The organism is Brucella sp., assembly GCF_032066345.1.
GTDB classification, from domain to species: domain Bacteria; phylum Pseudomonadota; class Alphaproteobacteria; order Rhizobiales; family Rhizobiaceae; genus Brucella; species Brucella pseudogrignonensis.
The window spans coordinates 1-56,545 of the sequence record NZ_DAMBKZ010000015.1 but is presented as its reverse complement, the minus strand read 5'-3'; the positions used below and the strand labels follow the sequence as shown (position 1 = coordinate 56,545).

Genomic DNA, 56,545 nt, shown 5'->3' with positions numbered 1-56,545 from the left:
CTTTGGAGGCGGGGCCAAGGGTATGCTCTGGTGCAGTCAGGTGGCACCGGGCAATGAAAATGCGCTGCGTTTGCGTGTCTATGGCACCAAGGGTGGCATTGAATGGGCGCAGGAAGATCCGAACAGGCTCTGGTTCACACCGTTTGGTGAGCAGAAGCGGCTGATTACCCGAGGCGGTGCAGGTGTTGGCGATGCGGCAACCCGCGTAACCCGTGTGCCGGGCGGCCATCCGGAAGGCTATCTCGAAGCCTTTGCAACGATCTACAGTGAAGCCGCAAATGCTATTCAGGCCAGACGGGACAACACCAACCCTGACAGTGCAATCATCTATCCAACTGTCGACGACGGCGTCAAAGGCGTTGCATTCATCGATGCCTGTGTCCGATCGTCAAACAAAAATGGCGGATGGGTGAGCCTTTGAAGCAATAAAATTGGAAAGCGTCGCCATTCTGGGCGGCGTTTTTGTTTGGGCAATCTGGCATCTATAATGCTTCTTTTGTGCCGCCGTAGAAAAGCCATCTTGATTTTATGTTTGAATGAAACGTGCCTGATAAAACGATCACATAATTAAACGTTTCTGCGGGTACGAATTCAAAGCTTTTCGAAAGCGTGTTCCATGCAGAAGTTCCGCCCTGTGATTGCCAGCGGGCCACTGTGCCTTTTAACGGCACTTTACGTTCTTATATTCACAAACACGTCGTTCTGGCGTGCAATCGGCGCCTATTATGCTGATGCTCCATTAAGGCTGGCTGGCATAGCCGTGGCGCTATTGCTTCTGTACGTCGCGCTATTTGTGCTGTTTTCGGCGAAATATATTATCAAGCCGATGCTGATCCTGTTTGTGCTAATCGCGGCGGGCGGCTCTTATTTCACAGATACATTCGGAACGATCATCGACAAGTATGTCGTTGAAGCCGCACTTACCACCACACAGGCTGAATCCGGTGCGCTCCTGACGCCAAGCTTTCTCTGGCATATGCTAATTTTTGGTGTTGTTCCGTCAATATTGATTGTCTGGGTGCGTATCAAACATCGACCTATTATCGGCAAGCTGATGGTAAACACAGGCATTATCTTCACCTGTCTGATTGCTTCAGTCGCCATACTTGGTGCGAATTATGCTGCGTATTCATCGATGTTTCGCGAGCATGGTGCCGATATCATGCAGAAGCTGATGCCAAGCACGCCCATTGCCAGTACAATCCAATATGTCTCACATGTTTATAAGAACCGCGCTATTGTTATGGAGCCGCTTGGGCTTGATGCCAAACAGACACTGACGCAATTGCCGGCAGGCAAAAAGCTGGTAACGGTCGTTGTCGTGGGGGAAACCGCGCGTGCGCAGAATTTCAGTCTCAATGGTTATGCGCGTGAAACCAATCCCGAATTGAAAAAACGCGATGTTGTTGCCTTCACCGATACAACGAGTTGCGGAACAGAAACTTCCGTTTCAGTGCCTTGCATGTTTTCGCCTTTCACCCGTGAAGACTATTCCAATACGAAGTTCCGCGGTTCTGAAAACCTGATGGACGTGCTCAAACATGCAGGCGTGCAGACGAGTTGGTATGAGAATAATACCGGCAGCAAGGGTGTAGCCGAGCGCATCAAGTTGATCGATTTGCAGGACGCGCAGGACAAGCGCTATTGCGAAGGCGGCGAATGTCTCGATCAGATATTGGTGGATAGCCTGTCCAAAGAACTCAGTGAAGTTTCCGGCAATACGACCATCGTTCTGCACATGACGGGTAGCCATGGTCCGGCCTATTATCGCCGATATCCGGCTGAATTTGCGGGATTTAAACCTGACTGTCGTTCAAATGATTTCGCTAAATGTTCGCAGGAAGAGATTGTCAACGCCTATGACAACTCGATCCTCTATACAGACCATATTTTGTCAGAGGTTGTCGATCTTCTCAAAGCGCATGAGGACAAGTTTGCATCTGCGATGATTTATATGTCCGATCATGGCGAGTCGCTTGGCGAGGACGGTCTTTACCTTCACGCAGCTCCCTATTTCATTGCCCCATCGCAACAGACACACATACCGTTTATCACATGGTTTGCACCGGAATACGCGGCCGATACCGGTCTTGATCTCGATTGCTTGCGCAAGACGACAGCGGAGCCGTCATCGCATGATAATCTGTTTCATACTGTGCTCGGCATGATGGCGGTCAAGACATCTGCTTACGACCAGAAGTTAGACCGTTTTGCCGCCTGTCGAACACCACATAACGTGGCGCTGAACTAAAACAAAAACCCCGCTCGATGAGCGGGTTTTTTGTGTTGCGTAAGATTAAACGTAGCGGTTGACTACGTTTTCCAGATATTCCTGACGACCGGATCGCGGCTGCGGATTGATGTCTTTTGCTTCAACTTCCGATGCAATCTGCTCCAGCGACATGCCGGTTGCAAGTGTCTTGCCGAAATCGCCAGACCAGCCAGCATAACGCTCATCAAGCGGCTTGCTCAGTGCGCCGTCCTGCAACATACCAGCTGCAGCCTTGAGTCCGCGCGCGCAGCAATCCATGCCGCCGATATGGCCGATCAGCAAGTCTTGCGGATCAAGCGACTGACGACGCAGCTTGGCATCGAAATTGGTGCCGCCATTCTTCAAGCCACCGTTGAGCAGCACCTGATAATAAGCGAGCGCCATTTCCGGCACATTGTTCGGAAACTGGTCTGTATCCCAGCCCGACTGATAGTCATTGCGGTTCATGTCGATGGAACCGAGGATGCCAAGGCTGCGGGCCAATGCCAGCTCATGCTCAAATGAATGGCCTGCGAGAATTGCATGGCCCTGTTCGATATTGACCTTCACCTCGTTTTCGAGGCCATAGCGCTTGAGGAAGCCATAAACCGTTGCGACATCGTAATCATACTGATGCTTGGTTGGTTCCTGTGGCTTTGGCTCAATCAGAATTGTACCCTTAAAGCCGATCTTGTGCTTGTACTCGACCACCAGATTGAGAAAGCGGCCCATATTGTCGAGTTCACGCGTCAGGTCGGTGTTGAGCAGGGTTTCGTAACCCTCACGGCCACCCCAAAGCACATAATTGTCGCCGCCAAGACGCTTGGTTGAATCAAGGCAGGTTTTCACGGTCGCCGCTGCAAAAGCAAATACTTCCGGATCGGGATTGGTCGCAGCGCCTGACATATAGCGGCGATGTGAGAAAAGATTGGCTGTGCCCCACAAAAGCTTAATGCCGGTTTCGGCTTGCTTACGCTCGAAAATATCCACAATGGCTTCGAGGTTCTTCGTGTTTTCAGCAAAATTATTGCCTTCCGGGCGCACGTCGGCGTCGTGGAAGCAATAGAAAGGTGCGCCGAGAAGCGAGAAGAATTCAAAGGCTACATCAGCTTTCAGCTTGGCAGCTTCAAGACCATCCTTATACCAGGGGCGGTCAAACGTGCGTCCGCCGAAAGGGTCGCCACCTTCCCATGCGAAGGTGTGCCAATAGGCGACTGCAAAACGTAAGTGGTCTTCCAGACGCTTGCCGAGGACGATTTCGTCCGGATTATAGTGGCGGAACGCCAGCGGATTATCGCTGTCGGGACCTTCATAACGTATTTTCTGGATGTCGCCGAAAAATCCGGTGCTCATCATGCTCCTCCAATGTTGATGCGGATGACGCTGCGTCTGGGCTTACTGAGCCAGAGGTCGCAGCGCGGGATAAAGTGCGTGGTAACGCTGATAGGCTTCGTCATATGAAGCGGTCAGCGTGTGTTCGGGTTCAATCGTGCGGGCTGTGCGCGGCGGCGTGCAGATTGCAAAAGGATCGGCGCTACTGGCGGCGATCAGACCAAGACGTGCTGCGCCAAATGCGGCACCGAAATCGCCTTCTTCGGGAAGAGAAATTGGAACATTCAATGCTGTGGCAATAGATTTGAGCCAATAGGCAGAGCGCGAACCACCACCAACTGCGATGAGCGATTTGATCTCCGTGCCTGCCGATTGCAGTGCCACAAGGTTATCGCGGATAGCAAAAGCCACACCTTCAAGGACTGCCTGCGTCATCGCTTTGCGGTCTGTTTCGTGCTCAAGGCCACTGAAAACGCCACGAATTTTGGCGTCATTGTATGGGGTGCGTTCGCCGGAAAGATATGGCAGGAATGTTGTGCTGCCGGGTGCCTTGAGCGTGTCGCCAAGCTCGGCGTCCAGTGCGTGCGGGCTGGTACCTGTAATGCGCGAGAACCAATCGAGAGCGCTCGCAGCCGACAAAATGACACCCATCTGGTGCCATGTGCCGGGAAGCGCATGACAGAAAGCGTGGACAGCACTTTCTGGCTTTGGCTGATAAGCGCCATTGGCGGCAAACAGAACACCTGATGTGCCAAGCGAAACGAAGGCATTGCCGGGTTGAACGGTTCCCATGCCGCAGGCGGAGGCCGCGTTGTCACCCGCACCACCGGCAACGACAGGAGCGTTGGATATTCCCCAACGTGCGGTGAGTTCAGCGCGCAAAATTCCGGTGCCGTCGCTGCCCTCGGCAAGTTTGGGCATGTGGTTTTCGGTCAGCCCAGTCTTGGAAAGCAGATCGGATGACCATTTGCGTGCGCCGGTATCAAGCCAGCTTGTTCCAGCGGAATCCGACATGTCGGATACATACTCGCCGGTGAGCCAGAGGCGCAGATAATCTTTTGGCAACAGAACCTTGCGGGTGCGCGAGAAAATATCCGGTTCGTTGCGCGCCACCCACACGAGTTTGGGTGCGGTAAAGCCCGGGAAAACGATGTTGCCGGTTATGGCACGAAAGGCCGGATCGGCATCGAGTTCGGCAGCCTCTTTATAGCTGCGTGTGTCATTCCAGAGAATGCAAGGCCGAAGCACCTGATCGTTTTCATCAAGCAGCGTAGCACCGTGCATCTGACCAGAAAGGCCAATGCCTGCAACGGCGGCAAACTCTTTTGGATGTGCTGCGCGCAGGCCATCAATGGCTGCTTCACAAGCTTTGATCCATTGTGCAGGGTCCTGTTCACTCCAGCCTGGATGTGGGCGGGACACATCAAGTTCACCATGCGCTGAGCCAATAAGCTTCTGTTCGCCGTCGATCAGAAGCGCTTTTACGCCGGATGTTCCAAGATCAAGTCCGAGATACATAATTGCTCCAGTCGAATTATCGTGTGTTCCGCGCCTCAGTCGAGCTGCGGCAGGTTGTCTTTAAGAAAGATTTCGATGCGGATATGTTCCTGTCCTTGCACAATGGCGAGGCGGTCCGCAGTTGCTTTGAGAACGCGTATGGCACTGCGAATTTCATGTCCTGCATCCTGTGCCAACACAGCATGAACAAGACCATCTTTCAGAGCCTGCGATGTGACACCATCGCGTTCGTGGGCGATGACCAGGGGTCGATTCCCGTTTCGGGACGCTGCGAGCGCGCGGACAAGACCGCTATTGCCTGCACCCAGGCTATAAATTCCTGCCACGTCTTTGTGCTTTTCAAGAAGCTCAAGCACGAGCTTTTCAACGCGTGCGCCTTCATCAAAACCTTCGAGAACCGGTAAAATCTCGCGCCCTGAAAAGCCAGATTCCATTGCACTTTTGAAGCCCTCAAAGCGCGCCAGATGGTCATGCACTTTCAGCGAACCTGCGATAACTGCGATGGCGCCGCCGGTGCCATTGGCAAACAGGCCCAGCAAATGCGCTGCTGTCCGCCCCGCCGCGCCATTATCAATGCCCACATAATGTGCCCGCGATGAGCGGTCGAGATCGGAAACCAGTGTTACAGTGTGGATGCCCAATTGGGTAAGCCGTGCGCAGGCCTCCCGCACCGGATCAGTATCGACTGCAACAAAGGCGACACCGTCAGGTTTGCGCTCTGCGCTTTCATCCAAAGCCTTAACAAGTGCCGCTTCATTGAACGCCGGTACAAGCACGAGATTGATCAGAACACGCTCGGACAGACCCCGCTCTGTCGCCGCTTCAAGTTCTGCGCGCAGGCTCTGCATGAAGGTGTTTTCATTATCCGGCAAAATAAAGTCGAACTGGTAGAGTCTACCCCGGGCGAGATTGGCGGCACCCACATCACGAACATAGCCGAGCGTGTCCATCGCGGCCGTCACGCGGTCGCGAGTCTTTGCTCTGACGCCGGGACGGTCATTCAGCACACGGTCAACCGTGGCGAGACTGACGCCCGCTGTTCTGGCTATGTCATGCACTGTGGGTTTCATTCTCACTCCTCGGGGCGGAACATAGGAGCTAAAATGAGGTACGTAAATCAAAAAATGCTTGCTATTCATTTTTCTTCACGTATCAATTGCACCCGAGGATGGGATCGTGTGCCTGAGCGCACGGTTCTACTGGAGTGATCTTGGTGCAAGGCACCGCAGGGAGGATCAACCAGATAAAGAGTGAGCGCCTCTTTGGGGGTGGCTTTGTCGTGCCAGACTCCGGGGGCGGGTTCGTTCGGGGCGAGGTCATTTATCAACCGGCACAAAGCCGGCGGTGATTGGAGGAAACGTGCATGAAACGTCGTAATTTTCTAACAGGCGCGCTGGTGGCAGCAGCTTTGGGTATCGGGTCAATGGGTGCCGTGCCTGCTTTTGCATCGCCGGAAAATCCGGTTATCGGCTTTTCTATTGACGATCTGCGCGTAGAGCGCTGGGCACGCGACCGCGATTATTTCATCGCAGCAGCAGAAAAGCTGGGTGCCAAGGTCAATGTTCAGTCGGCTGACGGAAACGAAGAGAAGCAGGTCAAGCAGGTTGAAAACCTGATCTCGCAGGGCGTAGATGCCATCGTGATCGTCCCGATGAATTCGAAGGTTTTTGATGCGGTCGTAGCCGACGCTAAGGCTTCGGGCATTAAGGTTCTTTCCTATGATCGCCTGATCCTGAATGCCGATATCGATGCTTACATTTCCTTCGACAATGAGCGCGTTGGTTTCATGCAGGCGGAAGCCGTGCTGAAGGCTAAGCCGGAAGGTAATTATTATCTGCTCGGCGGTTCGCCAACCGACAACAACGCGAAGCTGCTGCGTGCCGGTCAGGAAAAAGCGCTGAAGGAAGCAGTCGATTCCGGTAAGGTCAAGATCGTTGGTTCGCAATGGGTCAAGGAATGGAGCCCGACTGAAGCGCTCTCCATCATGGAAAATGCTTTGACCGCTGCATCCAATAAGATTGATGCCGTTGTCGCTTCCAATGACGGCACCGCAGGCGGCGCAATTCAGGCGCTCGCAGCACAGGGTCTTGCAGGCAAGACTGCAGTTTCCGGTCAGGACAGCGATCTGGCAGCTGTTAAGCGTCTCGTCGATGGCACGCAGACCGTGACCGTTTACAAGCCGCTCAAGCTGATTGCTGAAGAAGCAGCAAAGCTTACCGTGCAGCTCGTCCGTGATGAAAAGCCGGAGTTCAACGGCAAGATCGACAACGGTTCGAAGGAAGTCGACACGCTTCTGCTGACGCCAACTGCCGTGACCAAGGACAATATCGACGTCTATGTGACGGACGGCTTCTACACCAAGGAACAGATTGAAGGGAAGTAAACCTTCCGTCTCGCGAACCTGAAAACAGGTTGTGGGGCCATGTGTTGTAAGCTCTGCTTTTGCATCTGGCCTCGCATAAATCTGGCAACCTTTTTCTGACAGCGCTGTCGGATGCGGATTTAAGCGCCGGATATTTTAAAAAATACTGCAAGGTCGATATTGATGTCCGAATATCTTTTGGAAATGCGAAACATCGGTAAAGAGTTCAACGGCGTGAAGGCGCTGGATGGCATTTACCTGAAAGTGCGCGCGGGAGAATGTGTCGGGCTGTGCGGTGAAAACGGGGCGGGAAAATCCACCCTGATGAAAGTGCTTTCGGGTGTTTATCCCTATGGCACATGGACTGGCGAAATATTCTGGGAAGGCCGTGAACTTAGGGCGAGCGGCATTCGTGATACTGAAGCTGCGGGTATTGTCATCATCCATCAGGAGCTGATGATGGTGCCGCACCTCTCGGTCGCGGAAAATATCTTTCTTGGTTCTGAGCCGACGACTGGCGGGTTCATCGACTACGACCAGATGAATGCACGGGCGACGGAATTGCTCGCTCGTCTCAAGATAAATGATATCAATGTTGCATTGCCGGTTTATCATTACTCAGGCGGTAAGCAGCAGCTGATCGAGATCGCAAAGGCGATCAACAAGAATGCCAAGCTTCTAATCCTTGACGAGCCAACCTCGGCGCTGACTGCTTCAGAAACGCGGGTTCTGCTTGACCTGATCAAGGACTTCAAAGCGCAGGGCATGGCTTGTGTTTATATTTCTCACAAGCTTGATGAAGTGGCGGAGATCTCCGACACGGTCACAGTCATTCGTGATGGCGCGCATATCGCGACACGCCCTATGGCTGAACTCACAACGCCCGATATCATCACGATGATGGTTGGTCGCGAGATGAAAAACCTCTTCCCGCGTGAACCACACGATATTGGCGAGGTGATGTTTGAAGCCCGCAATGTAAGTTGCTGGGATGTGACTAATCCGGATCGTAAAGTGGTCGACAATGTTTCGTTCGCGCTAAGGCGCGGCGAGATACTGGGCATAGCGGGCCTTGTTGGTGCGGGGCGTACGGAACTCGTATCGAGCCTGTTTGGTGTCTGGCCGGGCGCCCATCAGGGGCAGGTTTTCCTCGAAGGCAAGGAAATCAAAATCCGGACGCCGCGCGATGCGGTGCGGCAGGGCATTTGCATGGTGCCGGAGGATCGCAAGCGCGATGGCATTCTGCCCATCATGCCAGTTGGCCACAATATGACGATTTCCGTGCTTGATCGCTTTTCGCTGCGCGGCCTTATCGATAAGGAATCCGAACTCGCGACTATCCAGCGTGAGATTTTGCGACTCAGGGTCAAGACCGCTGATCCGATGTTGGCTATTGCCTCACTATCTGGCGGCAATCAGCAGAAAGCCGTGCTTTCAAAAATGATGCTGCCTGACCCGAAAGTGCTCATTCTGGATGAGCCGACACGCGGCGTTGATGTTGGTGCGAAGTACGAAATTTACAAGCTGATTTTCGCACTCGCCAAACAGGGCGTATCGATTTTGATGGTTTCGTCAGAAATGCCGGAAGTGCTTGGCATCAGTGATCGCGTGCTCGTCATTGGCGAGGGCAAATTGCGCGGTGACTTCCCGAATGAAAACCTCACCCAGGAGAAGGTTCTTGCCGCGGCGATTGGCAAGCCTGCAACCAATGCGGCCTAGTTTTTAAACATTGATCCGCAGCTAATCTAACTGGTGCATGACATGACGTTGACAGGCAAAAGCCTCAGAAAATTTCTCGCAGAATATAAGATCGTGGCGCTGCTGATTGTCGTCGCTTTGATCTGGGCATTCTTCGCCATCATGACTTACGATCCGGAAATGGGTCGGTCGCAGTTTCTGACGGCGCGCAATTTCTCCAATCTTCTGCGCCAGATGGCAATCACCGGCATGTTGGCCTCAGCCATGGTGTTCGTCATCGTGGCGGGTGAAATCGACCTTTCGGTGGGCGCTTTGCTGGGCCTGCTAGGCGGGGTAGCGGCGGTCCTCGATGTGGTCTATGGCTGGCCGCTGTGGGCCACGATCAGTACGGTTCTTTTGCTAGGGGTAGTCCTTGGCGGATTTAACGGCTGGCTGACCGCCTATCTCGGTATTCCGTCCTTCATTGTCACACTGGGCGGACAATTGGTGTTTCGCGGTATCGTGCTGGGCATTATGGGTGGTGTTACCATCGCGCCGATTTCGCCTGGGTTTAAATATATCGGTCAGGGCTATTTGCCGGGCTGGCTCGGCAATGTCTGTGCTATGGTGCTGTTTACAGTGCTGATCCTGATCACGCTCAGAACCCGTTCCAGCAAGCGCAAGCACAATCTGCAAACGCTGTCGCCGGCGATGGAAACCGCGCGTCTTCTGGGCACGGGTATTCTGATCCTTGGCTTTATCCTGATCCTCAACAGCTATCAGGGTGTGCCGGTTCCGGTTCTGGTGCTGCTGGTCATTCTCGGTGTCTTTACCGTCATTTCCCGTCAGACCGTTTTCGGGCGGCATATTTATGCGGTCGGCTCTAACCTTGAAGCCACGCGTTTTTCCGGCGTGAATGTGAACTTCGTCAAGATGGCCGTATTTGCGCTGATGGGACTGATGGCGGCTGTCGCAGGCCTCACCACGACTGCACGTCTTGCGGCTGGCACACCATCGGCAGGTTTTGGCGGTGAACTCGATGCCATCGCATCGTGCTTTATCGGCGGCACATCCATGCGTGGGGGCGTTGGATCGGTGATTGGTGCGCTGGTCGGAGCACTTATCATGTCGAGCCTCGACAATGGTATGTCGATGCTGGGCGTCGATACGTTCTGGCAGCAAATTATCAAGGGCAGCATTCTGGTGCTTGCGGTCTATCTCGATATCGTATCGTCAGGCACGCGGCGCGCTTGATGAGGGCGGGGGATGTCGCGCAAAACCTTCACTGGTTTTGCGCGACACGTTCTTAGTTTTTCTCGTCGCCGCATGTACGGCCAATGCTCAACAGCTGGTAGATAATCAGAGCGGCAAAAGTGGACGTGCCAATTCCACCCAGCGCGAAACTTCCAATGTTTACGGTGAAGTCACCGGCACCAAAGATGAGTGCTACGCCAACCGTGAAGAGATTGCGTGGATCTGCAAAGTTTACCTTGTTGACCACCCAGATGCGCGCCATTGCCGAAGCAATAAGACCGAAGACCGATACTGCCAGACCTGCCAGCACAGGGGCGGGGATTGTCTGCAGGATCGCACCAAACTTTGGCGACATGCCGAGCGCGATTGCCACGACAGCAGCGATCACAAAGATCAGCGTGGAATAAACTTTGGTCATTGCCATGACGCCAATGTTTTCAGCATAAGTGGTGACGCCTGTACCACCACCAGAACCGGAAATCATTGTGGCGATACCGTCACCCAGAAAGCCGCGGCCGATATAGCGGTCCATGTTCTGACCGGTGATGGAGCCAAGCGCTTTGATGTGACCAAGATTTTCAGCAACAAGCACGATGGCGACCGGCGCAATGAGTGTGATTGCAGGCCAGGTAAATACGGGTTTTGCGAAGGTTGGCAGGCCGAACCAAGGCGCCGCACTTACGGCTGCAAAGTTGATGCCTGGCACGAAACCCAGACCGTTGCCGAAAATTAGCACGAGGCAATAGCCGAACAGCAGCGCCAGCAAAACGGCAATGCGTTTGGTCGCAAGCGGACCATAGGCGGAAATCATCGCCATGCAGAGTACGGTCAGCATCGCAATGGTCATATGCGCGCCGGTGCCCTTGAGTTGACCAACGGCTACAGGGGCGAGGTTCAAACCGATTGCCACGCCAATCGCGCCGGTGACAGCCGGTGGCATGAGTTTTTCGACCCAGCCTGTACCCACTGCCATAACAATAAGCCCGATCACCGCATAAAGCGCGCCACAGGCGATGATGCCGCCAAGTGCAAGGCCGATGTTAGGATTGGGGCCGCTGCCGGAATAGCCGGTGACTGCAATCACCACCGCAATGAAAGCAAAGGACGAACCGAGATAGCTCGGCACGCGACCACCGGTCATCAGAAAGAACAGAAGCGTTCCAATGCCAGAGAAGAATACCGCAACATTCGGATCAAAGCCCATGAGCAAGGGAGCGACGATTGTGGAGCCGGACATGGCCAGCAAATGCTGGATGCCCATTGGTACGGCTGCTGCCGTTGGAAGCCGCTCATCGGGCAGCACGGTGCTGTTATTGGTTAGACGCCAATTCGGGAAATAGGACATGAACCCCTCATGATCAGATTTATCCAGAGGGACTTATCCGCAATCTGGTATGATCGCTAGCTTTTATGGGAAGAACAGTCGTTTTAACCAGTCATTTTTGACATAAGAAAAAGCCCTTGCAATTCGCAAGGGCCTTATCTTTTCAACATCAGAACTAAAACTTGTAGGCAATACCCATTCTAATTTCATTGGTGCGGAGGCGATTTGTCTCTTTCGCATTACCAAAATCAAGGCTTTCTGTTCGATTGCCAAAGTCTGTAAAGCGATACTCAACCCTCAATATGACATTGTCAGTAGCGGCATAATCGACGCCAGCACCGAGTGTATAACCTGCTCGCCAACTTTTCTGGCTATATTTGCCGTCGAAGTCTTCTTCCGGTTCTACGAATGTCGCTTTGGTACTCTGGTTGACCAATCCAAAAGCAACGCCACCCGTTACAAAAGGAAGAAAGCGATCAACTGCGTAGCCAGCACGGGCACGAACAGAGCCTGACCAATCGAGCGTTTCACTAAACTTCGCCGTACCGTAATCGTTCGTTACAGTTTGATTGCCTTTCATCCGAGTATAGACTGCATCTGCTTCAAGACCCAGTATGGCGTTCCCTCCCATATCGAAGTTGTAGCCCCCGTATACGCCACCCAGAAAACCCTTTGATTTGGGTGTTATAGTTGCCTGTACGCCCGGTATGCTTTCACCATCTTCGTCCACGAATGGAGAAGAAGACACGCTGTTCTTTGGGTTTGCCCAGCCATAACCAACCTGACCGCCAAGATAACCACCTGCCCAGCTAAACGGAGCTACAACAGGTGTTGGCTCGAACGATGAGACGACATCGGCAGCGTAAGCAGAGGAGAATGGAACTGTCGAGAGAAGTGACAATGCAATAATAGTCTTAATTTTCATAGTTACCCCAATAAAGTATTCAATGAGGCCTCAATAATGTATTGTATTATAATTAAAAATAGCAAATATTAGCTAGCTATCTATTTTATTGCATATTTTTTAGAATAAAATAATGTATTGAATATTCAGGATGGCAAGTCATTTGCCATCCTGCAGTCGCGATTTTAGTTCACAGTTTGCAATATTGAATTGCTGTCAGATGCGATGCTTCTATTTGTATCAATCGCAGGCGAAACTTTATTGGCGAAATATATGTAGTGAAAAGCGTCAGTCCTTCCGCCGATCAAGCAAATGTCTTGCCTGCTCCAATGCCAACTTAACTTGCTGAGCTTTTTCTCAAACTCGAGCGAAGCATTGGCCGACCAGAAACTCGCGATGCCTGTTGGCGTTAATGCGCGTTTGATAGCCGTCAAGCCGCAGCCGTCATAGATCGCATTGTTTTCACTTCTGACCAGAAACTCCGGTCCATTATCAGTATCCATCAAGATTAGATCATATGTGGACTCATGCTGCCGTAATGTCTCCATAACGTCGCCAATGTGAATTTTCACCCGATTATCCTGAAGTGGAAAACATGCTAGAGAACCAATCACGGAACGGTTCCAGTCGACGATTTCAGGTACAAATTCGCAAACCGTCACCTCAGTATCGTTGGGCAAATAGTTGAGGGCAGCACGAAGTGTAAAGCCCATGCCAAGCCCGCCAATGAGAACTTTTTTCGGTGTGCGGCCCAGTAGCCTCAACGACCTTTCAGCGAGTATTGTTTCTGATTGGAAATTAATGTTCGACATCAACTCGATGCCGTTATAACGAATTTCGTAGATATCGTTTCTTCGGCGCAATAGTATTTCGTCGCCAGCATTATTGCTGGCGCGTGCCAATTCGGTCCAGATTGACATAATAAATCCCAAACGTTGACGCTGCCGGTCACCCAGCAGGACTTTTCGCATTCATTGTGAAAGGGATTGGGGTCGCTGCGGGATTAAACGCGCAGCAACCCAATGGCATCGTCCGATCTGGCATCCATTATAAGAGGAAAGGCAGACTCATCATTCGACACACCAAGCAAAAGCAGTATTTTTCGAAAGTTGATCGTCATATCCTCAGGCAGAGTTAATTATCGCAATGGATCGGTGAGTTACTGTCTCTAGGAAATGGTGGGGCTTTTTGCAAGCTTATCATGCTGATGACATTAAAGGTTGAGCTGGCTTGCCTGCTGACGCGAGCTGCGTGAAGCTGACGTATCCCAATTTTCTCTAAGTCGTATTATGGACAATGGACGCAGCGGGAAGGCAGCGCTTCTGGACTATTCACGTTGTCGGCGGTCAACTTCCTTCGAGTAATGATAAGCTCAATGCCAAAAAATTTGTGGCAAGCGCACAGAACGTCAATTGTCTGCGTTCACTAGCCGAATTGGTACTCTGGTAATGGAGAGCACTCAATAAGTGAGATAACTTCTGGAGAGAAGCTGCTAAGTTAGAGGACCAATAACCAGGATCCCTATTTCAGCATTACACGCAGCAATGCCTCGATGATCGAATGCTTGTATCGAATGTAGAGCCTTGGTATTCCATAGGGATCATCATCTGGCTTGGAACTCCTGCTTACAGTCGCAACCGCGCTCTTATATCCGGCGTCTTGTACCATTTCTCGATGGATCGGTTTGTTCCCACCATACGGATAACAAAAATTGGTTACCTCGCTACCGAGCATATCCTCTAATGCGCGTTTGGATTCTGCAATTTGACGGCGCGCTTCGATTTCAGGCGTTTCCGGTAAAAGCACATGATCGAGTGTATGAGCTCCGACTTCGTGACCTAAGTCTGCCCATTCGCGCAATTGGGATACGCTCATGCAGGCTGTGTTGGGTATGCCTTCTTTGCTGTCCCAAACGTTGCTCCCACCGATCTGGTTTGAAACAAAATAGTTCGTGGCTGTAAAGCCGCAGTCGGCGAGAACCGGAGCTGCATTCTCGAGTGTGTTCAAGAATCCGTCGTCGAACGTTATCACGACCACTTTGCCTTGCTTTTCTCCTCGCAAGTAAGGCCAAGCATCGCGAACAGAAAGACCTTTATAGCCAAGAAATTTTAGCGCCCGCATTTGCTTTCGAAAACTATCGGGGTGCACAAAAAGCCCTTGATAAGGTGCTTTTCTTTCGGGCAGCGCTGCTATCTGATGATAGAGAAGTACGGGAACCGACATAAAACCTCGATTGTACAAAATTTCTTTCCGTGGCAAATGTAGCCACACATTCAATAGGTTCAAACTTTATGAAGAGCTATATTGTCAATCTTGATCGTGCGCCAGAACGTATGACACGCATGGCGCAAATTTTAAGATCCCAAGCTATCGAATTTGAACGATTTTCAGCAATTGATGGGCGAACTTTTACCCCAACCGACATTGAGAATTATAGGAAACAGCGCCAGCAAGGTAAGCCCATGACGACTGGCGAAATTGCTTGCGCTGAGTCTCACTTGGCTATTTTCAGGATGATCGTAGAGCGCGAAGACGATTATGCTGTTGTCATGGAAGATGATTTGCATTTGTCCGCTGATGCTGGACGTTTTCTCAATTCGGCGGATTGGATTCCACATGGAGCGGAACTCATCAAGCTCGAAACTGTCGGTGAACCGACGATTATAAAAACCAAAACTATTAGTCTCGATAATGATCGAAAACTGGTACAGCTAGCCCATAAACACTGGGGGTCCGGGGCCTATGTAATTAGTAGGGATGCCGCGCGCAGAGTCCTTAGAGATTATGTGGCCGGGCTAACACCGATCGATGACTACCTGTTTGACCCCACTGTAAATGATTTTAAGCTTTGGCAAATGTGTCCCGCGATTGCCGTACAGGATATCATTCTCATAAATGGTGCCACACCAGAGATAAGCTATTTGGCGAGCGAAATTGAAGACGGGCGCAAGGATGCGTTAAATTCCAAAAGTAAAAAAGTTGGATTTTTTGCGGTAGTAAAACGTGAGACGCTTCGTTTCGTGCGCAAAACACGTCGTCGGATATACACCTTTTGGGGCATCCGCATATCTCGTAAAATTAAGCGCACGGTTATTATGTTCAAGGTTTAGTTTCGCACCTTCTTGGAACGAATTAATTTTAAGCACCTGCCTTCGGCTGGCTTTTTTAAAGATACGACATAATGAGCCGCGGGCACGTTGCGGGACTGGTTGGTCTTAAGGTGTTTAGGATACGATCCCGGTGCGGTACATTTTCCAAACTGTCGACGATATGCCCGGCCCTTCAGGCTTGGGTGCAACTGGCCCGTCTGTTCTCAACTTCACACATCCGCAGAGCGGACCTTCACGGTCTGATAGCTTGGCTATTTCTCTTTCTTACCTTGATCATAATGCCATTTGATGGCGAAGAACATACCCGTGCCTAACACGAGAACCTTGAATGTAACGAAGACTACAATGAACCAATCCATCTGAATATTTCCAGGCTGCTATCTATTATGAGGGGTATTACCTCAAAATTGCTGATTCAACAGCTTCAAATTTTGTTGAACCTATAATGCAGCCACAGTCGCGGGACTTTCTTGCCAAAAGAAAAGCCCCGGGGCAGCCGGTGGCTGTTCCGAGGCTACGCCTGATCGATTGTCACACCTCACCGACGCCCAAGCATCATCTCACATTCTGTTTCGACGGCAAGGTTCTTTCCATTCAAAGCTTTGAGATGGTAGCTTTTTGAGAAAGCGGTTATCGCACTTCAAGAACCTCGCCGCTCCGCCTGTCGATGACTACGCGCATATCGTTGTCGCGGCGATCAATGCCGCGGATAACATAAACGCCTCGACGACGAGACACGCTTTCTACTTCATCCATTCCTTCGTCGCGAGCAATTCGCGTTGCGCGACGCTCACTTATTTCGTCGCGATCAGAACGGCGATCACGTTCCATTTGGCGGTTCCCATCAGGATTTACTCGGATACCGTTTGGACCCAGCTCGATACTTTGCGCATTTACTGAAACTGTGAAGGCGAAAGCCGAAATAGCCACCGCTGCGATTGCTGCAAACTTGTACATGGCACATATCCAATCTTGGTTTCGCGCCCGCCATTGAACCGAACACATTCAACTGCAGGTGGTTCCGGATGTTGCGGTCAACTCAGCTAACACGCAAAATATCTCGTGAACTATGTGCCACCCTTGCCACAGACATTCAAAGTAACCATTCAATGAACCGGATATGCGTCTTTCAAATGCGATGGGTACCAAAGATTCGACCGTCATTTGAGGTGACCTTTTTGTCGACAGGAAAATCAATGGCACGGCATATCAAGGCACCAGGGCTTTCACTGAACCAAGTAGCGGGAATGTCTCACAACAATTTTTAATAAAAGTTCATTCCTGTTTGGCCATTGCTAACTAAAGCGCCAGTTGCAGGAGTTCCAAAGAATGGTGAAGCTAAATTTGTAACGGTTATGTCCAAGTATAAAACCTTAAACGCTTCCTTGTTAAAGCCTTATCTGAAGCTCTGCTCATTTACGGAGATCGCCGCAAATTATTGGCGATGCTTCTTATGCATATTACTGGGAGAGATGAGCATGTTGTATGGATTTGCCGGGGTTTTTTGTAAGTATTTGTAATTACAGGGAATCCATTTGCGGCAAAACGTGGCATGAAAACGGCTCTTCACAGAGTGTTTAATTTATCTAAATCGTTGATCTTATTGAAGAAAGTTTTGGCCGGGGAACCTGGATTCGAACCAGGACTAACGGAGTCAGGGCCCCAGCCAGTCTATTGATATATATAGATCATTTTCTAAAATGAAGCATTCCACGCCCTTTGTGAATCAATGGTTTAGCTGCGAAATGCAAACCAATTTACAGCAGTTTCATCCGATTGGTTAATGTCTAAATGCTTGTTTAACTCGGGTTGATTGAACCTCAACTAACGACTTCTAAGTGGACATTCGAGCTCGTCGGACTTCAGGACTTCAGGAGCCCGAGATCGATCAGGCTCTGAGCGGAGGCGATGATTGCTTCTTCGCGTGAGCGTGGCTTCCAGCCCAGCAGCCGCTCGGCCTTCTTGCCGCTCGCGTTCATGTCGTAGCCGAGCAGGGATGCCGGCATTTTAAGCGCGGGGTTCGTCTCTGCCATTTTGCGCACCTGGTTGTCAGGCAAAACCGTGGTCGATACCTTGTCGGCGGCCTTGCCGAGGCGATCCTTCAACAATTGTGCTATCTCGACCATCAGCATCGCTTCGCCCACGGTAGCAAGGAATCTCTGGCCCTTGGCGGCCGGGTCTCTCATGGCACGCAAATGCAGGTCGGCAACGTCTCGGACATCGACACAGCAGGAATTGACATTGAGGCAACCGGGCTGACCTTCCAACATGTTGGTGATGAGCCGAATTGAGTGCGAATAGTCTGCTCCCAGCGCCGGGCCATAGACAGCGGTCGGGTTCACTGCCGCCAATTCCAGCCCGCTGCCTTCCTTCTCGATGAAATCCCACGAAGCAAGCTCGGCCAGCGTTTTCGAGATTTGGTACGGCGCGACATTGCCATCCAGATTGCTCCAGTCGGTTTCGTCGAAAGGACGGCGATGGTCTGGCCCGTGGCCGACGCCAATGGCACCGAAGGCAGATGTCAGCACGACGCGCTTCATGCCGGCATCGCGGGCCGCGCGCAACACTCGCAGATTGCCGTTTACGGCAGGCTGCACCCAATCCTCCAATTTGACTTGGTCGCCCGACGGCGTCGGCGATGCGCCATGCATGGCGTAGCTACAACCATCGGCAGCTTCGGCCCAGCCAATGTCGCTGGAGAGGTCGGCTACCACGAAACTCAGGCGATCGCCAGCATCGACGCCGCCAACTTTGAGGTGCTCGCGAACCTCGGCTTCGCGCCCGAGCGAACGCACGGTCGTACGCACTTTGTATCCGGCGTTGAGTAGCGCAATCATGCAATATTGCGCGATGAAGCCAGTGCCGCCGGTCACGAGTACAGTTTCGCCAGCCATGTTGTCTTCCTTCTGATTAATTGGTTGATGAGAGGGTACGGCCGCGCCCCTGGACTGTAAATGCTTGAAAGTCCGTATTGCTTGCGCGATAGTACGGAAATGAGCATTGATCCCTTTTCCGATATTCTGCGGCTGACCAGCGCCGAGGCGGTCATGACTGGCGGGTTCAGCGCCGGCTGCGACGACTGGGCAATCAGCTTTCCCGCCAAGGACAAGATCAAGTTCTTTGCCATTGTGACGGGAAGTTGTTGGTTGCTTCTCGAAGGAGAACCGGAACCGATCTTGTTCGAGACAGGCGATGTTGGTCTGCTTGCGGCGCGGCGGTCTTTTGTGGTGACGAACCGTCCCGGCGTTGGACCTATCGATGCAATGAGCCTGTTTTCCGCGCCGGATTGTACGACAGTCAAGCTCGGTAAAGGCGATGCATTTTCCTATATCGGCGGCCATGTGACGGTTGATCCAACGCGCGGCCGGCTGCTGTCAGAAATCCTGCCCGTGTGGATCCATTCACGCGCAGCGGCGCCGGAGACGGCGACCTTCCGTTGGCTGATTGACAGACTGGTGGTCGAAAAGGATACAGCGCTGCATGGTTCGCAGCTTGCCTCGGCGCAGCTCACGCAACTGCTATTCATTCAGATATTACGCTCGCATTTGAACTCATCGAGCCACATGCCCCCAGGCTGGCTGCGGGCGCTGGCCGATCCGCGTGTCGCGCCGGCGTTGCGCCTTATGCATAGTCACCCAGACCGCTCATGGCATTTGGAGGAACTCGCCCGTTCATGCGCGATGTCGCGGACGTCTTTCGCACTCCATTTCCGCAACGTCGCTGGCGTCGCCCCGCTGACGTATCTGACCGAATGGCGCATGCGGCTGGCCGAACGCGCGCTTCGCGAAGAAAAGACGCCCGTAGCAAGCGTTGCCCGGTCGCTTGGCTACACATCCGAAAGTGCGTTCAGCAATGCCTTCAAGCGTATCATCGGAATCTCGCCGACGGCCTACCGTACATCGCTGAATGTGCCTGGGATGCAGGTCACCTAAGATGATTGAGAGATAAGGCTAAGTCTGGGAGCCTTTGTCCGCTTTCCGCCTATTTTCAGTCACGGTCAGATCGATGAAATAATGCTACGCAAAAGCGGTGGCAAGCAACTGATGCCAAAAGGTTTGGAAAATGTACCGTTGTTCTGAGATAACACGATAACAAAAACAGTGAGTTATACGGATAAAAAATTGTGGTTTGCACATTTTACAAACCGAAACAGCTCAAGATCTAGTCTAAAATCTGGAAAAACCTAATGAAATCGAATGGCTGGGGAACCTGGATTCGAACCAGGACTAACGGAGTCAGAGTCCGTGGGTCTACCGTTAACCTATTCCCCAGCAGGGTCACGTATCAGTGTTGTTTCTGAGGCGTGATTTCGACGGAAGCTGTTGCTTCGTTCGTCGGTGGCCACCATCTAGCGAACTCAAACGATGAGCGCAAGCCCTTCTTTTAAAAAATGTGGCAAATTCTGCTATTTCTTTGTTGCGCCCGAAAAGTATTGGCTTTGCATCGCAAATTGCCAAGTGCGCGCATAAAAAAAGCCCGGCAGCAGAGGTGCGGCCGGGCAAGGAGCAGGCTGGCCGAGAGGGGACCCGGCCTGTGAAGGTGGCGCCTGCCAGATGTCAATCAACAGATGTGGCGGGTCGCCTCCACGCGCAAGCGTGCATCTGCAAGGGCGGCCAGAACGCGCGTCGGATCTTCCGCGCTGCGTTTGTGAACAGCCGTGTAGAGGTCTCCACTCTGAAGCCCGATATCCTTGAGCAAGTAACTATCGAGTTCATTGAGATGAAGCACATGGCGCCGGTTTCGGAATAGCGTCCAGCGACGCATAACCGACGTAAACACGGATTTTACCACTTGCTTGAGCACGGAGGTCAGTGTGCTCGAAGCCGGTAAATGTGTCATGGTGGTCTTGCTTATCGCTGTCATTGCCGCTCTCCTTTAAGCGCGCTTCGTCAAATTGTTTCTATCGTCAGGTCATTCGCTTTCGCGTCTCCATTCTCTGCGACACCGGCTTTATCCAATAATGGAATTGATTGTTCCAACGAATGTTTTTAATGTAACAGTTCAATAATAGTGATGGATGGTTTTGATGAGTGCGCCTTTGGATCTGGACCAGTTGCAGACCTTCATTGCCATTGCCGATACAGGTAGTTTCACCAAAGCGGCGGACGCTGTTTTTAAAACACAATCTGCGGTTTCCATGCAGATGCGCCGCCTTGAGGAACGTATCGGAAAGTCACTCTTTGAACGTGATGGACGCATCAATCGCCTGACCGAAGACGGCGAAAGGCTGCTGCTTTATGCGCGCCGCATGTTGTTACTGAATGGCGAAACCATCGCGGCCTTTGATGATACGCAACTGGAAGGCCATGTGCGTATCGGCACGCCCGACGATTATGCAGATCGGTTTCTGCCTGAAATCATGGCACGTTTTGCGCGGTCTAACCCGCGTGTCGAACTTTCGGTTGTTTGCGAGCCGACAGTTAATCTTGATGAAATGATCCGTCGTGGAACGCTCGACATCGCTCTTGTGACGCAGTGCGATGATAAGCGCCGGTCTGAAGTTGTGCGCACCGAGCCGCTTTTGTGGGTGACGTCGGCCAATCACGCGGTACATGAAGAAGCGGTGCTTCCGCTCGCTGTCGGACGACCGACTTGCATCTGGCGCCACGCAGCGATCGATGTTCTGGAACAGGTAGAACGCGATTACAGGATTATTATTACGAGCTGGTCTGCGACTGTTTTGGCAGCAGCCGTTCTTTCGGGGCTTGCGGTTTCGGTCTTGCCGGAGTGTGCGCTACGGCCTGGAATGCGTGTTTTGGGTGAAGCGGATGGCTTTGGCACCCTGCTGGAATTTGGCATTGGCATCATGCGTGGACATACCAAGCAGAACGCGATTGTTGACGCGCTGGCGCAGCATATCATTGAAAGTCTTGATAATATCTCATCGCCGGCACCGGCTGCACTTTCTTCGGCTGAAATTGCAGCCTTTCCGTCCATTCGGACGCGGCGCGTGCGCAGCAACGAATTGTTGCCTGGCTGGTGATGGTGCATAAGATACAGGGTGACGTCTTGACCAGTTGACCGGAGGGGGTCGCTGGGTGCCTATGATGGGATGAGCATGGGTTCCGATTCTATACCAAGCGGTACCGCTTCAAATGTAGCGGAATACAGCGTTTCCGAGATTTCCGGCGCTTTGAAGCGTACGGTCGAGGATACGTTTTCGCATGTGCGCGTGCGCGGCGAGATTTCCGGCTATCGTGGTCCGCATTCGTCGGGGCATGCCTATTTTGCATTGAAGGATGACCGGTCGCGGCTTGAGGCTGTGATTTGGCGTGGATCGATGGGGCGTTTACGCTTCCGCCCTGAAGAGGGGATGGAAGTCATTGCTACGGGCAAACTGACGACTTATCCGGGCTCTTCCAAATATCAAATCGTCATCGAACAGATGGAGCCTGCGGGCGCTGGCGCGCTGATGGCACTGCTTGAAGAGCGCAAGCGCAGGCTGGCCGCCGAAGGCCTGTTTGATCCGGCGGCCAAGCAACTATTGCCTTTCATGCCGCGGGTTATTGGTGTTGTCACATCGCCAACAGGGGCGGTAATCCGCGATATTATTCACCGCATTTCGGATCGTTATCCGCTGCACGTGATTGTCTGGCCGGTGCGTGTGCAGGGCGAGACAAGCGGAGCGGAAGTGGCTGCAGCGGTGGAAGGTTTCAACGCGCTGACTGATGACGGCGCGATTACTCGTCCCGATGTGTTGATTGTGGCGCGTGGCGGGGGCAGTCTTGAAGACCTCTGGGGCTTCAATGATGAGATTGTCGTGCGGGCTGTTGCGGCTTCGCATATTCCGGTGATTTCGGCTGTCGGCCATGAAACGGATTGGACGCTGATTGATCTGGCTGCCGATGTGCGCGCGCCAACGCCGACTGGTGCGGCTGAAATGGCTGTGCCGGTCAAAGCCGATCTGGTTGCAACTGTTGCAACGCAATCGGCGCGTCTGGCGTCTGCCATGTCGCGGTTTATTGACCTGAAGCGTCAGGCGCATCGTGCGGCGAGCCGGGCATTGCCTTCGGCCGATCAGTTGCTGGCATTGCCACGGCGCCGTTTTGATGAAGCCGCTTCGCGGCTAACGCGGGCCTTGTTTGTGAATACACAAAAGAAGCGTGTTCATTTTGAGGGTCGCGCACGTCAGTTGTCGCCGCGCTTGCTGCAACGTGGGTTCGAGGAACAGAAGCGTCACATGAAGCTGCTCGGACAACGCCTGCCGCGTGCGCTTGAAGCGTTTTTGCGCGAACGCCGTACCTTGTTTGCAAGACGTTCCGACCGGCTGACGCCAGAGCCTTTATTACGGCGTACGACACTTGCGAAAAGCGCAATCGAACAACTTGATCGACGTCGTGATCAGGCGATTAATATCCTGTTTGAGCGCACAAAAAGGCGTGGTCAGGAATTGGAACGCCTGATGCGGACACTGTCTTATGAAAGTGTTCTTGATCGCGGCTTTGCGGTTGTTTTTGATGCCGATGGAAAGCCGGTCAAACTGGCCGCAAGTGTTTCTGAGGGCGACGCTTTATCGATCCGCTTCCGTGATGGAGATGTTTCGGCAATGGCGGGACATGGTCCTGAGACAGCATCACCGAAAGGCGCGACGCGCAAGGCGCCATCGTCTGGTCCAGGCGGCCAGGGATCGTTATTTTAGCAACACAGGCCCTTTGATCGCTTCATCATCACTCAAGATAACGCGTAAGTTGCAGATTACGTTGTTTTCTTAAGGCTCACTTAAGTTTGGTCTCTTCTTTCTCGGCACACATTCGCTGACATGCATTCGTAGTGGGAAGGCATGTGGCTTCAAGTCGTGCAAATGAAAGAGTTTTTGGATGTCGCGTAAATTTTCTGAAGGCAGTGGTGTGCCGCTGCTGCCCAAGGGTGTCACAAGCCGCCGTGCATTTCTGATCGGTGCGAGTGCTGTCGCACTTTCGGGTTGCGTTTCAACGGCCCAGCAGGCCACGCCTGCTAAAGTTGCTGCCGCGCCTGCACCGGTGCGCGCCGTGCCGCCAATGTATGAGGCAATGCCCTATGAGCAGTTTCCGCTCCCTGCGGTGAATGTTGCCAAAGTCGATCCGAAATTCTGGCGGCAGGAAGTCGATTATCCGACCAGTGAGAAGGTCGGCACCGTCATAGTCGATACGCCGAACAAATATCTCTATCATGTGCGCAGCAATGGCCGCGCCATGCGTTACGGCATCGGTGTAGGGCGCGATGGTTTCTCGTGGGCAGGGCGAGCGATTATTGCTTATAAGCGTCAGTGGCCACGCTGGACGCCGCCGGATGAAATGGTTGCGCGCCAGCCTGCGCTTCAACCTTATAGCATTGCCAATGGCGGTATGCCTCCGGGCCTGAAGAATCCGCTTGGTGCCCGCGCGCTATATATCCACAAGGATGGGCGAGACACGATCTATCGTCTTCACGGCTCGTCGGAAGAATGGAGCATCGGCAAGGCGGTATCGTCGGGCTGTATCCGACTGCTCAATCAGGATGTCATCGACCTTTACAACAACGTGCGCGATGGCAGTACGATTGTCGTTATCCCTGATCCGAGCAAGGGAACGCAGGTTTCTGCTTAACGAACAAAAGGCGCGGATTTCCGCGCCTTTTGCTTATTTGAAGTGAGTCTAGCGCATTCCGAAAACCGCTTCGCACTTTTCGGAATGCGCGTTAAATACCTGTTTCTTTGCAGACCACCACACGCCAGCCGTCCGGGTCCTCATAGGTGAAACTGCGGTTGAGCCAATATGGATTTTCTGGCTCCACAGGCGCATAGCCTCCATCCTGCATCCGTTTGTTCAAACGATCATAAGCCGCCTCGTCGGTTATATAAATCACCAGCAGATTATCCTCCGACGGAGCCCGGCAAGGACTGCCTGCTTCATGTTCGGTGAATTCAAGATGCACACTCTTTCCGGGTAGGCCCAGCATGATACCATTATATCCGGCGTGTGCTTCAAAGGCACCAAGTTGCGGCAGCCCAAGACCATCACGATAGAAAGCGACCACTTCATTGAATTTATCCGTTGGTCGGGCAAAGCGGATTTGCACAGGGACAGCCCCTTCGCCAAGAGTGAATGATTGTTGGGTTGATTGAGTATTCATTTCGCGTTCCTTTGGTTTTAGCGCTGTCCGGATGCGGCCAGTGCCTGCATTCCGCGCCATAGGGATGGCCCCTGCATGACGATGACGCCAATGGCGACGAGCAGGACGCCGATCATCCGGGATGGCGTGATTTCTTTTGATACAAATCCCATGATGCCGAAATAATCGATCAGCACAGAGGCGATCAGTTGCCCGGCAATCACCGCAGTCATGAAACCGGCTGCGCCAAGCTTTGGTGCAAGCAGAATGGCGGCGGTGATATAAAGCACGCCCGCAACCCCGCCGATCCATATCCATTTAGGCTGTCCCGAAAGACCGGTGAAAGTGGGTAGGGACACTTTCATAGCCAGCAAAACCGGCAGCACGCAGATGATGCTGACAATCAGCGAAACGATAGTTGCCCAAAGTGGGTGGCCAAGCGCTCGGCCAAGAGCCGCATTGGCACCGGCCTGAAATGGCACCACCGCACCGGCGATGAGGGCAGCGACGAGAAATGTAAGTGATCCCTGAGCCTGCATGGAAGGTCCTTTCGTCTATTCCTTTAGCTCCGATCTAGTTATATGTTTGGTGAATGTGAAATTCAGATTGTCGAGACATATATGCATCAGACGAATAATCTAAGAAATGTTGATCTAAATTTGCTCGTCATTCTGGATGTGCTTCTGACGGAGCGGCACGTCTCCCGTGCGGCTATACGGCTCAATATGAGCCAGCCAGCAGTCAGCCACGCGCTGGCGCGTCTGCGCGATCTGCTTGATGATCCACTACTTGTCCGTGAAGGCGCGGGGCTGGTACCAACGCTCAAGGCAATGGAAATTGCAAAGCCGCTGACGGAGGTTCTGACGGGTGTTCGCGCGGTACTTGGGCCGCAGGGATTTGACCGGGCAACAACACAGTATCGCTTTCATCTTTCCATGTCGGATTATGGCGGCAGTATCCTGCTGCCGGGGTTGGTGCGCGAATTGCGGAAGGACGCACCGGGGATAGATCTTGCGGTCAGTCAATTCAGTCGCGAAGGCATGATCGCGCGCATTCTGGATGGCGAGATTGATCTGGGCTTTGGTGTCTTTCCGCATCTGCCAGCGCAAATTGCAGCAGATATCATCATGCAAGACGAATATGTCTGTCTGCTTGATCGCCGAAGTCTTAAAGGTCGCGAATTCGACATTGAGACTTATTTCGCACGCCCTCATGCATTGGTGGCGGTGCGTGGAGATGCAACAACGGAGATCGATGAAAGCTTGAGGCTTGCAGGGCATACACGGCACATTGCCGTGGTGGTTCCGCATTGGGGCGTGGCACCACAGCTGATTGCCGACACAGACCTCATCTTGACCATCGCGCGGGGCGGGCTCAAGAACCTGCCGCCGGATGATAATCTGGTTGTCCTGCCTGCGCCTGTGGCCCTGCCACCAATACCTTTTGTGCAGATATGGCATAAGCGCCGGGAAAGTGACCCGGCGCATCGCTGGTTACGGTCGAAGATTAGCTCGACTGATTTGAAGGCTTAGTAAGCGTATTCAAGGAAGATCGGTTCGACCGAGCCTGCCCAAACGCTGTTATAGGCTTTGAGCATACGTTCGGCATCGGTGATACCTGCTGCGACGATTTCTTCGAGCGGTGCTAAGAAATGGGTTTCGTCAAAGCCGTCGCCATTGAGCTGCTTGCGGTTCAGAAGACCAAGACGGGAAATCTCCAGCGTCTTGCGTGCAATCTGCGCCACCGGCTTGCCGCGGAATGATGCATTCAGAGCTTTTGCAGGCACATCGTTGCGTAGCGCCAGAACCTCTTCATAGGTCCAGTCTTTGGTCAGATCTTCGGCGGCGCTGAGTGCTTCGTCGTCATATAGCAGACCAACCCAGTAAGCGGGCAGAGCGCAGATGCGACGCCATGGACCACCATCAGCGCCACGCATTTCGAGGAAGCGCTTGAGACGCACTTCAGGGAACAGCGTAGAAAGATGATTGGTCCAATCGCCCATATTTGGAACCGGATCGCTGACTTCGCCCTTCAATGCGCCATTCATGAACTGGCGGAAGGTGACATGCGTGCAGTCGTGATAACGACCGTCGCGCAGGATGAAGTACATCGGAACGTCGAGCGCCCATTCGACATAATCGATGAAGCCGAAGTTTTCCGAAAAGACGAAAGGCAAAACGCCCGACCGCTGGTTGTCGGTGTCGCGCCAGATGTTGGAGCGCCAGGACAGAAGATTGTTCGGCTTGCCTTCGGTGAAAGGTGAGCTGGAGAAAAGCGCTGTCGCAATCGACTGGAGCTTCATCGAGACCTGCATCTTGCGGCGCATATCGGTTTCGGAGCTAAAGTCGAGATTAACCTGAACGGTCGAGGTGCGGTACATCATGTCGAGGCCTTCATGCCCGACTTTCGGCATGTAGTTGCTCATGATCTTATAGCGCGATTTCGGCATGACCGGCGTCTCAGCCAGCGTCCATTTAGGGCTGCCGCCAAGGCCAAGGAAACGAATGCCGAGCGGCTCCGCGATTTCGCGTACCTGCGAGAGATGTGCATTCACTTCGCGGCACGTCTGGTGGATGGACGAAAGCGGCGCGCCAGACAGCTCGAACTGGCCACCCGGTTCAAGCGAAATCGCACCCTGTCCGGTTGGCTCAACGAGGCCAATAATATTGCCTTCATCGATGATCGGCTCCCAGCCAAGCTTGGCCTTCATGCCTTCGAGAATGGCCTTGATTCCGCTGGGACCTTCGTAGGGAACAGGGCTGTTATCCGCGACGTAGAAAGGAAATTTCTCGTGTTCGGTGCCGATGCGCCACGCATCCTTCGGTTTGCTACCTTCGGCAAGATAGGCTGCGAGTTCTTCAACACCGGTCAGTGCTGTTTCATCGGTCGTGTCGCGCGCCATTTATAGTGTCCCTAGTCGAATTTCTCTTTGTCAGCGTGATTGGACAAATTTGTCAAATCACGCAAGTCAATTTCATTGATGATTGGATTTTCTTAAAATCATGCTCATGTTCTCCAGTCGCCCAATATCGCTTGCACGAGCGTAAGCGCCGCAACGGCCGCCGTATCAGCACGCAGAATGCGAGGGCCGAGCGGTATCGCTGTGACGAAAGGCAGGCTGCGCAATTGCTGGCGCTCGCCTTCCGAAAACCCGCCTTCTGGCCCGATTAGCACCGCATAAGGGCCGGGCCTAAGACTGCTCAAAAGGGTCAGTGGATCATCGGTCTCATGGCCTTCATCGCAGAAGATGAGGCGTCGCGACTGATCCCACTGCTCAAGAAAGCGGTCAAAACGTATCGCGTCGCGACATTCGGGGATGGCAAGCACGCCGCATTGTTCGGCGGCTTCAATCGCATTGGCTTTGATGCGGTCGGTGCCAAGCTTGGGAACTTGCGTATGTTGTGTGACGACGGGCTGCAGAACGCCAGCGCCCATTTCCACGGCTTTTTGCACCATATAATCAAGTCGACCCTGTTTTAGTGGTGCAAAGCAATAGATCAGATCACAAGGGGCTGGCTGTGCGCGGGTTTGCTCGACTGCTTCCAGAAAGAGCCGCTTCTTGCCTTCGGGGCGCAGTCTGACCTTCCATTCGCCATCCTGTCCATTAAAGGCGAGAACTACATCACCTTCCTTCAAACGAAGCACATGCGTAAGATAATGGGCGGCCTGCGTCGGCGCTTCCACACTTACGCCGTCGCCAAGGTCCGTCTCGATATAAATTCGTTGCATTTTATAATTTGCGCGCATGATCGCATCGATGGCAGAGGCGCAGGCCAATGGTCAAGCTTTTTGGTTGTATTGTACAAACCGAGTATGTGCTCACACGATTTTTTGATGGGATGAAGATACAAGTTGCAATGAACTAGATTGTATCCATATAGATATGAAGCTATCTATTTGAATGGAATTTAAGTGATGAAACAGGCTTGGGTCGAATTTGCACCGCTGCTCTCCGCTAATGCGCGAGGGTGGCGTAAAGCTTTTGATGCAGCAATGGCAGAGCATAGTCTTTCTGATGCTAAAGCCATACCGCTCATGACGCTCCTGCGGCACGGTGACTGCATTCCGCAGGGTGTGCTGGCGGAAAGAGTTGGCATTGAAGGCGCAACGATTGTCCGTGTCGTAGACGAGCTGGAGAAGGAAAACCTGATCCGCCGCATCGCCGATGATACGGACCGCCGGGTGAAGCTCATTCAGCTGACCGACGAAGGGCGGACGCTTGCGTCAAAAGTCGACAAGACTGCAGCTCGTCTGCGCGCTGCATTTTTGGGTGATCTCGATCCAGAAGCTGTCGATGTAGCAATCGATGTGCTGCGCCGTCTCAGCGAAAAATTCCAGAACCAGTCTTCCTGATCGGGAAGGCTTTGCATGAAATCTGATTGATATTTGTAACTTGTAATACCGATGATGAAGCCCGTTGAAACATCGCCGCGCTTTTGGGACGTGGTCTTCTCGCTGAAGACCTTTGCGGCAGCAATGCTTGCATTGTGGATCGCCCTGATGGCTAACCTGCCCAATCCTTATTGGTCGGTTGCGGCTGTCTATATTGTGGCGCATCCGCTTTCTGGTGCCACGACTTCCAAAGGCTTTTATCGGCTGATCGGCACGATCATTGGTGGCGCTGTTACGATTTTATTCGTCCCGCATCTGGTCAATTCGCCTGAGATTCTGACATTGGCCATCGGTCTGTGGATGGGGCTTTGTCTGGCGATCAGCCTGCTCGATGGAACGCCGCGCAGTTATCTTTTCATGCTGGCTGGCTATACCGTAGCTATTGCGAGCTTTGCGGTGGTTTCGGTTCCTGAAACCACGTTTGATTATGCGGTGGGCCGCGTTGAAGAAATTGCGATCGGCATCATCTGTGCGGCGGTGGTCAACCGACTGGTATTCCCACGCCATAGCGGTCCGGTCCTTATGGCTCGTATCGACAATTGGTTGCGCGATGGTTCCAAGCTTGCACTTGAGACATTACGCGGAGAGGGCGATAGCCCGGAATTTCGCCGTGATCGTCAGCGGCTTGCAGCCGACGCGTTGGAGCTGCGCAATCTGACGACGCATGTGGCTTATGATACGTCATCGATCCGCAATGTCGGAACACTTCTGCATGTTCTTCAGCAGCGCATGGTGGCCGTTTTACCGATCATTTCGAGCCTGCATGACGTCTTGGTTCTCAAGCCCGGTGAAGGGCAAAAGCCATGGCATCCGGCGGTGCAGAAATTGTTGGATGAAGCCTGCGACTGGATCGAAAGCGGAGAGAACCTCACCGAGCAGCGCCGTGCAGTTTTGCTGAGCTATATCGATGAGATCGACCGGTTTGGCAAAGACGCCCACACTTGGGGCGAACTGCTGCCATTCAATGTTGCAGCACGCGTGAGAGATCTGGTGCAGATCTGGAGCGACTGTATTACGCTGCGTCAGGACATCGTTTCCGGCTCCCGTCATTCGCTTCGCTGGCGTCGTTATGATGCCCATCTGAAAAGCCGCCCGCAGCACAGAGATTATGGCATGGCCATTCTTTCGGGCTTTGGCGCATTCGTATCGACCGGTGTTGCAACTGCATTCTGGATTGCTACCGGTTGGTCGCAGGGCAGTGCGGCTGCGATGATGGCTGGTATCTTCTGCTGTATCTTTGCAGCGATGGATGATCCGGTTCCGGTCATGCGCAAGTTCGGCTGGTTGCTGCTGATCGTAATTGTTGCAGCCTTCGTTTTTGAGTTTGCACTTCTGCCGCTGGTTGATGGCTTCTTCCCGCTGGTGCTGGTCCTGGGCCTGTTTCTCGTCCCCGCAGGATTGCTCTTGGCAATCCCATCGCAATTCCTGCTTGGCATGGTGCTTTGCGTGAACTTGCCAAACATGCTGATGCTGCAAGGCCATCTCACGCATGATTTTGTAAGCTTTGCCAATGCCAATCTAGCGACTGTTCTGGGTATTGTGATTGCAGCGGTCGTAACGTCGATTGTTCGTTCGGTGGGTGCTGAATGGACAGTGCAGCGTCTGGTTAAAGCAGGCTGGAATGATCTTGCTCTTGCAACTGAACGCAAGCCGGGTCGCCATCGTCGTCAGCGCATGAACCGCTTGCTGCTCAGAATGATTGATCGCATCGGCATGATGACGCCGCGACTGGCTCTGATCCCGTCAGCGGATATCGCCAAGGTCGATCTGCTGCGTGATCTGCGCAATGGTATGAATACGATCGATCTCCAGCAATATCGGACGAAGCTGCCTGAACCTTGCCGTGAAGCAGTCGATAGGGTGCTCGACGGCATTGGTGCTCACTATCGCGCGCTTCTGCGCAACAAGAAGGCTGAAACGCGTATCGATATTGACGAGCGGCTTCTTGCGGCCATCGATCACGCTATCGCGGTGATCATTGATCATGGATCGCCAGCAATCGCCAAAAGACCACGTCTGGCGCTGGTCGCCCTGCGCTTCAACCTCTTCCCGAAGGCGCCGCCTTTCCAGTTGCCGCCACAGCCGCAACTGGAACTGCCGCAGGCTGCCTGAGACACGTTCACAGAATGGAAATTTTAGAGTCATGAGACCGGAATTCGACATCTATGGAATCTATCTGCCGAGCCTCGCGGTTCTGGCACTGGGCGCCTATTTCGCGAACTCGTTGATGCAGCGATTGCTCGCACGCGCCCGTTTTTACCGTTTTGTATGGCACAGGCCTCTTTTTGATGCCGCCATGTACTTCTGCATTCTTGGCGCAAGCGCCGTCATCGTAAATGGAATACCACTATGAAGAAGCTTTTTGCACATTCGGGCCGGGTCTTCCTAACCCTCGTCATGGTCACAATGGCAGGGCTTCTCGGCTGGCATCTCTGGGATTATTATATGAACGCGCCGTGGACACGCGACGGCAAGATCCGCGCCGATGTGGTGCGTCTTGCTCCCGATGTTTCGGGTCTGGTGAGCGAGGTTCTGGTGCACGACAATCAAGACATCAAACAGGGTGACGTGATTTTCCGCATCGATCAGGCACGCTACAAGCTTGCATTGCAGCAGGCAGAAGCAAAGCTTGCCAGCAGCAAGGCTGCACTCGATATGGCCAATCGTGATCTTACCCGCTATCGCAAGCTGAATGACACCACGGTTACGCAGCAGAAGATGGAGCAGATCGAGACCACGACGATGCAGGCCGAGGCCACCTATCGTCTGGCCGAACTCGACCATGATCTCGCATCGCTCAATCTGGAACGTTCGTCTGTCAAGGCGCCTGTAAATGGTGTCATCACCAATTTCTCGCTTCAGCCTGGCGATTATGTAACTACCGGTTCCGCAGTCACGGCGCTGGTCGATACGGACTCGTTTTACGTCTCGGGTTACTTTGAGGAAAACAAGCTTGAACGCATTAATATCGGCGATCCGGTTGTGATCGACGTGATGGGCAGCAAACTGAAGCTTAAGGGGCAGGTCGAGGGTATCGCTGGCGGTATCGAAGATCGTGAACGCAGCGATTCAACAAGCCTTCTGGCCAATGTTTCACCGACATTTAACTGGGTGCGCCTGGCGCAGCGCGTTCCTGTGCGTGTGAAGCTCGAAGATGTGCCGCAGGGTGTTCATCTTGTTGCAGGCCGCACCGTCAGCGTGTCTGTGGTCAATTGATCAATCGAACAAACCAATCAAGTGAAAGCCCGGCTTGTTGTCCGGGCTTTTTTTATGGTAGCTCTTTTTACCGCGGTTCCAGTTCAGAATGAATCGTTGGAACCGCTGTAACTGTTTGTTTTTGCGCATTATCCGACGCAAAGCCGCTTCGCACTTTTGCTGGAAATGCTATAAGCAAAAGCTTGGGGTCTGAGAAATGAGCGTGTTGGTCGTTCAGAATTATCCCGATTCAGGACTGGGGCAGATTGAGCCGATCCTGATTGAAGCGGGGCATACAATCGATGTCAGGCATGCCTATAATCGCGATACGCTTCCCGCGGATGACAGTGAGCATGAGGCCCTGATCGTGCTTGGTGGCGAGCAGAACGCGCTTGCCGACGGCGATTATCCTTATTTCCCTGATCTGCTCAATCTTATTCGGGCCTTTGGCGATAAAGACAAGGCTGTGCTTGGTATCTGTCTTGGCAGTCAGCTCGTCGCACGCGCCTATGGTGGCGAAAATATCCTTGACCGCCCGATGGAATTTGGCTGGCATGAGGTACGGCTGACGGAGCAGGGGCAGAGCGATCCTGTCCTGTCTGCGGCAGGTTCAGCTTTCCCTATTTTCCACTGGCACCGGGATACATTTTCCTTGCCGGAGGATGCCATTCATATGGCGGTCAGCGATATGACCGCTCATCAGGCCTATCGCATCGGGCGTGCAACTTATGGCACGCAGTTTCATTTTGAGGCCGACACCAAACTGGTCGTTGAATGGAGTGAAACGCTCAGCGATATGATCGCCGAATTTGATTCTAAGTGGGCGACAGAGCTTCCGGTTAATCTCCGGCAATCGGGCGTTGTAGCTGACAAGGCTGGGGCCGCTTTGGCGCGCGCCTGGGCCAGTCTTATCGATAGCAATCGCTAAAAAGTTGCCTGCAAACAACACTCTGAGCTAATAAGGCGTTGCGACTTTGCCACAGGGCAAAACCATTTAGGTTTTTCCCTCAGAAAGCGACAATTGTAGTTCGTTCGTTCAGTTGCGGGTAACTTTTTTCAGGTGTAACTGAAGCCAACTTCCGGGCGGTCAGTGATCAGGCAAGGTGCAAGCCTTGGCTATTAGGAAAGCTCGGTTCATCGTTTCCCCCGATAACCTCGAAAGAGTTTTCGACCATGACCGCTAAGCATGCCGCACTCCTCACCGTCCTGATGATTTCTGCGATCGTGTTCATGGCAGTTGGCATTTTCACCGTCGATGCCGGTAACAGCATGACCTCCACCGACGGCTACGGCATTTCCAGCGCGCGTTAAATTACAGATTTAGCGGCGGGACCAGTCGCTTCCAGAAAACGCTTTTCTAGGCCATCGATCACGATGGCTGACAGCTTTCCGCTTTTCCAGGCATAGGTATCGAGGTTGACCCGGTTCGGTTGAACATCGATTGCGCTCTGCGGCGTATGTCCGTGGATGATGACCTTTTCCAGCGGATCAGTCCATTTCAGAAACAGTGTCCTGATCCACATCAGATCGTCACGATCCTGCGTGTCGAGAGAAACTGCCGGGTTCACACCAGCATGGCAGAAGAAGAAATCACCAAAGCTCACTGAAGATGGCATTGAGCGTATGTAGTCGACATGCGCTTGCGGAACGTTGTCCACGAGCTGCCTGTATCCTGCTGTAGCCGACGCCGGGTCCGTATAATCGACCTCAACGCCGTATGATCGGGCGGTGTCGCTGCCGCCATGAAGCGCAAAAATGCCGTTCGTATCGCCGGTCGCCAGATAGCGCAGAAAGCCATCGTCATGATTGCCAATCAGCGAGAGAATGCGGGGATCATGTGTTGATGAGTGGATCAGAAAATCCAGTACACCTTTAGAATCCGGTCCCCGGTCGATATAGTCACCAAGGTGAATGATGCGCCAGTCATGCGTTGGGTTGCGATCAATATCTGCATGGATCAGACCATGCATATCCTGCAAGAGATCAAGGCGACCATGCACATCGCCAATGGCATAAAGCCGAATGCCTTCCGGCCCTTTCGCGTCCTTTAGTGTAACGCCACTCATAGATCACTGCCTTCTTTCACTTCTTTTCCGGCGCGCTGGCGGTAGCGCAGTCGTGATACGCGCTCGCGCTCATCGTTCAACTCACGGTCGTGGGTGGCTTGTTCGACGAAGCGGATATGCTTCTGCACCGCTTCGCGCGCTGCTTGCGGGTTGCCAGCAATAACGGCGTCGTAAATGGCGCGATGCTGTGACAGCAGCATGTCAGCGACACCGGGATAGCTGTAAATAAGACTGCGATTGTAGAAAACGCCATCTTTCAGCAGCTGATAGCAGGAACGCAAAGTGTGCAGCAGCACGATATTGTGGGCTGCTTCACCAATCGCATTGTGAAACTCGACATCGAGCTGCGCACCCTTATCAAGATCGCTAGCGCTGTTGGCGTCTTCCATAGCGGTCATGATTTCCGCGAGGAGTGCCTTGTCAGCGGAGGTTGCACGCAGCGCCGCATATTCGGCAGCCACGCTTTCAATCTCACGGCGATATTCGAGATAGTCGGTCGTCGCTTTTCGATGTTCGCCGAAAAGCTTCACAACAGGGGCGCTGAAAACCTGACCGATGACATCGGCCACAAAGGTTCCGCCGCCGTGACGGGAAGTGAGAAGGCCAGCATTTTCAAGTCGTTTGAGCGCATCGCGCAGGATCGGGCGAGATATATCGAGTTGTCGCGCAAGCTCGCGTTCGCCGGGCAGACGGTCGCCGCCGCGCAGAACACCCTCGAGAATCAAACTCTCAATCTGGTGCACAACATCATCCGCCGTGCGGCTTGCATGAATGCGGGAAAAAATTGTCTCGGCCATGCCGTCTGCTGCCTCCGTCATGGCTGCAAATTATCCCTAAGCCGTCGGGCGGGCAACGGGTCTCTACAGTTGATAAATAAAAACCCCGGAAACGTTGCTTCCGGGGTTTATAAAGAGTTAGGCCTGTTATCAGGCCTTCTTGCGCTTGCGGCCAGAAACGAAAACAACAATACCAGCAACGAGGCCATACATCGCCCATTTGAAGGGCAGGACGTCTGCGGTTTCGCTGCGGATTGGAAGAACAGTGACGGTGCCGGGGCGGCTTTCAAATCCAGTTTTGCCTTCGGACTTTGCCTGTTCGATCTGCTGCGGGGAAACAACCCATTCAGCGCCGCGCGACTTGTCATAATACATGAAGCCGCAACCGACGATAACGGCCACGACGAGTGCGAAAATCAGGCGGGGTACTGTGTTCATTGTCATTCCTTAATATTGTTTGGCGAACGGCAAACGCTGTCGCGATCACGCGACGGGCGCTTTATTACGCAATCGTGCCGTCCCCGTCTATTATTTAGACATGCCTTGTGGAGAACTGCCGCTCTCCCAGTAAGGCACTGGTCCATAAAGATCTGCCAGATAGTCTATGAAAAGTCGCACTTTAGCGGGCAGGAACTGTTTGGAGGGGTAAACCGCGTGGATGGCGACATTTCGCGATGCGGCGTATTCCGGCAGAACCTGCACCAGCCTGCCTTCTGCGAGCTCAGGGCCGATGTCCCAGGTTGAACGCTGTGCAATTCCAAGACCGGCCAGCACTGCCTCGCGCACCATTTCGCTTGAATTGGTCTGGAGCGGTCCGACGGGGCGAATTGTTATTGGTCCCTTTGGACCTTCAAGCCGCCATGGATCGTTGTTGTGCGGTGCGAGGCAGATATGATCGGCGAGATCTTCGATCGTCTGCGGTGTGCCACGTTCTGCAATATAATGCGGGGATGCCGCGAGAATTCTGCGCACAGGTGCGAGACGGCGGGCCACAAGCGTTGAGTCGGATAATTCGCCAATCCGGATGGCGAGATCATAACCGTCACCGACAATATCGACCATTTCGTCTGAAAGCTGCATATTGACGGTGAGGTCGGAATTGGCGCGCATGAATGGCACCAGATAAGGCGCGATATGCATACGTCCGAAAGTGGTGGGAGCGGAGATTTTCAGCGTCCCGCGCGCATCGGCTGACCGGCGGGCGACAAAGGCCTCCGCTTCTTCGATATTGCCGAGAATGCCAAGAACGCGCTCATGATAGCCTTGGCCTGCTTCGGTGAGTGCAATCTGACGCGTCGTACGTTGGAGCAAGCGGGTGCCAAGCCGCTCTTCAAGCCGACCGAGCCGCTTGGAAACCACAGCAGGCGACAGGCCGAGATCACGCGCTGCTGCAGACATACTGCCGGTTGCGACAACGCGTGCGAAAATCTCCATATCGGCCAGACTGCTCATCATGATAGTTTCAAACCCTCCCCGACAGCTTTATGTGCTGACCCCATCTAGCCGAGGCCTCGTCGGGATCGCAAGGCGATTATGCCGCAGTGTCAAAACTGTTTCGCCATAGCCAAGATTGGTAAAATTAGTTTACCAGCTATGTGAAGTCGCTGGGAGGCGGAGGAATATATGAGCGGATTGGTCATGCCGGAGCCGGATGCGGCCGTCTTGCAAAGACGGGCTAGCATCGTTGCCGACTTGCGCAATATCGTGCCGGGTGAGGGCGTTGTCGATACTGTTAATGCGATGCGTGTGTTTGAAAGCGATGGGCTGACAGCACATCGTTCTCTGCCGCTGGTCGTTGTCCTGCCCGAAACCGTCGATCAAGTCTCAGATGTTCTGCGCTATTGTCATGACAATGGTATTCGCGTGGTGCCGCGCGGAGCTGGCACATCGCTGTCCGGCGGTTCGATGCCGCTGGCTGATGCTGTGCTGCTTGGCATGTCGCGCTTCAATCGTATTCTCGAAATCGATTATCCCAATCGCGTTGCAGTCGTACAGCCGGGGGTAACGAATCTCGGCATTACAAAAGCTGTTGAGCATGAAGGTTTTTACTATGCGCCTGATCCATCCTCGCAGATTGCCTGCTCAATAGGCGGAAATGTTGCGGAGAATGCTGGTGGCGTGCATTGCCTGAAATATGGTCTCACCGCCAACAACGTGCTTGGCATTGAAATGGTGCTGATAACTGGCGAAGTCCTGCGCCTTGGCGGCAAGCATCTGGATAGCGAAGGTTATGATCTTCTGGGGCTGATGACCGGCTCGGAAGGTCTGCTTGGGGTGGTGACGGAAATCACCGTTCGTATTCTGCAGAAGCCTGAAACCGCGCGTGCTGTCATGGTCGGCTTTCCATCAAGTGAGCAGGCGGGCCGGTGCGTGGCCGATATTATCGGCGCAGGGATCATTCCGGGTGGCATGGAAATGATGGACCGGCCTGCCATTCGCGCAGCCGAAGACTTTGTTCGTGTTGGCTATCCGCTTGATGTCGAGGCACTGCTGATCGTCGAACTCGATGGGCCGCCGATTGAAGTTGACCATTTGATCGGAGCGGTCGAGAGCATTGCGCTTAAGAATGGCTCGACCACCTGCATTCTTTCGCAGTCGGAAGAACAGCGGCTGGCTTTCTGGGCGGGTCGTAAAGCTGCTTTCCCGGCGGTGGGGCGCATTTCGCCGGATTATCTCTGTATGGATGGGACCATTCCACGCAAAGAACTGCCGCGCGTTTTGTCCGGAATGCGCGAGTTATCCGAAAAATACGGGCTTCGGGTCGCTAATGTGTTTCATGCGGGTGATGGCAATCTGCATCCACTTATCCTCTATGATGCAAATATTCCCGGAGAGCTGGAGGCTGCTGAAGATTTCGGCGCCGACATCTTACGTCTTTGCGTGAAGGTTGGCGGCGTGCTGACGGGCGAGCATGGCGTGGGTATCGAAAAGCGCGATCTCATGCCAGAGATGTTCAACGAAATAGATCTCGACCAGCAGATGCGTGTGAAATGTGCGTTTGATGCCAAGCACCTGCTCAATCCCGGCAAGGTCTTTCCGCAATTGCGCCGCTGTGCCGAGCTTGGTCGTATGCATGTGCATCGCGGCGAGCTGGCTTTCCCCGACCTTCCGCGTTTCTGATCTGTGGTTATGAAAATGACTAATGCAAATACCTTGATACCGCAGGATGAATCGGGTGTCGTCGAAGCGGTCCAGTGGGCACTCGGCACGTCAACGCCGCTGGAGATTATCGGCAACGGCTCAAAGCGTGGGATAGGTCGCCCGGTGCAGGCTGAGCATGTTCTGGATGTGTCGCAGCTTTCAGGCATAACACTCTATGAGCCAGATGAGCTGGTGCTTTCGGCGAAGGCTGGAACCCCCGTTTCCGAGATCGAAAAACTGCTGGCGGCAAGCCAACAGTGCTTTCATTTTGAACCGATGGATTATGGTCCACTGCTTGGCGGTGAAGCAGGTCGTGGCACAATTGGCGGTGTGCTGGCTGCCAATCTGTCGGGGCCGCGTCGGTTGAAGGCGGGCGCTGCCCGCGATCATATCCTGGGCGTGCGGGTGGTTTCGGGCCGAGGTGAATTGTTTAAATCCGGTGGGCGTGTCGTCAAGAATGTCACCGGTTACGATCTTTCCAAAGGCATGGCCAATTCCTGGGGTACGCTGGGCGTGGCAACGGAAGTTACATTCAAAGTTCTACCCAAGCCTGAGACTTCTATGACGCTTGCTGTTCGCGGGCTGGATGACGAGCAGGCTGCTCGCGTCATGGCTATGGCGATGGGATCGCGCGAGGAAGTGGCATCAAACGCTCATTTGCCGCCCACTGTCGCCAATCGCTTTCTCGACGGCAAGCTCGGCTGGGAAGCCGCAACCATTCTGAGGCTGGAAGGCTTTGCGCCGTCGGTCGCACATCGGAGCAGGCAATTACAGGCTCTGTTAGGCAGGGTAGGGGCAATCGACGTGATTGATGAGCCTCAATCGACACAGCTCTGGACAGAAGTTCGCGATGTGCTGCCCTATGCGCAGGCTGGTGATAATCGTGTGGTCTGGCGTGTATCAATGGCACCGTTGCAAGGCTGGCGTATGATTGATGAGTTTCGCCGCCATGCAGGCGTCGATGCCTATTATGATTGGCAAGGTGGTTTGATCTGGATGCGGATGGAAGCCGAGCCGGAAGCAGGCACGCTGCGGAAGCTGATCGCCAAATATGGCGGCGGCCATGCAACGCTGATACGCGCACCGGAATTTGTGCGAGCCAATACGGACGTATTTGAGCCGCAACCAACAGCGCTTGCAGCGCTTTCACAGAGGCTGAAACATCAGTTTGATCCGGAGAACATTCTTAATCCGGGACGTATGTATCCTGAGCAGGCGGGAGCGTGAGCCATGCAGACCCATTTCAGCCCCGAACAATTGCTCGATCCGGGTGTTAACGAAGCAGATAAAATCCTGCGTAAATGCGTGCATTGCGGCTTCTGCACGGCGACCTGTCCGACCTATGTGACGCTTGGCAATGAACTCGATAGTCCACGCGGGCGCATTTATCTTATCAAGGATATGCTCGAAAACGGACGTCCGGCGGATGAAGAAGTCGTGCGCCACGTTGATCGCTGTCTATCGTGCCTTTCCTGCATGACGACCTGTCCATCGGGCGTCAATTATATGCATCTGGTCGATCATGCGCGTGCGCATATCGAAAAGACCTACAAGCGTCCATTCATGAACCGCTTTCTGCGCGGGGTTCTGGCGCAGGTTCTGCCCTATCCGGGCCGGTTTCGGATGGTACTCAAGCTCGCCAAACTCGGGCGACCATTTGCTCCGCTTATGCGGAAAAACGCGAGCCTGAAGCCTATCGCAGCCATGCTGGAACTCGCACCGCAAAATCTTCCCGCCAAAGCCGATCCTCTACCAATAAGCGTGGCCAAGGGCGAAAAGCGCGGGCGTGTTGCGATCCTGAATGGCTGCGCGCAACCTGTGCTTAATCCCGGCATCAATGCCGCGACACTGAGATTGCTCAATCGGTTTGGCATTGAAGTGGTGGCGCCAAAGGATGAAGGCTGCTGTGGTTCACTCGTTCACCACATGGGGCGCGAAGAGCAGGCGCTCGATCAGGCCCGGCACAATGTCGATGTCTGGACGCGGGAGATTGAGACGGGCGGTCTTGATGCGATTATCGTGACAGCGTCGGGCTGTGGAACGACGATCAAGGATTACGGTTACATGCTGCGGCTCGACCCAGCCTATAAGGATAAAGCTGCGCTCGTATCATCGCTCGCCAAGGATATTACCGAGTATCTGACGACCATCGAACTACCGCAACCCGAAGAACCGAAGGTGCTGACGGTTGCCTATCATTCGGCCTGCTCCATGCAGCATGGCCAGAAGATTCTACGTCAACCGAAAGACCTGCTTTCAAAAGCGGGTTTCACGGTGAAAGAGCCATTGGAAGGACATCTCTGCTGCGGTTCGGCGGGCACCTATAATATTATGCAGCCGGAGATCGCGACCAAACTTCGTGATCGCAAGGTCAGGAATATTGAGGCGACCGGAGCCGATCTGATTGCGACTGGCAACATTGGTTGTATGACGCAGATCGCAACAGGCAGTAAGCTGCCGATTGTGCACACGATTGAATTGCTTGACTGGGCCTATGGCGGGCCAAAGCCCATTGTGCTTTCAGGTTCCAGCCTTCATTGACCGGGCATGTTTGAGCGGAAAGCCCTTGAAGCTTTTCGTTTCCTTCAGCACGAAAGTCGTCTGCATTTCCTTGATGCGGGGCAGGCGACGTAGCGTGGACATTGCAAAATCCGCATAGGTATCGAGATCGTGCGATACGACTTGCAGCAGAAAGTCGGCGTCACCGGCGATGCTGTAACAGGTGATGACTTCATCAAGGCTCATCAGTTCAGCCGCAAATTGCTCGGCTTCCGCTTCACTGTTACTATCGATTTTGATGCGGACGAAAGCCAGAACGCCAAGTCCAATTGCCTTGCGATCCAGCGTGGCGCGATAACCCTGTATAACGCCGTCTTCCTCCAGTTTGCGAACTTTGCGCCAACTTGGAGAAGTGGACATGCCGACCTGATCCGCGAGAGCCTGATTTGTGAGGCGACCGTCATCCTGCAAGGCTTCGAGAATCCTGATGTCAGATGTATCGAGTATACTCATGTAGATTTACCTCAGAATCGACTATTTCTGGTAAAGTCTACCATAAATCTATCTAAGGCGGGACAGATAGGCAGGATTGACCTCGTGATGCGGTGTATTTCTCGATGAGAAATTTCTGTTTCAGGAGCCGTTATGCACGAAGATTTACGCCTCGCCATTATTGTTAATCCAGAACTGCCGCTGGGACTGCTCGCCAATACAGTTGGCGCGATTTCGATTGGGCTGGGTGCGAAGCTGCCCTTCATTGCCGCCCGACAGCTGGTCGATAAAGCGGGCGTCGCAATCGACATCAGCTCGGATCGTCCCGTGCCGATCCTGCAGGCTGATGCGGAAACTATTCGGGCCATCGCATTAAAAGCAGCAGGCTTTGAAGAACGGCAGTCTGTTGTAGCCTTCCCTTCCTTTGCGCGTTCGCTGCATGTTTATGCAGAATATGAAGCGGCTTTTCCTAAAAAGGAACTTGCGACCGAGGTAATTGACGGGCTGGGAATTGCAGGCCCATCAAAATGGGTGCGCTCGCTAACGGGCAGCTTGAAACTGCTGAGATAGAGCATTTCGAACGTTTCAGCTTTAATGCGAAATGCTCTATCTTTTGTTTGTGCGCATGTCTTTGCCCCAAAACCGGTTCCCACTTTTGGGAGACATGCTGTAAAAAAGCCCGGAGAAAACTCCGGGCTTTTCATTTCCACTAAACCACCGAGAACGTCGCTGGATTCGGTCCGATACGACCGTCTGTCTTGTCCAGCTTGGTAATTGCATCATGGTCAGTGCCATTGAGGCTGAAGTCGAAAACTTCGAAGTTTTGCTTGATGCGCGCTGGTGTAACCGACTTTGGAATAACGATATTGCCGGTTTCGATATGCCAGCGCAGGATAACCTGAGCGACTGACTTGCCGTGCTTTTCAGCAATCGTTTTCAGCGTCGGGTTTTCAAGAATAGTGCCCTGTCCAAGCGGGCTCCAGGCCTCGGTTGCGATGTTGTGCTTGCTGTGGAACAGGCGCAGCTCATCCTGCTGGAATTGCGGGTGCAGTTCGATCTGGTTGAGAACCGGAACAACGTCGCTTTCCTTGAGAATGCGTTCAAGATCAGCGGTGCGGAAGTTCGACACGCCGATCGATTTGGCACGGCCTTCTTCCTTGATCTTGATGAAAGCGCGCCATGTTTCCATGAAAAGGTCTTTGGATGGGAGCGGCCAATGGATCAGGTAAAGATCAACATAGTCCGTGCCGAGCTTCTTGAGGCTTTCGTCAAAAGCTTTGAGAGTGGACTCATAACCCTGTTCTTTGTTCCAGAGCTTGGTCGTCAGGTAAATATCGCTGCGGGCAATGCCGGACTCGTTGATTGCCTTGCCGGTGCCTTCTTCGTTGCCATAAATGGCAGCGGTATCGATGTGCCGGTAGCCCACCTTCAGCGCTTCGCTGACGGCCGAGATGGCTTCATCATTGCCCACCTGCCAGACACCATAACCGAGCTGCGGAATGTGATTGCCGTCGTTCAGTTTTACCGCCGGTACGGTCATGTTAAGTCCTTCCCTCTTACATATATTCTCGTCATTTTGCTTCCACAGCATATGGGCGTTCGCATGAAAAGTGAAAGACCTTTCGTCTGCCTTTGTGCGTTAAGGCGGACGCTTTTCCTATAAAAACGTCAAAAGTTTCAATTCGATGACAAAAAGCCGCCGTCGCTTGTTTGCAACGGCGGCCTGAACTGACCTCGAATGAAGGGTTTGCGGTGGCTCCCGTCAGCGAACGACGACGTGGGTGCCCACAGGAACGCGACCATAGAGGTCGGTCACATCTTCGTTACGCATACGGAAACAGCCGGAAGACATGGCTTTACCGATGGTCCAAGGCTGATTGGTGCCGTGAATGCGGTACAGCGTGGAACCGAGATAAAGTGCGCGAGCGCCAAGAGGATTGTTGATGCCACCCTTCATCTGCGCTGGCAGGATGCGGCCCTTCTTGCGTTCGCGTGCGATCATTTCCTTTGGCGGTGTCCATGTAGGCCATTCGGCCTTACGGCTCACTTTCTGTGTGCCCTTCCAGCCAAAGCCTTGCTTGCCGACGCCGATGCCATAGCGGCGAGCCTGACCGTTGCCTTCAACGAGATAAAGAAAACGCTTGTTTGTATCGATGACCAGAGTTCCCGGCTTTTCGCCGCCGGAATACGATACGACTTGCGGCAGGAACATTGGGTCGAGCTGCTGCTTCTTGCGGACCACTTTTGCCGGATTGTCAGCAGGGCGCTGCTGGCTTACGCTCTGATAACGTGCCTTCGGTGGCTGCTTTTGCCGGACAACGGCGCGCTTTTGCGGTTGCGCTGCATCAAGTGTTGGCAAGACACGAACCGCTGGTCCATTGAGCTGGGCGATCCAGCGCTGAGATGTTTGATTGTCGACGCGAACCGGTGGTTGAGTCGCGTAACGATCATTGGCAAAAGCCATGCTGGTGGTCACAATGGAAACGGCGATTGCCGCAAGTGAACCGATCAAAAGCAGATGACGTGGTCGCATAAGCCAAATCCGTCTGTTTTGCGTCCTGCATTCACGCTGACGCTGTTACCCGTCGCACTCCTGACAGCTCCTGTCAGGAGAACGGCCCCGAATTTCATGGGCCCATTGTGCCGGGCAATGGAATCATAAAGGTAAATTTTGCTGCGTGTCGGGCTCTGGCTCGTCGCAAATTAAAGTTGTGGTTAGCAGCAAGTTGCGCGACATGATTAAAAATCGATAAAAGTCTGGAGACCAGAAATGAGCGATACGGTGCAGGAAAAGACTGGCTTGATCGTCAATGCAGACGGCAAAATGCGCTGTTTCTGGCCGGGCGAACTCCCGGATTATATTGCCTATCACGACAATGAATGGGGCGTTCCGGTTACAAACGATCATCGCCTGTTTGAGAAAATTTGCCTTGAAGGTTTCCAGTCGGGTCTGTCTTGGCTGACGATTTTGCGCAAGCGTGAAAATTTCCGAGCGGCTTTTGACGGTTTCGATTTTCATCGTGTCGCGCTTTATGACGACAAGGATATTGAACGTCTGCTTGGCGATAATGGCATCGTCCGTCACCGGGGCAAAATCGTCTCCACCATCAATAATGCCAAACGTGCCATCGAGCTTGTGAAAGAAAAAGGCTCTCTGGCTGCTTATTTCTGGTCGTTTGAACCGGGTGCAGAGGATCGTCCGCAGGTTGTGGATTATCCGACTTTGTCCGCTAATCCGACCACAGCGACTTCAACGCGTATTTCCAAAGATCTCAAAAAACGCGGCTGGTCTTTTGTCGGGCCAACGACTGTTTATGCCTTCATGCAGGCCATGGGGCTGGTCAACGATCATATTGAAGGCTGTCATTGCCGCCCGAATATTGAAAAACTTCGTCAGGATTTGAAGCGGCCGCAATAAACAGTGCATCCCGAAAAGTGTGAATCGGTTTTCGGATAAGATGCGCGATAAAACTAAGAATTATCGCGCTGATTGCGCCGGATTCGGTTTTCTGTCACAACCACCGGGTTTCGTTCTGAGCCTTGTTTCAGGAGTGAGGAAGATGGATCTGACGTCGCTTGCAGTCTTTGCCGGAATTTTGATGGTTGCAGCTGGCACGCCGGGTCCAAACATTGGCGCGCTGGTAGCCCGTGTGATCAGCTGTGGCCATAAGGGCGTTTTTCCATTCATGCTCGGTCTCTGGATCGGCGATGCCGTCTGGTTGTCTCTCGCTGTCTGGGGGCTTTCAACGCTGGCGCAGAATTTCCACACGGTCTTTCTCGTGCTTAAATATGGTGGCCTCGTCTATCTGGCCTATCTCGCCTGGAAAATGTGGTTTGCGCCTGTCAGCGATCTTACCAATGAAGAAATTATCCCGCGCCGCAATGAGGCTGGGGGTCTTTTCCTGAGTGCGCTGGCGATCACGCTCGGCAATCCGAAGATCATGGTTTTCTATGTTGCCATCCTGCCGACCGTGATTGATCTCACCGGCGTTTCGATCCTTGGCTGGGGCGAACTGCTGCTGGTTATGTTCATGGTTCTGGCCGTTGTCTATAGTGCTTGGGTGCTGCTGGCCGTGCAGGCACGCCGCTTTTTGCGCACCCCGCGCATGGTCAAGATTGCCAATCGCACATGCGCCGGAATGATGGCTGGCGTGGCCGTTGCCATCGCCACGCGCTGATCGCGCTTTTTAAAGCTCTTCCTGCACTTGCCGCACCCGGTTTGATGCGTTAGGAAACCGGCAACGTATTTGCCGGATTTTCCGGCGCAACATGAACAAAATCAGCGATCAGGCAGGAAAAATGGCCGATAAAGCGGACAAGATGAAGGCGCGGTTGCCGCGCGGATTTGTCGATCGGGTGCCGGATGATCTGCGCGCCACCGAAAAGATGACGGCGACCATCCGCGAAGTCTACGACCTCTATGGTTTTGAGCCGGTGGAAACGCCGCTCATCGAATATACCGATGCGCTCGGAAAGTTCCTGCCGGATCAGGATCGCCCGAATGAAGGTGTGTTCTCGTTTCAGGACGACGACGAGCAGTGGCTGTCGCTTCGCTACGATCTGACTGCGCCGCTGGCGCGGTTCGTTGCTGAAAACTACGAAAGCCTGCCGAAGCCTTATCGCAGCTATCGCAACGGTTGGGTTTTCCGCAACGAAAAGCCGGGTCCAGGTCGTTTCCGCCAGTTTATGCAGTTCGATGCCGATACAGTTGGCGCGCCAAACGTCTCTGCTGATGCTGAAATGTGCATGATGATGGCCGACACGGTTGAACGCCTTGGCATTGCGCGCGGCGATTATGTGATCCGCGTCAACAACCGCAAGGTTCTCGACGGCGTGCTCGAAGCCATTGGCCTTGAAGGCGATGCGAATGCTGGCAAGCGCCTCAATGTTCTTCGTGCCATCGACAAGCTCGACAAGTTTGGCGCTGACGGCGTTCGTCTTCTGCTGGGCAAAGGCCGTCTTGACGAAAGCGGCGATTTCACCAAGGGCGCTGAACTGCCCGATGCGGCCGTGGAAAAGGTTCTGGCCTTCACCGCTGCAGGTGGTGCAACCGGTGCTGAAACCATTGCCAATCTGCAGGCCGTTGTTGCTGGCAACGCCAAGGGCGAAGAAGGCGTGAAAGAGCTTGCCGATATGGAAGCTCTGTTTGACGCTGGCGGCTATGAAGGTCGCGTGAAGATCGATCCTTCGGTCGTGCGTGGTCTTGAATATTACACCGGCCCTGTATTTGAAGCCGAGCTTCTGTTTGATGTCACCAACGAAGATGGCCAGAAGGTTGTGTTCGGTTCCGTTGGCGGTGGCGGTCGTTATGACGGTCTGGTTTCGCGCTTCCGTGGCGAGCCGGTTCCGGCAACGGGCTTCTCCATCGGTGTTTCGCGTTTGATGACAGCGCTGAAAAACCTCGGCAAGCTTGATGTGTCCGACGTGGTTGGCCCTGTCGTCGTGCTGGTCATGGACAAGGATGCGCAGAGCCTTGGTGGCTATCAGAAGATGGTTTCTCAGCTGCGTCAGGCAGGCATCCGCGCTGAAATGTATGTCGGTGGTTCCGGCATGAAAGCGCAGATGAAATATGCAGACCGTCGTGATGCGCCATGCGTCATCATTCAGGGTTCGCAGGAGCGTGAAGCAGGCGAAGTTCAGATCAAGGATTTGATCGAAGGCAAGCGCATTTCTGCCGAGATCGAAGACAATGCAACCTGGCGCGAAAGCCGCCCGGCGCAGGTCACTGTCAAGGAAGAGGGCATCGTTGCGGCAGTGCGCGAAATCCTAGAAGCGCAAGCTCGCGATCGCGCACAGCAGGCGAAGTGACGGATAACATGGCAGGTCAACGCACATCTTTAGTCTTCACGACGCTTCGCGGGCAGCTTGGTGCCAGCGAGGCTGAGCTTGTCGATATTCCGCTGATCCAACCTGCCGATCCGTTTCTGGATATGGCGGGCGAAGATTTGCGCCGCCGTATCTTTCTCACAGAAAATGAAAATGGTGACAGCCTTTGCCTGCGTCCGGAATTTACCATTCCGGTCTGCCGCAATCATATTGCGCTGAATGCTGCAACGCCGAAGCGTTATGCCTATCTCGGTGAAGTGTTCCGCCAGCGTCGCGATGGTGCGGCTGAGTTTCTTCAGGCAGGCATCGAGGATCTCGGTGCAACCGACGAAGCGGTATCGGACGCGCGTTCGATTGCCGATGCGCTTGCCTGTGTTCATGCCGCAGCTCCCAATGCCAAGCTTGAAATCGTACTGGGCGATCAGTCTGTTTTTGCAGGTATGTTGAAAGCTTTGGGTCTTCCGCAAGGATGGCGCAAGAAGTTGCTGCGTGCCTTTGGCGATGCACATACGATGGAAGCAGCTTTTGCCGAGCTGACAGGCGAACAGCGCACAGATCCGTTGCCGGAACATTTGGCTGGATTGGTTGCCGAAGGTGACGAGGCAGGGCTGGCACGTATGCTGGAAGCAGAAATGCTCGAAGCTGGCATGTCGCCGGGCGCGGGACGTACGCCTGCGGAAATCGCCCGTCGCCTCATTGAAAAAGAAGATCTGGCTGCGGCCCGTTTCCCTTCATCTGCGCTTGATGTGTTGAAGCGTTTTCTTTCTACCCGCGTTTCGCTTGAAGCTGCCACCATTACGCTGCGGGCTTTTGCGGCTGACAATGCGCTTGATCTGAGCGTTGTTCTGCAAAAGTTTGAAGCGCGCACGGATGCGATTATCGCCGCCGGTATTCATGCCGAAGATATTGTCTACGATGCGTCTTTCGGACGTCCGCTCGATTACTATACGGGGCTCGTTTATGAAATCCGGCAGGCAGGCGGCGACAAGGATATGGTGCTGGCCGGTGGTGGTCGTTACGACCGGCTGTTGACCATGCTCGGTGCATCCGAAAACATTCCGGGCGTTGGTTTTTCAATCTGGCTCGACCGGCTTGAGGCGCTGAGCGGAGAACAATCATGACTGTAACGCTGGCGCTACCGTCCAAAGGACGGCTGAAAGAGCAGACACTCGCCGTGCTGGAAAAGGCCGGATACAAGGTTATTCTGCCTGATGACTCACGCAATTACCGTGCGCGGGTTGAAGGCGAGAACGATCTCGACATTCTGTTTTTGTCGGCGTCCGAAATCGCGCGCGAGCTAGGCTATGGTAGCGTTGATCTGGGCGTCACCGGAGAAGACTTGATCCGTGAAACGCTTGCCCATGCCGATGAGCGCGTGGCGATTGAAGCAGAGCTTGGTTTTGGCCATGCTGACGTTGTGGTTGCTGTGCCTGAAGTCTGGCGCGATGTGACGACCATGGCCGACCTTGATGATGTTGCTGCCGATTTCCGCCAGCGTCATGGTCGCCGTCTGCGCATCGCCACGAAATACTGGCGTCTGACGCAGCAGTTCTTCTCACAGAAGCACGGCATTCAGGTCTATCGCATCGTTGAAAGTCTGGGCGCAACTGAAGGCGCGCCTGCGGCGGGTTCGGCAGATATGATTGTTGATATTACATCGACCGGTTCGACGCTCAAAGCCAATCAGCTCAAAGTGCTTGAAGATGGCGTGATCTTGCGTTCGCAGGCTTGTCTCGTTTCAGCTCGTCGCAGCGATCAGAATAACCGCGTTCTGGATGTGATTGCTCGTATCCGCAAGGGTCTGGCTGGCTAACAATATAGTATTGAATTTAAAAAGCCGGTCTGAATTTCAGACCGGCTTTTTTGTATTTAGAGCGTTTCAGTTTTGATTGAATCGTAGAAAACGCTCTAAATATTTGTTTTACGCGCATCTTGTCCCGAAAACCGCTTCGCACTTTTCGGGATGCGCTCTAGATTTTAGGCTTGCTGCCAATCAAGCCGTAATAGGCGATGTAGATATAGCAGATGATTGGCATCAGGAATGCCAGATGAATGCCCACTTTATCTGCGAGAGCACCCTGAATAAGCGGGATGATCGCGCCACCCACAATGGCCAGACACAGAATGCCCGAACCCTGACTGGTATGCTTGCCAAGACCATGCAGAGCCAGGCTGAAGATCGTCGGGAACATGATCGAGTTGAACAGGCCGATTGCCAGAACCGACCACATGGCAACATGACCTGTGGTGGCAACGGTGATGAGCAGCAGAATAATGGCCATGAGCGCATTGAAAGCCAGCGCCTTGCCGTCATCGATATAACGCATGGCAGCTGCACCGATGAAGCGTCCGAGCATGGCGCCGCCCCAGAAGTAGGAAACGTAGTGCGCAGCCTCAGATTCAGCTAAGCCTGCAACATTTGGATCGTTGAGGAAGTTGACGAGGAAGCTGCCGACACTGACCTCAGCGCCGACATAAACGAACAGGCCGATAGAGCCCAAGACCAGATGGCGATACTGCCAGGCTGAACCATCTTCCTTTGTGAGAGCCGCTGTTTCTTCTTCCTGAACATCCGGGAGTTTCAGGATTGCAAAAACGATTGCGAGAACCGCGAAAGCCAGCGCCAGAAGAAGATAAGGAAACTGAACCGCATCCGCTTGCGCAGAGCTTGCAGCATCACTGGTTGCTGCGGACAGGATCAGGAGTGCACCAAAGGACGGCGCGACGGTTGTGCCGAGTGAGTTGAAAGCCTGTGTCAGTGTCAAACGGCTGGCTGCTGTTTCAGGCGCACCCAGAATGGTGACATAGGGATTTGCCGCCACCTGAAGAATGGTGACGCCAGAAGCCAGCACGAAAAGCGCACCGAGAAACAGTTCGTAAACGCGATAGGATGCAGCCGGAATGAACAGCGCACAGCCGATGGCTGCAATCACCAGACCGGTTACGATGCCCCATTTATAGGAGATGCGTTTGACAAGTGCGCCAGCGGGCAGCGAGACGATGAAGTAAGCACCAAAGAAGCAGAACTGGATCAGCATCGACTGGAAGTAGTTGAGCTGAAAGACGCCTTTAAGATGCGGGATCAGGATGTCGTTGAGACAAGTGATGAAGCCCCACATGAAGAAGAGCATGGTGAGGCTGGCAAGTGCAAAGCTGTAATTGTTGCCCGTATGGGCATCAGCTCGAGGCTGACTGTTCGTTGCGGGTGAAACGGCCATTTTTTCTCTACAAGCTAAGTTATGAGACACGTCTGGGAGGACGATATGTCTTTCCAAAATTAAAATAGGCGGTTGCAATATCTTACAAGATCGTGCGGTGCAATCTTTGCGAGCTCTAAGTAACAGTTCTGTGTCTGGATAAAGCGGATACTAAAAAAGCCGTGCTGATAAAGCACGGCTTTTCAAAGTCAGACATTAGAGCGGGAATTAGCCGCGCTTTGCATCGATTGAGATCGAACCTGCACCCTGCAGGGCGAGAAGGATCAGACCACCAGCGATGGCGAGGTTCTTCTGTGCCATCAGTGCGTTCATGCCTTCAGCAAAGTTCATGTGCGCGACAAGCGTTGCGCCGATGGTGAACAGAGCCACGATTGCAGCAGCAATACGGGTCTGGAAACCAACGAGAATGGCGAGGCCGCCGACGAACTCAACCAGACCAACCAGAACGGCGGTTACAGTTGGAACCGGAAGGCCGAGGCCTGCAAAGTAACCGGCTGTGCCGGAAATTGCAGTCAGCTTGCTGAAGCCAGCGAGAATGAACAGGATCGAAAGAAAGACGCGTGCGACGAGCGTGGCCAGGCCGTTGCTCTGAGGAGTGATAGACGACATCAGGGGAATCTCCAATTAAACTGAGCAACCCAATACCTACTCTACACTGTCAAGAAAAGATAGATATTACTCGACAGTTTGTTCACTAATTGCGCACAATCAATCTGGAGCGATCATTTTTTCTGCACGCACAAGCCGGTCATAATCTTCCTCAGAGACATGGCCGCTCTTCAATGCTTCTTCGCGCAAGGTCGTGCCGTTCTTATGTGCGGTCTTTGCGATCTTGGCAGCATTGTCGTAGCCGATAGCGGGCGCCAAAGCGGTTACGAGCATCAGTGAGCGCTCGAGAAGATCCTTGATGCGGTCTTCGTTGGCTTCAATGCCTTCCACGCAATTGTCTGCAAATGAGACCATGGCATCGCTTAAGATGCGGATCGACTGCAGTACATTATAGGCAATGACCGGCTTGAAAACATTAAGCTCGAAATGTCCCTGGCTTGCAGCAACGGTCACAGTGGTCTGGTTGCCGAAGACCTGTGTTGCCACCATGGTCAGAGCTTCAGCCTGCGTCGGATTAACCTTGCCCGGCATGATCGACGAGCCGGGTTCATTTTCCGGCAGCGACAACTCGCCAAGACCAGAACGTGGACCGGAGCCAAGGAAGCGAATGTCGTTGGCGATTTTGAAAAGATCAGCGGCGAGTGCGTTGAGGCTGCCATGGAAGTTTGCAAGCGCACCGTGGCTTGCAAGCGCCTCAAACTTGTTTGGCGCGGTCTTGAAGCTGAGGCCAGTGATTTCACTGACAGCATCGGCAAAGCCGGTATCGAAGCCTTTTGGCGCGTTGAGACCGGTACCAACCGCCGTGCCGCCCTGTGCCAGCAGGAACACGTCAGCAAGCGACTGTTCAATGCGATGGCGCGCATATTCCAGCGCTGCGCGATAGCCGGAAAATTCCTGCCCAAGCGTAACCGGCGTCGCATCCTGCGTATGCGTGCGGCCAATCTTGATAATGTGCTCGAACGCTACTTCCTTATCCTTGAGCGCTTTGGTGAGGTGTGCCAGAGCAGGATAGAGGCGTTGAACAGTTTCAACTGCCGTTGCGATATGGATTGCAGTCGGGAAAGTGTCATTCGACGACTGGGCCATATTGACGTGGTCATTCGGATGCACCGGCTTTTTCGAGCCAAGTTCGCCGCCCAGAAGCTCAATCGCTCGGTTAGAAATAACCTCATTGGCATTCATGTTTGACTGCGTGCCAGAGCCCGTCTGCCAGACAACAAGCGGGAAATGATCGTCGAGCTTGCCTTCAATCACCTCGGATGCAGCAACGGCGATGACCTGTCCCAGAACCGGATCAAGCTTGCCGAGAGCAATATTCGTTTCAGCTGCTGCGCGCTTGACGACGCCCAATGCATGAACCAGAGGCAAGGGCATACGCTCCCCGCCGATCTTGAAGTTTTGCAAAGAACGCTGTGTTTGAGCGCCCCAATAACGGTCGGCGGCAACATCAATCGGTCCGAAAGTATCTGTTTCGGTACGCGTGGCAGTCATCTTCAGTCTCCGGCTTGTTTCAGGCGGGAGAAATGCCCGCCCGTAGAATCGAGAATAACAGCATTGCTGGATTATTGGCTATGGAATGCTTGCACAGCAAAGCCCTAGCTCTCAATCATTTGATAAAATATGAATATAAAAGTCAAATTTTATCGAGCGCAATAAGCGTTCCAGGTTTAGTTATCCTCGTTGTCGTCATCGCCGTCGTCGGTTTCTGAAATCCATCCGGTCGGCTCAACCTTTTGCTGGGTTTTGCTGTCGGTGAATATCCACCAGCCGGTGTCAGTTTCATCCCAATCACCACCACCGGCTTTCAGCTTATCGAGCGAACGATATTGGCCAACCGATTCATTGCGCTGATCGTCATCATCGATCCAGACCACAGTGACTTTGCGTCCGTCTTTCGGCGCAGTGGCTATCGGCAGTTCTTTGCGCATATGATTATCCATCCCGTTATCAATTCAGATAATCATAGGGCGGAAAAGCGGTGCGACAAGCCGCGGTTCCCAGCGTTTGCGAAGTTCCGCGGCTCGCCGCGAACGATTAGCCGAGGCGTGCGGCTTTCAAGGCATGGCCCCACCATACCAGCTGGTCCAGCATGTTCTTGGCGGCTTCCGCAAGATGTGGGAAATCATCCAGCGTGTTCTCTTTCTTGACCACTGCAAGGTAGTCCGGGAACAGAATATGGACGCCAGTCTTGACCGACATGGATGACATCTCAACTGCGATCATCCGCAGCTGTTCGACAGCGCGTGCACCGCCAACGCCGCCATGGCCGACAAAGCCGATTGGCTTCTGAATCCAGTCACCATAGTCGATAGCGTTTTTCAGAACCGCTGTTGGCGCATGGTTATATTCGGCAGCAGTCAGGATATAGGCGTCAAACTCGCGAAGCTTGGTTTTCCACTTGTCGGCGGTCTCCGCCTGTGCGGTGGTGGTTGCTGTATCGCCATAAAAGCCCATTGGATAATCGGCCAGATCGAGGATTTCGACAGTGAATTCAGGGCGTGCGGCTGCGACCTTCGCAATCCATTCCGCCGATACTGGTGAGAAACGCTGTTCACGGGTGCTGCCGACGATCACTGCAACTTTTAGCTTGCTCATAGATATATCCTTTTTAGTGGTAACCAATGGAGACTAACGCTATACCGGTGACTGGATAAGGCGCAAGGAGGCACTTTTATGAAACCCGGTGACTTCAAGGAAACCAGTGCTTGCAGGGCTGTGACCGATATTTTGTCGCGCGTTGGCGATAAGTGGACGGTTTTGGTTGTGAGTTATCTTGGCAATGGTCCAATGCGATTTAATGAAATCCGCCGCACAGTTGATGGTATTTCGCAGAAAATGCTGACGACAACGCTACGAAATCTCGAGCGCGACGGGTTTGTATCCAGAACTGTTTTCCCGACTATTCCGCCGAAGGTGGAATATGAACTGACGGAAATGGGGCGCGATCTTCTCAAGCCGGTCCGAGGTTTGGGGGAGTGGGCAATCGCCAATGAGGCGCAGGTCATGATGGCGCGGGCGCGTTATGACGCGCGTGCGTCGGGCCGCGATTATAATCAGGCTGAAGCTGCGGAATGAGCGGTCGATGAGCCTATAGTGTAAAAGTGGAAAGGCAGGCTCGCGCCTGCCTTTCCTGTTGCCTGAGACAGGACTTCCAAAGTGCGGGGGCAAACAGGAAGTCCATCTCGTATCGATAGCGATTGACCATGAAAACTGCAGAATGTAAATCAGAAAATGCTAAAATAACCGCAGCTTCCTTAGTAAAGCCCGCGATAGGTAAATTTTCTATAAATCACAAAGAGTTACACAATGTAAGAAAAGCAATCGAATACTGCTTTTCTTACAATTTTATACCTTAAATCTTGCTCATCACTTGCTGTGTGAAGAGGTTCGGAGTTTTAAAACAGGCATAAAAAAACCTCCGGCCAAGACCGAAGGTTTTTCTTTTACAAGCCGTATTGTCGCGGTCGCACAGGCGAAGTCGCCTGTGCTGCGCAATACTCGGATGGATTTCTTAGAAATCCATGCCGCCCATGCCGCCCATGCCGCCAGGCATGCCAGCAGGAGCTGCATCCTTCTTAGGCAGTTCAGCGATCATGGCTTCGGTGGTGATCAGGAGACCAGCAACCGATGCTGCGTTCTGCAGGGCGGTACGAACAACCTTAACCGGGTCAACAACGCCAGCCTTGATCAGGTCGCCGAATTCGCCATTGGCAGTGTTGTAGCCATAGGTGTCCGAGCCGTTTTCAAGGATCTTGCCAACGATAACCGAAGCTTCTTCACCAGCATTGGTCGTGATCTGGCGAGCAGGAGCCTGCAGAGCGCGACGAACGATGTTGATGCCAGCTTCCTGGTCAGCGTTTGCACCCTTAGCAACGATCTGCGACGAAGCGCGGAGCAGAGCGGTACCACCACCAGCAACGATACCTTCTTCAACCGCAGCGCGGGTTGCGTTCAGGGCGTCGTCAACGCGGTCCTTCTTTTCCTTAACTTCGATTTCCGTTGCACCGCCAACGCGGATTACGGCAACGCCACCAGCGAGCTTGGCAAGGCGTTCCTGAAGCTTTTCGCGGTCGTAGTCAGAAGTGGTTTCTTCAACCTGCTGCTTGATCTGCGAAACGCGCGCGTCGATTTCAGCCTTCTGGCCTGCACCGTCAACGATCGTGGTGTTTTCTTTGGTGATCGAAACTTTCTTCGCACGGCCGAGCATGTCGAGCGTAACGGTTTCAAGCTTGATGCCGAGATCTTCGGAGATAACCTGACCGCCGGTGAGGATCGCGATGTCTTCGAGCATTGCCTTACGGCGATCGCCGAAGCCAGGAGCCTTAACAGCAGCAATCTTCAGGCCGCCACGCAGCTTGTTGACAACGAGCGTTGCGAGAGCTTCGCCTTCTACGTCTTCAGCGATGATGACGAGTGGCTTCGAGGTCTGAACAACAGCTTCGAGCACTGGCAGAAGAGCCTGCAGGTTCGAAAGCTTCTTTTCGTGCAGAAGGATGTATGCGTCTTCGAGATCAGCAACCATCTTGTCTGGGTTGGTGACGAAGTATGGCGACAGGTAGCCGCGGTCGAACTGCATGCCTTCAACGACTTCGAGTTCGGTTTCAGCGGTCTTGGCTTCTTCAACCGTGATCACGCCTTCGTTGCCGACTTTCTGCATCGCTTCAGCGATCATCTTGCCGATTTCGGCTTCGCCGTTAGCGGAGATGGTGCCAACCTGAGCAACTTCTTCCGAAGTGTTGATCTTCTTGGCCTTGCCGAGAAGGTTTGCAACAACTTCAGTCACAGCCAAGTCGATACCGCGCTTCAGGTCCATCGGGTTCATGCCGGCAGCAACAGCTTTTGCGCCTTCCTGAACGATAGCCTGACCGAGAACGGTCGCAGTGGTCGTGCCGTCACCAGCAGTGTCGTTGGTCTTGGAAGCAACTTCGCGCAACATCTGTGCGCCCATGTTTTCGAACTTGTCTTCGAGTTCGATTTCCTTGGCGACCGATACGCCGTCCTTGGTGATGCGCGGAGCGCCGAAGGACTTGTCGATAACAACGTTACGACCCTTCGGGCCGAGCGTTACCTTAACAGCGTCAGCGAGGATATCGACGCCGCGCAGCATCTTTTCGCGCGCTGTGCGACCGAACTTTACGTCTTTTGCAGCCATTTTACTCTCCTGGGAAATGTCCCGGTCAGATTATGGTGAATTAAAATTCAGGCGGTAACTAATCTCTGGCTTCGCCGATACCGGCGCGAGCCCGAAAAATTAGCCAACGATGCCCAGAATGTCGGATTCTTTCATGATCAGCAGGTCTTCGCCACCGATCTTGACTTCTGTGCCCGACCACTTGCCGAACAGAACCTTGTCGCCAGCCTTAACTTCGAGAGCGATCAGCTTGCCTGCTTCGTCACGAGCGCCAGCGCCAACAGCGACGATTTCGCCTTCCTGTGGCTTTTCTTTAGCGGTGTCAGGGATGATGATCCCGCCAGCGGTCTTAGCTTCCGATTCAACGCTACGAACGACGACGCGGTCATGAAGCGGGCG

General features: G+C 53.4%; 55 protein-coding genes and 1 tRNA gene (1 of these 56 cut by a window edge). 27 read left to right on the top strand and 29 right to left on the bottom strand.

Annotation, left to right across the window (positions count from 1 at the left end):
• Together RT142_RS17540 and RT142_RS17535 are read left to right on the top strand one after the other, a co-directional pair.
• On the top strand, positions 1–421 hold the end of the coding sequence (locus tag RT142_RS17540) for a Gfo/Idh/MocA family oxidoreductase (protein ID WP_313030278.1). The gene continues 752 nt to the left of window position 1, outside the view; the window shows 421 of its 1,173 coding nt (coding positions 753–1,173); its start codon lies beyond the left edge, outside the window; the stop codon is at positions 419–421.
• A 195-nt stretch (positions 422–616) separates the two neighbouring features.
• Positions 617–2,251: a phosphoethanolamine transferase gene (locus RT142_RS17535; RefSeq protein WP_113486890.1), complete on the top strand. Its 1,635-nt coding sequence runs from the start codon at positions 617–619 to the stop codon at positions 2,249–2,251.
• Positions 2,252–2,296: 45 nt separating this feature from the next.
• Here RT142_RS17535 and xylA read toward each other — a convergent pair whose 3' ends face one another.
• From xylA to RT142_RS17520, 3 genes are read right to left on the bottom strand one after another with little or no spacing between them, the layout of a single operon-like run.
• Positions 2,297–3,604: a xylose isomerase gene (xylA, locus tag RT142_RS17530; protein ID WP_112807528.1), complete on the bottom strand. Its 1,308-nt coding sequence runs from the start codon at positions 3,602–3,604 to the stop codon at positions 2,297–2,299.
• Between the two features lie 42 nt (positions 3,605–3,646).
• Entirely contained in the window at positions 3,647–5,101 is a 1,455-nt protein-coding gene (gene xylB / locus RT142_RS17525) for a xylulokinase (protein WP_313030273.1), read from the bottom strand.
• Between the two features lie 35 nt (positions 5,102–5,136).
• Entirely contained in the window at positions 5,137–6,171 is a 1,035-nt protein-coding gene (locus RT142_RS17520; protein ID WP_113496905.1) for a LacI family DNA-binding transcriptional regulator, read from the bottom strand.
• A gap of 293 nt (positions 6,172–6,464) precedes the next feature.
• On the opposite strand from RT142_RS17520, the gene xylF reads away from it, so the two are divergent.
• The 3 genes from xylF to RT142_RS17505 all read left to right on the top strand — a co-directional run bounded on the left by xylF (position 6,465) and on the right by RT142_RS17505 (position 10,394).
• A complete protein-coding gene (gene xylF, locus RT142_RS17515; protein WP_064321208.1) occupies positions 6,465–7,484 on the top strand; it encodes a D-xylose ABC transporter substrate-binding protein in 1,020 nt (339 codons plus the stop codon).
• Positions 7,485–7,646: 162 nt separating this feature from the next.
• Positions 7,647–9,182, top strand: a complete 1,536-nt coding sequence (locus tag RT142_RS17510; RefSeq protein WP_113159783.1) for a xylose ABC transporter ATP-binding protein — start codon at positions 7,647–7,649, stop codon at positions 9,180–9,182.
• 42 nt (positions 9,183–9,224) lie between these two features.
• On the top strand, positions 9,225–10,394 hold the full coding sequence (locus RT142_RS17505) for a sugar ABC transporter permease (RefSeq protein ID WP_064321206.1): 1,170 nt from the start codon (positions 9,225–9,227) through the stop codon (positions 10,392–10,394).
• 52 nt (positions 10,395–10,446) lie between these two features.
• Here RT142_RS17505 and RT142_RS17500 read toward each other — a convergent pair whose 3' ends face one another.
• The 4 genes from RT142_RS17500 to RT142_RS17485 all read right to left on the bottom strand — a co-directional run bounded on the left by RT142_RS17500 (position 10,447) and on the right by RT142_RS17485 (position 14,845).
• Complete coding sequence (locus tag RT142_RS17500; protein ID WP_113159784.1) at positions 10,447–11,739, bottom strand: solute carrier family 23 protein; 1,293 nt, start codon at positions 11,737–11,739, stop codon at positions 10,447–10,449.
• 154 nt (positions 11,740–11,893) lie between these two features.
• A complete protein-coding gene (locus RT142_RS17495; protein ID WP_113159785.1) occupies positions 11,894–12,643 on the bottom strand; it encodes an outer membrane protein in 750 nt (249 codons plus the stop codon).
• 164 nt (positions 12,644–12,807) lie between these two features.
• Positions 12,808–13,542 carry a spermidine synthase gene (locus RT142_RS17490; protein WP_113159813.1) on the bottom strand — a complete coding sequence of 245 codons (735 nt, stop codon included), beginning with the start codon at positions 13,540–13,542 and terminating at the stop codon, positions 12,808–12,810.
• A gap of 601 nt (positions 13,543–14,143) precedes the next feature.
• Positions 14,144–14,845, bottom strand: coding sequence for a polysaccharide deacetylase family protein (locus RT142_RS17485; protein WP_007877832.1), 702 nt, complete (start codon positions 14,843–14,845; stop codon positions 14,144–14,146).
• A gap of 68 nt (positions 14,846–14,913) precedes the next feature.
• Between RT142_RS17485 and RT142_RS17480 the strand changes: the two genes are divergently transcribed.
• A complete protein-coding gene (locus tag RT142_RS17480) occupies positions 14,914–15,732 on the top strand; it encodes a glycosyltransferase family 25 protein (RefSeq protein ID WP_200636325.1) in 819 nt (272 codons plus the stop codon).
• A 630-nt stretch (positions 15,733–16,362) separates the two neighbouring features.
• Here the strand turns inward: RT142_RS17480 and RT142_RS17475 are convergent.
• Both RT142_RS17475 and RT142_RS17470 read right to left on the bottom strand, forming a co-directional pair.
• Positions 16,363–16,689 carry a PepSY domain-containing protein gene (locus RT142_RS17475; protein WP_313030260.1) on the bottom strand — a complete coding sequence of 109 codons (327 nt, stop codon included), beginning with the start codon at positions 16,687–16,689 and terminating at the stop codon, positions 16,363–16,365.
• A gap of 905 nt (positions 16,690–17,594) precedes the next feature.
• A complete protein-coding gene (locus tag RT142_RS17470; RefSeq protein ID WP_039860474.1) occupies positions 17,595–18,626 on the bottom strand; it encodes an SDR family oxidoreductase in 1,032 nt (343 codons plus the stop codon).
• A gap of 99 nt (positions 18,627–18,725) precedes the next feature.
• Here RT142_RS17470 and RT142_RS17465 point away from each other — a divergent pair, with 99 nt between their 5' ends.
• On the top strand, positions 18,726–19,664 hold the full coding sequence (locus RT142_RS17465) for an AraC family transcriptional regulator (protein ID WP_313030256.1): 939 nt from the start codon (positions 18,726–18,728) through the stop codon (positions 19,662–19,664).
• Positions 19,665–19,929: 265 nt separating this feature from the next.
• Here the strand turns inward: RT142_RS17465 and RT142_RS17460 are convergent.
• Both RT142_RS17460 and RT142_RS17455 read right to left on the bottom strand, forming a co-directional pair.
• Positions 19,930–20,003 (bottom strand) — tRNA-Gln (locus RT142_RS17460).
• Between the two features lie 289 nt (positions 20,004–20,292).
• Complete coding sequence (locus tag RT142_RS17455) at positions 20,293–20,595, bottom strand: DUF1127 domain-containing protein (protein ID WP_007877979.1); 303 nt, start codon at positions 20,593–20,595, stop codon at positions 20,293–20,295.
• 163 nt (positions 20,596–20,758) lie between these two features.
• Between RT142_RS17455 and RT142_RS17450 the strand changes: the two genes are divergently transcribed.
• The 3 genes from RT142_RS17450 to RT142_RS17440 all read left to right on the top strand — a co-directional run bounded on the left by RT142_RS17450 (position 20,759) and on the right by RT142_RS17440 (position 24,296).
• The gene (locus RT142_RS17450) at positions 20,759–21,715 is read left to right on the top strand and encodes a LysR substrate-binding domain-containing protein (protein ID WP_313030252.1); all 957 of its coding nucleotides are present in this window, start codon (positions 20,759–20,761) and stop codon (positions 21,713–21,715) included.
• Between the two features lie 75 nt (positions 21,716–21,790).
• The gene (gene xseA / locus RT142_RS17445) at positions 21,791–23,371 is read left to right on the top strand and encodes an exodeoxyribonuclease VII large subunit (protein ID WP_313030250.1); all 1,581 of its coding nucleotides are present in this window, start codon (positions 21,791–21,793) and stop codon (positions 23,369–23,371) included.
• Positions 23,372–23,549: 178 nt separating this feature from the next.
• Positions 23,550–24,296, top strand: coding sequence for a L,D-transpeptidase (locus RT142_RS17440; protein WP_007877982.1), 747 nt, complete (start codon positions 23,550–23,552; stop codon positions 24,294–24,296).
• A gap of 91 nt (positions 24,297–24,387) precedes the next feature.
• On the opposite strand, the gene RT142_RS17435 is transcribed toward RT142_RS17440, so the two are convergent.
• Together RT142_RS17435 and RT142_RS17430 are read right to left on the bottom strand one after the other, a co-directional pair.
• Positions 24,388–24,822 (bottom strand): VOC family protein, encoded by a 435-nt coding sequence (locus RT142_RS17435; RefSeq protein ID WP_051063966.1) that lies wholly within the window; start codon positions 24,820–24,822, stop codon positions 24,388–24,390.
• 17 nt (positions 24,823–24,839) lie between these two features.
• Positions 24,840–25,340 (bottom strand): DMT family transporter, encoded by a 501-nt coding sequence (locus RT142_RS17430; protein WP_313030245.1) that lies wholly within the window; start codon positions 25,338–25,340, stop codon positions 24,840–24,842.
• A gap of 81 nt (positions 25,341–25,421) precedes the next feature.
• Between RT142_RS17430 and RT142_RS17425 the strand changes: the two genes are divergently transcribed.
• Complete coding sequence (locus RT142_RS17425) at positions 25,422–26,333, top strand: LysR family transcriptional regulator (protein ID WP_313030241.1); 912 nt, start codon at positions 25,422–25,424, stop codon at positions 26,331–26,333.
• Here the strand turns inward: RT142_RS17425 and RT142_RS17420 are convergent.
• Positions 26,330–27,703 carry a glutamate--cysteine ligase gene (locus tag RT142_RS17420; RefSeq protein ID WP_313030239.1) on the bottom strand — a complete coding sequence of 458 codons (1,374 nt, stop codon included), beginning with the start codon at positions 27,701–27,703 and terminating at the stop codon, positions 26,330–26,332. The two genes, RT142_RS17425 and RT142_RS17420, sit on opposite strands and share 4 nt — an antisense overlap.
• 104 nt (positions 27,704–27,807) lie before the next feature.
• The gene (locus RT142_RS17415) at positions 27,808–28,548 is read right to left on the bottom strand and encodes a 16S rRNA (uracil(1498)-N(3))-methyltransferase (RefSeq protein WP_313030237.1); all 741 of its coding nucleotides are present in this window, start codon (positions 28,546–28,548) and stop codon (positions 27,808–27,810) included.
• 168 nt (positions 28,549–28,716) lie between these two features.
• On the opposite strand from RT142_RS17415, the gene RT142_RS17410 reads away from it, so the two are divergent.
• The 6 genes from RT142_RS17410 (at position 28,717) to RT142_RS17385 (ending at position 33,699) form a co-directional block, all read left to right on the top strand.
• A complete protein-coding gene (locus RT142_RS17410) occupies positions 28,717–29,154 on the top strand; it encodes a MarR family winged helix-turn-helix transcriptional regulator (protein ID WP_007877992.1) in 438 nt (145 codons plus the stop codon).
• Positions 29,155–29,205: 51 nt separating this feature from the next.
• On the top strand, positions 29,206–31,305 hold the full coding sequence (locus RT142_RS17405) for an FUSC family protein (RefSeq protein ID WP_113159571.1): 2,100 nt from the start codon (positions 29,206–29,208) through the stop codon (positions 31,303–31,305).
• A gap of 31 nt (positions 31,306–31,336) precedes the next feature.
• Positions 31,337–31,546 carry a DUF1656 domain-containing protein gene (locus RT142_RS17400; protein ID WP_007877994.1) on the top strand — a complete coding sequence of 70 codons (210 nt, stop codon included), beginning with the start codon at positions 31,337–31,339 and terminating at the stop codon, positions 31,544–31,546.
• Positions 31,543–32,409: an HlyD family secretion protein gene (locus RT142_RS17395; protein ID WP_313030234.1), complete on the top strand. Its 867-nt coding sequence runs from the start codon at positions 31,543–31,545 to the stop codon at positions 32,407–32,409. The genes RT142_RS17400 and RT142_RS17395 overlap by 4 nt, the downstream gene beginning before the upstream one ends.
• Positions 32,410–32,605: 196 nt before the next feature.
• Positions 32,606–33,316, top strand: coding sequence for a type 1 glutamine amidotransferase (locus RT142_RS17390; RefSeq protein WP_105519967.1), 711 nt, complete (start codon positions 32,606–32,608; stop codon positions 33,314–33,316).
• Between the two features lie 245 nt (positions 33,317–33,561).
• Entirely contained in the window at positions 33,562–33,699 is a 138-nt protein-coding gene (locus RT142_RS17385; RefSeq protein WP_007877997.1) for a hypothetical protein, read from the top strand.
• Here RT142_RS17385 and RT142_RS17380 read toward each other — a convergent pair.
• The 4 genes from RT142_RS17380 to RT142_RS17365 all read right to left on the bottom strand — a co-directional run bounded on the left by RT142_RS17380 (position 33,696) and on the right by RT142_RS17365 (position 36,685).
• A complete protein-coding gene (locus tag RT142_RS17380) occupies positions 33,696–34,454 on the bottom strand; it encodes a metallophosphoesterase (RefSeq protein WP_105519966.1) in 759 nt (252 codons plus the stop codon). The two genes, RT142_RS17385 and RT142_RS17380, sit on opposite strands and share 4 nt — an antisense overlap.
• Positions 34,451–35,251: an FCD domain-containing protein gene (locus RT142_RS17375; protein ID WP_105520157.1), complete on the bottom strand. Its 801-nt coding sequence runs from the start codon at positions 35,249–35,251 to the stop codon at positions 34,451–34,453. Before RT142_RS17375 ends, RT142_RS17380 begins: the two co-directional genes overlap by 4 nt.
• A gap of 129 nt (positions 35,252–35,380) precedes the next feature.
• Positions 35,381–35,668 carry a hypothetical protein gene (locus RT142_RS17370; RefSeq protein ID WP_064321168.1) on the bottom strand — a complete coding sequence of 96 codons (288 nt, stop codon included), beginning with the start codon at positions 35,666–35,668 and terminating at the stop codon, positions 35,381–35,383.
• Positions 35,669–35,758: 90 nt separating this feature from the next.
• Positions 35,759–36,685 (bottom strand): LysR family transcriptional regulator, encoded by a 927-nt coding sequence (locus tag RT142_RS17365; protein WP_007878004.1) that lies wholly within the window; start codon positions 36,683–36,685, stop codon positions 35,759–35,761.
• A gap of 168 nt (positions 36,686–36,853) precedes the next feature.
• Between RT142_RS17365 and RT142_RS17360 the strand changes: the two genes are divergently transcribed.
• Genes RT142_RS17360 through glcF form a run of 3 tightly spaced genes read left to right on the top strand, consistent with a single transcriptional unit; the run spans position 36,854 to position 40,912 of the window.
• Positions 36,854–38,350: an FAD-linked oxidase C-terminal domain-containing protein gene (locus tag RT142_RS17360; protein ID WP_313030228.1), complete on the top strand. Its 1,497-nt coding sequence runs from the start codon at positions 36,854–36,856 to the stop codon at positions 38,348–38,350.
• Positions 38,351–38,365: 15 nt separating this feature from the next.
• A complete protein-coding gene (gene glcE / locus RT142_RS17355; RefSeq protein WP_313030225.1) occupies positions 38,366–39,598 on the top strand; it encodes a glycolate oxidase subunit GlcE in 1,233 nt (410 codons plus the stop codon).
• A 3-nt stretch (positions 39,599–39,601) separates the two neighbouring features.
• The gene (gene glcF, locus RT142_RS17350; RefSeq protein ID WP_105519964.1) at positions 39,602–40,912 is read left to right on the top strand and encodes a glycolate oxidase subunit GlcF; all 1,311 of its coding nucleotides are present in this window, start codon (positions 39,602–39,604) and stop codon (positions 40,910–40,912) included.
• On the opposite strand, the gene RT142_RS17345 is transcribed toward glcF, so the two are convergent.
• Positions 40,892–41,383 carry an Lrp/AsnC family transcriptional regulator gene (locus RT142_RS17345; protein ID WP_313030220.1) on the bottom strand — a complete coding sequence of 164 codons (492 nt, stop codon included), beginning with the start codon at positions 41,381–41,383 and terminating at the stop codon, positions 40,892–40,894. The genes glcF and RT142_RS17345 overlap by 21 nt on opposite strands.
• A 132-nt stretch (positions 41,384–41,515) precedes the next feature.
• Here RT142_RS17345 and RT142_RS17340 point away from each other — a divergent pair, with 132 nt between their 5' ends.
• Positions 41,516–41,932: a DUF2000 domain-containing protein gene (locus RT142_RS17340; protein WP_313030218.1), complete on the top strand. Its 417-nt coding sequence runs from the start codon at positions 41,516–41,518 to the stop codon at positions 41,930–41,932.
• 139 nt (positions 41,933–42,071) lie between these two features.
• Here RT142_RS17340 and RT142_RS17335 read toward each other — a convergent pair whose 3' ends face one another.
• A complete protein-coding gene (locus RT142_RS17335) occupies positions 42,072–42,902 on the bottom strand; it encodes an aldo/keto reductase (protein ID WP_313030216.1) in 831 nt (276 codons plus the stop codon).
• Between the two features lie 222 nt (positions 42,903–43,124).
• Positions 43,125–43,895 carry a L,D-transpeptidase gene (locus RT142_RS17330; RefSeq protein ID WP_313030214.1) on the bottom strand — a complete coding sequence of 257 codons (771 nt, stop codon included), beginning with the start codon at positions 43,893–43,895 and terminating at the stop codon, positions 43,125–43,127.
• Between the two features lie 237 nt (positions 43,896–44,132).
• Between RT142_RS17330 and RT142_RS17325 the strand changes: the two genes are divergently transcribed.
• From RT142_RS17325 to hisG, 5 genes are all read left to right on the top strand, one after another.
• Positions 44,133–44,780, top strand: coding sequence for a DNA-3-methyladenine glycosylase I (locus RT142_RS17325; RefSeq protein ID WP_313030212.1), 648 nt, complete (start codon positions 44,133–44,135; stop codon positions 44,778–44,780).
• A gap of 142 nt (positions 44,781–44,922) precedes the next feature.
• Positions 44,923–45,540 (top strand): LysE family translocator, encoded by a 618-nt coding sequence (locus tag RT142_RS17320; protein ID WP_313030210.1) that lies wholly within the window; start codon positions 44,923–44,925, stop codon positions 45,538–45,540.
• 121 nt (positions 45,541–45,661) lie between these two features.
• Positions 45,662–47,170, top strand: coding sequence for a histidine--tRNA ligase (gene hisS / locus RT142_RS17315; protein WP_113159580.1), 1,509 nt, complete (start codon positions 45,662–45,664; stop codon positions 47,168–47,170).
• Positions 47,171–47,178: 8 nt separating this feature from the next.
• Positions 47,179–48,309: an ATP phosphoribosyltransferase regulatory subunit gene (locus RT142_RS17310; RefSeq protein WP_313030209.1), complete on the top strand. Its 1,131-nt coding sequence runs from the start codon at positions 47,179–47,181 to the stop codon at positions 48,307–48,309.
• Positions 48,306–49,001 carry an ATP phosphoribosyltransferase gene (gene hisG, locus RT142_RS17305; RefSeq protein ID WP_313030206.1) on the top strand — a complete coding sequence of 232 codons (696 nt, stop codon included), beginning with the start codon at positions 48,306–48,308 and terminating at the stop codon, positions 48,999–49,001. Before RT142_RS17310 ends, hisG begins: the two co-directional genes overlap by 4 nt.
• A gap of 157 nt (positions 49,002–49,158) precedes the next feature.
• Here hisG and RT142_RS17300 read toward each other — a convergent pair whose 3' ends face one another.
• The 5 genes from RT142_RS17300 to RT142_RS17280 form a co-directional block, all read right to left on the bottom strand.
• Complete coding sequence (locus tag RT142_RS17300) at positions 49,159–50,406, bottom strand: sugar MFS transporter (RefSeq protein ID WP_007878042.1); 1,248 nt, start codon at positions 50,404–50,406, stop codon at positions 49,159–49,161.
• Positions 50,407–50,613: 207 nt separating this feature from the next.
• Complete coding sequence (locus tag RT142_RS17295) at positions 50,614–51,015, bottom strand: DoxX family protein (protein WP_064321157.1); 402 nt, start codon at positions 51,013–51,015, stop codon at positions 50,614–50,616.
• 99 nt (positions 51,016–51,114) lie between these two features.
• Positions 51,115–52,506: a class II fumarate hydratase gene (gene fumC / locus RT142_RS17290; RefSeq protein WP_007878044.1), complete on the bottom strand. Its 1,392-nt coding sequence runs from the start codon at positions 52,504–52,506 to the stop codon at positions 51,115–51,117.
• A 176-nt stretch (positions 52,507–52,682) separates the two neighbouring features.
• Complete coding sequence (locus RT142_RS17285) at positions 52,683–52,943, bottom strand: hypothetical protein (RefSeq protein WP_007878045.1); 261 nt, start codon at positions 52,941–52,943, stop codon at positions 52,683–52,685.
• 106 nt (positions 52,944–53,049) lie between these two features.
• Positions 53,050–53,610: an NADPH-dependent FMN reductase gene (locus RT142_RS17280; RefSeq protein ID WP_007878049.1), complete on the bottom strand. Its 561-nt coding sequence runs from the start codon at positions 53,608–53,610 to the stop codon at positions 53,050–53,052.
• Between the two features lie 78 nt (positions 53,611–53,688).
• Between RT142_RS17280 and RT142_RS17275 the strand changes: the two genes are divergently transcribed.
• A complete protein-coding gene (locus RT142_RS17275; protein ID WP_313030200.1) occupies positions 53,689–54,090 on the top strand; it encodes a helix-turn-helix domain-containing protein in 402 nt (133 codons plus the stop codon).
• A gap of 436 nt (positions 54,091–54,526) precedes the next feature.
• Here RT142_RS17275 and groL read toward each other — a convergent pair whose 3' ends face one another.
• Together groL and groES are read right to left on the bottom strand one after the other, a co-directional pair.
• A complete protein-coding gene (groL, locus tag RT142_RS17270; RefSeq protein WP_313030197.1) occupies positions 54,527–56,167 on the bottom strand; it encodes a chaperonin GroEL in 1,641 nt (546 codons plus the stop codon).
• 99 nt (positions 56,168–56,266) lie between these two features.
• Positions 56,267–56,545 (bottom strand): co-chaperone GroES (gene groES / locus RT142_RS17265; protein ID WP_313030195.1); only part of this gene is annotated, 279 nt, incomplete at its 5' end.

Coding starts and splice junctions, on each gene's coding strand:
- RT142_RS17535 (WP_113486890.1), top strand. CDS start 617: ATGCAGAAGTTCCGCCCTGTGATTGCCAGCGGGCCACTGTGCCTTTTA.
- xylA (WP_112807528.1), bottom strand. CDS start 3,604: ATGAGCACCGGATTTTTCGGCGACATCCAGAAAATACGTTATGAAGGT.
- xylB (WP_313030273.1), bottom strand. CDS start 5,101: ATGTATCTCGGACTTGATCTTGGAACATCCGGCGTAAAAGCGCTTCTG.
- RT142_RS17520 (WP_113496905.1), bottom strand. CDS start 6,171: ATGAAACCCACAGTGCATGACATAGCCAGAACAGCGGGCGTCAGTCTC.
- xylF (WP_064321208.1), top strand. CDS start 6,465: ATGAAACGTCGTAATTTTCTAACAGGCGCGCTGGTGGCAGCAGCTTTG.
- RT142_RS17510 (WP_113159783.1), top strand. CDS start 7,647: ATGTCCGAATATCTTTTGGAAATGCGAAACATCGGTAAAGAGTTCAAC.
- RT142_RS17505 (WP_064321206.1), top strand. CDS start 9,225: ATGACGTTGACAGGCAAAAGCCTCAGAAAATTTCTCGCAGAATATAAG.
- RT142_RS17500 (WP_113159784.1), bottom strand. CDS start 11,739: ATGTCCTATTTCCCGAATTGGCGTCTAACCAATAACAGCACCGTGCTG.
- RT142_RS17495 (WP_113159785.1), bottom strand. CDS start 12,643: ATGAAAATTAAGACTATTATTGCATTGTCACTTCTCTCGACAGTTCCA.
- RT142_RS17490 (WP_113159813.1), bottom strand. CDS start 13,542: ATGTCAATCTGGACCGAATTGGCACGCGCCAGCAATAATGCTGGCGAC.
- RT142_RS17485 (WP_007877832.1), bottom strand. CDS start 14,845: ATGTCGGTTCCCGTACTTCTCTATCATCAGATAGCAGCGCTGCCCGAA.
- RT142_RS17480 (WP_200636325.1), top strand. CDS start 14,914: ATGAAGAGCTATATTGTCAATCTTGATCGTGCGCCAGAACGTATGACA.
- RT142_RS17475 (WP_313030260.1), bottom strand. CDS start 16,689: ATGTACAAGTTTGCAGCAATCGCAGCGGTGGCTATTTCGGCTTTCGCC.
- RT142_RS17470 (WP_039860474.1), bottom strand. CDS start 18,626: ATGGCTGGCGAAACTGTACTCGTGACCGGCGGCACTGGCTTCATCGCG.
- RT142_RS17465 (WP_313030256.1), top strand. CDS start 18,726: ATGAGCATTGATCCCTTTTCCGATATTCTGCGGCTGACCAGCGCCGAG.
- RT142_RS17455 (WP_007877979.1), bottom strand. CDS start 20,595: ATGACAGCGATAAGCAAGACCACCATGACACATTTACCGGCTTCGAGC.
- RT142_RS17450 (WP_313030252.1), top strand. CDS start 20,759: ATGAGTGCGCCTTTGGATCTGGACCAGTTGCAGACCTTCATTGCCATT.
- xseA (WP_313030250.1), top strand. CDS start 21,791: ATGGGTTCCGATTCTATACCAAGCGGTACCGCTTCAAATGTAGCGGAA.
- RT142_RS17440 (WP_007877982.1), top strand. CDS start 23,550: ATGTCGCGTAAATTTTCTGAAGGCAGTGGTGTGCCGCTGCTGCCCAAG.
- RT142_RS17435 (WP_051063966.1), bottom strand. CDS start 24,822: ATGAATACTCAATCAACCCAACAATCATTCACTCTTGGCGAAGGGGCT.
- RT142_RS17430 (WP_313030245.1), bottom strand. CDS start 25,340: ATGCAGGCTCAGGGATCACTTACATTTCTCGTCGCTGCCCTCATCGCC.
- RT142_RS17425 (WP_313030241.1), top strand. CDS start 25,422: ATGCATCAGACGAATAATCTAAGAAATGTTGATCTAAATTTGCTCGTC.
- RT142_RS17420 (WP_313030239.1), bottom strand. CDS start 27,703: ATGGCGCGCGACACGACCGATGAAACAGCACTGACCGGTGTTGAAGAA.
- RT142_RS17415 (WP_313030237.1), bottom strand. CDS start 28,548: ATGCGCGCAAATTATAAAATGCAACGAATTTATATCGAGACGGACCTT.
- RT142_RS17410 (WP_007877992.1), top strand. CDS start 28,717: ATGAAACAGGCTTGGGTCGAATTTGCACCGCTGCTCTCCGCTAATGCG.
- RT142_RS17405 (WP_113159571.1), top strand. CDS start 29,206: ATGATGAAGCCCGTTGAAACATCGCCGCGCTTTTGGGACGTGGTCTTC.
- RT142_RS17400 (WP_007877994.1), top strand. CDS start 31,337: ATGAGACCGGAATTCGACATCTATGGAATCTATCTGCCGAGCCTCGCG.
- RT142_RS17395 (WP_313030234.1), top strand. CDS start 31,543: ATGAAGAAGCTTTTTGCACATTCGGGCCGGGTCTTCCTAACCCTCGTC.
- RT142_RS17390 (WP_105519967.1), top strand. CDS start 32,606: ATGAGCGTGTTGGTCGTTCAGAATTATCCCGATTCAGGACTGGGGCAG.
- RT142_RS17385 (WP_007877997.1), top strand. CDS start 33,562: ATGACCGCTAAGCATGCCGCACTCCTCACCGTCCTGATGATTTCTGCG.
- RT142_RS17380 (WP_105519966.1), bottom strand. CDS start 34,454: ATGAGTGGCGTTACACTAAAGGACGCGAAAGGGCCGGAAGGCATTCGG.
- RT142_RS17375 (WP_105520157.1), bottom strand. CDS start 35,251: ATGGCCGAGACAATTTTTTCCCGCATTCATGCAAGCCGCACGGCGGAT.
- RT142_RS17370 (WP_064321168.1), bottom strand. CDS start 35,668: ATGAACACAGTACCCCGCCTGATTTTCGCACTCGTCGTGGCCGTTATC.
- RT142_RS17365 (WP_007878004.1), bottom strand. CDS start 36,685: ATGATGAGCAGTCTGGCCGATATGGAGATTTTCGCACGCGTTGTCGCA.
- RT142_RS17360 (WP_313030228.1), top strand. CDS start 36,854: ATGAGCGGATTGGTCATGCCGGAGCCGGATGCGGCCGTCTTGCAAAGA.
- glcE (WP_313030225.1), top strand. CDS start 38,366: ATGACTAATGCAAATACCTTGATACCGCAGGATGAATCGGGTGTCGTC.
- glcF (WP_105519964.1), top strand. CDS start 39,602: ATGCAGACCCATTTCAGCCCCGAACAATTGCTCGATCCGGGTGTTAAC.
- RT142_RS17345 (WP_313030220.1), bottom strand. CDS start 41,383: ATGAGTATACTCGATACATCTGACATCAGGATTCTCGAAGCCTTGCAG.
- RT142_RS17340 (WP_313030218.1), top strand. CDS start 41,516: ATGCACGAAGATTTACGCCTCGCCATTATTGTTAATCCAGAACTGCCG.
- RT142_RS17335 (WP_313030216.1), bottom strand. CDS start 42,902: ATGACCGTACCGGCGGTAAAACTGAACGACGGCAATCACATTCCGCAG.
- RT142_RS17330 (WP_313030214.1), bottom strand. CDS start 43,895: ATGCGACCACGTCATCTGCTTTTGATCGGTTCACTTGCGGCAATCGCC.
- RT142_RS17325 (WP_313030212.1), top strand. CDS start 44,133: ATGAGCGATACGGTGCAGGAAAAGACTGGCTTGATCGTCAATGCAGAC.
- RT142_RS17320 (WP_313030210.1), top strand. CDS start 44,923: ATGGATCTGACGTCGCTTGCAGTCTTTGCCGGAATTTTGATGGTTGCA.
- hisS (WP_113159580.1), top strand. CDS start 45,662: ATGGCCGATAAAGCGGACAAGATGAAGGCGCGGTTGCCGCGCGGATTT.
- RT142_RS17310 (WP_313030209.1), top strand. CDS start 47,179: ATGGCAGGTCAACGCACATCTTTAGTCTTCACGACGCTTCGCGGGCAG.
- hisG (WP_313030206.1), top strand. CDS start 48,306: ATGACTGTAACGCTGGCGCTACCGTCCAAAGGACGGCTGAAAGAGCAG.
- RT142_RS17300 (WP_007878042.1), bottom strand. CDS start 50,406: ATGGCCGTTTCACCCGCAACGAACAGTCAGCCTCGAGCTGATGCCCAT.
- RT142_RS17295 (WP_064321157.1), bottom strand. CDS start 51,015: ATGTCGTCTATCACTCCTCAGAGCAACGGCCTGGCCACGCTCGTCGCA.
- fumC (WP_007878044.1), bottom strand. CDS start 52,506: ATGACTGCCACGCGTACCGAAACAGATACTTTCGGACCGATTGATGTT.
- RT142_RS17285 (WP_007878045.1), bottom strand. CDS start 52,943: ATGCGCAAAGAACTGCCGATAGCCACTGCGCCGAAAGACGGACGCAAA.
- RT142_RS17280 (WP_007878049.1), bottom strand. CDS start 53,610: ATGAGCAAGCTAAAAGTTGCAGTGATCGTCGGCAGCACCCGTGAACAG.
- RT142_RS17275 (WP_313030200.1), top strand. CDS start 53,689: ATGAAACCCGGTGACTTCAAGGAAACCAGTGCTTGCAGGGCTGTGACC.
- groL (WP_313030197.1), bottom strand. CDS start 56,167: ATGGCTGCAAAAGACGTAAAGTTCGGTCGCACAGCGCGCGAAAAGATG.